The sequence below is a fragment of the Enterocloster citroniae genome, from assembly GCF_040545455.1.
Classification (GTDB): Bacteria; Bacillota; Clostridia; order Lachnospirales; family Lachnospiraceae; genus Enterocloster; species Enterocloster citroniae.
The window spans coordinates 115343-172680 of record NZ_JBEPLZ010000010.1 but is presented as its reverse complement, the minus strand read 5'-3'; the positions used below and the strand labels follow the sequence as shown (position 1 = coordinate 172680).

Here is a 57338-nt window from a genome sequence, read left to right as displayed (position 1 = left end):
GACAGCGTATCCTTTTGGGAACTGTACCGGAAAGTAAGCGAACGGGTAAAATATCCTAAATACTATGTAATGGATGCAGGCTATAAGATACCAGCAATCGCAAGAACGCTAATCGAGGAAGGAAAGGTTCCGGTTATGCCCTATAAACGTCCAATGACAAAGAAAGGGTATTTTCGAAAAAGCGATTATGTATATGATGAATACTTTGACTGTTATTTATGCCCGAATAATCAGATCCTAAAATACAGCACAACAAACCGTGATGGATACCGAGAATACAAAAGCGATGGAAAAAAGTGTAAGGATTGTCCGTATCAAAACCAATGTACAGGAAGCAAAGACCATGTAAAGGTGGTAAGCCGCCATGTATGGGAGGGGTACATGGAAAAGGTGGAGGAAATCCGTCATCAGACAGGGATGAAAGAAATCTATCAGAAACGGAAAGAAACCATCGAACGAGTCTTTGCAGACGGAAAAGAAAAACATGGAATGAGATATACACAGTACAGAGGATTGGCAAAAGTGACAATGGAGCTGACCCTTTTATTTGCATGTATGAATCTAAAGAAACTGGCAATCTGGAAATGGAGAAAGGGCGGGCTAAGGAACCCCTGTTCTTTTGTCTGGATATTCGAACCAATATATCTCTATATAAAATTCAAAATGGTTCCGGGTGCATCGCACCAGGAACCATTTTGTCTACAGTCTGAACCGGTATCCTGATGGGGATACCGGTTATATTTGCAGACAGGGATAAATCAATGTTTATTTTTTGGGAATATACGCTCCCTTCAGGTATCCCTCCTCAGGCATTTTCCGTATGGTATACAGATAGTCCTCCAGCTTGTCAAAACGGTGGGTGATGAGTTCTCCAAAGGGGATCTCCCTGTGTTTCTTTAAAAGGCGGAATGCACTGTCAAAGGTAGAGGGAGAGTTTGCGATCAGGCCGCATATCCGTGCATTGCTTTCAAAGATCAGCTGGGGAAGGGATACTGTGACTTCATGGGTATTCAGCATACTCATGGGGAGTCCCACCTCTATGTAGGTGCCCAGTTTTTTTACCATCTTAAGTCCCTGCAGGGTCGCGCTCCAGTGGTTGGCGCATTGGAGGACCAGGTCCGCGCCGCCGTCTGTGGCCTGGATGACGGCCTGAATGCATTCCTGGTCCGTCATTCCCGACAGGTTGACAGCCCTGTCAACGCGTGCCAGTTCCCGGGCTTTTTCAAGCTTGGAGTCAATCATGTCCGTGATGACAAGCTGTTCAACACCCATGTGGCGCAGGATCATGGCTGCGATGATCCCAATCGGGCCGGCTCCGATCACAAGGGCGTGGGTTTTGGTTGAGATACCTTCCTGTAAGGTTCCGCTTTCAGTCATGGCCATCTCAATGGCCCGCATGGCCACGGCAACAGGGTCCATGAGGGCTGCAATCTCGCCCGGCATATCATCCGGTATCTTCCACACAAAGGTTTCAGGATAAATATACACATAATCTCCGAATCCTCCTTTAAAATGAGGATACAGATCCGGATTGGTGTTGGGTACACCGGGGTCATTCTGGTGGGGAGAAGGACCGCCGTAGATGAAGTCGTCATCACACACACCGCATATGCCGGCGCCATGGGACATGCAGCTTGGGCATTTCCCGCAGGTGATATGGGGATATACGGCAATCCTGTCCCCCAGCTTAAGATCCCCGCCATAGCAGTGGATAAAACGGTTGGCGTCTTTTCCCATGCTGACGATCTTTCCTGCAAATTCATGCCCGTCACAGAACGGGGCATCAGGCTTTACTTTGATAAAATGCCCGTCCGAGCCGCAGATCAGGGCAGCCTCCACCTGTATGACCAGCCCATCGTCAGCGGCTTTTGGCACTGGATATTCTTTGATATCCACCTCGTAAGGTCCTGTTATGACAAGTGTTTTCCCGGTATTCATTCTTGTTACCTCCTTTGAATTTTTATAATAAAAAAGCCCTTATACGCACTGATAGCGTATAAAGGCAAATCGTAACCTCTTTATCCGGGAAGGGCCATCCATAAGCTGCTTCCCAATTCCATATTATGACCTTAATATATAGTAAATAAATCAGAATGTCAATTCTTTTTTTGAGAAATACTTCTCCTTTTATTCTTCCTCCAACAGCCACTGCACGGGCACATTCAGGATTTTTGCAATCACCTTTACTTCGTAGTCCGCCACAAAACGGGTTCCTATCTCAATGCGGCTGATGCTGTCCTGCTCCATGAGTATACCCTCTGTCTGCAGCTTTGCGGCAAGGGCGTATTGTGACAGACGCTGTCTTAAGCGGGCTTCCCGGACCCGTTTGCCGCATAGGTTTTTCTTGCCCTTGTAATCGTATATCTTCATCGCAAACTCTCCTTTTACCGGGTAATTTCCGGTAATTTACTTGACTTTACCATATATAAAACGTAAAATTATGTTAAAGATAAGTGGAGTAAATGCAATTTGTTATAATTTCGTTATTGTGCATATAACAGGTGGGATAATCAGTCTTTTTATTGGCGAAGGGAGCAGGTATTGTGAAGGAAGATAGTTGTTTAAATGTCTATATTGCGGAGGATGAATCCATCATACTGATGAATTTTAAGATGATTCTGCAGCGGTTGGGGTATCATGTGGCTGGCAGCGCGGTCAAGGGGGACAGGGCGCTGGATGAGATATTGGAATTAAGGCCGGATCTGCTTTTGCTGGACATCAACATGCCGGGAATGGATGGGATCACGCTGTTTAATCAGGTGTCTAAGGTGTATGAGACGGCCTGTATATTCATAACAGGGCATTTTACGGAAGCATTTGTGGAAAGCGCAAAGGAAGCAGGCGCGTTAGGTTACCTGATCAAGCCTGTGGATGAGAAACAACTGAAGGCATCCATTGAAGTGGCTATGGCCCGTTTTGAGGAACGGCGGATACTCAGAAGGGAAACGGAAAAGTTAAAATCAGATCTGTCCGACAGAAAATATATTGAGAGGGCCAAGGGCATCCTTATGGACTCGTTTGGACTGAAGGAGGGGGAGGCCATGGCCAGGCTGCAGAAGCTCAGCAGAGATAAGAATAAAAAGTTGGTGGTGATCGCAAAAGAGCTGATTGAGAAAGACAGGATCATACTGCGATAGGGGGCGGGAAAGGAAGGATATTTGTGGCATTGATAGAGATCAGGCAATTATATGGAGGACAGAGGGGAACGAGGGTACGGGGCTTTGACCTGACAATCGAAAAGCCTGAGATCCACGTGGTTTTATGCACCAGCATTTCTGCTCTGGATGAACTGGTCCATATCATGTACGGAACTGCCCTTTACAGATCCGGGCATTTTCAGGTGGATGGGAAGAATGCCATTGGCCTGAGAAATAAGGAGGTCCAGTATATCACCATGGATACCTATCTGTTCCCTGGCTTTACGGTGATGGATAATATATTCATGGCATCGCATGAATACGGGTTCATGACCAGAAAGAAGATACAGAGACGATTCGGATATCTCATGAAGGAGACGGATTGCGCCATACCTGATATGAGGGTGGATCATCTGACAGCGGAGCAAAAGAAAATGGTGGAGGTCCTGCGCTGCTATGCGGAGCGTCCAAAGCTTCTGGTGGTGCATGAACTGGCGGGTAACCTGTCTTACCGCAATCTGATGTGGGCCAACACTTTATTTACAAATCTTAAGAACAGCGGGACCACGGTTCTATATCTTACCAGCAAGTGGGAGGATATGCTGAAGATCGGTGATTCGGTATCGGTTCTGCGGTCAGGCAAAAACCTTGGTACATTTACAAAAGAGGAGGTGCTGGCCACACCACAGAAAACTTATTATCTTATGCTGGGCGGACAGACCATGGCTTCCCTCTTGGATTCCGGGGATGGAGGCGGGCAGCAGGACTTTGTCAATACCATCGTATCAGGGGTCAAGCTTTTGTCCCAGGACAGCGACAGTGAGAATGTACTGAAATTTTTCATGCGCCAGGTGAGCAGAAGCCTGAAGGCTGCCAACAGCATTGTGTACGTGTCGGACAGGAATTCAGCAAGGGTACGTTTCATATCCGGGCTTGACTTCCACGGAGATGAACTCCCTCTGATCAAAAGGGATGTGGTGAGGCAGATATCTTCCACAGAAGAGCTTTTTTATACCAATTATCTGGATGTACACCTGGGAGATCTGTTGGAAAACCGGATGAACATTTCCATGATACACACCATGGTATGTATACCGGTCAAGTTCGGGGACAATTATCTTGGGCTTTTGCAGGTGTATTTTGATGATGACTATGCCTATACGCAGGCGGATAAGGATTATCTGTCCGCGATTGCCAATGAACTGGCCTTTGCCATTGAGTCATTCCGTCTCAAGGGCAGATCTGTTCTGATACAGGAGAGCCATCACCGCATTAAAAATAACCTGCAGATGATCATTTCCCTGATGGAGTTACAGAAATACCGTCTGTTCCAAAACGGGGAGTATGTTAAGGCGGAACATATTTCGGACACATGGGACACTTTGGTAAAACAGGTAAAGAGCATCGCGTCCATCCACGATATGCTGTCCAGAGAGGAGGAGACGGACAGCATCATAGGAGTGGATGTGATCATTCGGGCCATACGGGATTTTTATGCAGGGGAAGCGGATATACAAACAGAGATCGAACGTTGCATCATTCCCCACAACCGGGCCACCTCCCTGGCGCTTCTGGTCAATGAACTGATCAGCAATGGGGTCAAACATGCAGCCAGGGAAGATAAACGGCTTGCGATCCGGCTGTCATTGAAGCGCTGCGGGGAGAGCTATTCTTTTATTTACCATGACAATGGACCCGGATTTCCTGAGGGGTTTGAACCCTGGAAAAGCAAGGGGATCGGGATGACCATCATGCAGTCCATTGTAGTGGAGGAATTTGAGGGCGGCTTTTGCTGTGGAAACAGGAGCGGCGCGCTGATTGAAATTACAATACCCTACTGGAATTTTGTGTAAACAATATGCTGTAAGCATAATATTTGTATTATATGATAAAGATAAGTAAATTGATTAAAAATATCTTGACGATAAGAACTTTGTATGATACCATATGTCATAAGACAGTAAAAACTTACGGATGGTTTTTGCTAACATAGAATGTTTGGTCATGATTGCCAACACGAATTTTTTCGTGTTGGCTTTTTTGCGTTTTAACCTAAGAAATGAAAAAGGAAGGAGATAAAAAGTATGTCATTGGTAGGTTTGAAGGAGGTATTAAGGGACTCAATTGAAGGGAGGTATGCGGTAGGGGCCTTTGACGCCACAGATCATCTGTTCGCGGAATCCATTCTCCTGGCGGCAGAGGAGACAAGGACGCCTGTGATCCTCATGGTGGGGGATTTTCCGGCGCCTGTGGATTATGACAATTTCTATCCGTATCTGGTTGACCGGATCAGCAGGACCCATGTTCCGGTATGCCTGCATTTTGACCATGGAGCAAGCTTTGAGGCATGTGCCCTGGCGATCAGGAGGGGGTGCACATCCATCATGATCGATGGTTCCGCCCTGTCCTTTGAGGAGAACGTGGCTCTGACTAAAAAGGTGGTGGAAATGGCCCATGCCTGCAATGTGGAGGTGGAAGGGGAGATTGGTTCCGTGGGAAGGAATGAGAGCCTGGAGGGGGAGAACGCAGTGTCCCTTTATACGGAGCCTGAGGATGCAGCGGAGTTTGTAGCGCTTACAGGGGTGGATGCCCTGGCTGTCTCCATCGGTACCGTACACGGGGTATATAAAAAGGCGCCCAAAATGGACTTTGAACGCCTGGCCAGGATACGGTCCCTCATTGATATTCCTCTGGTCATGCATGGCGGATCAGGACTTTCCGTGGAAGACTTCCACGCGGCGGTCAGCAACGGTATGAATAAAATCAATGCATTTACCAACTTGTCCATTGCAGTGGCTGACCGGATTGCGGAGACAGCCAAGGCGCTGCCGCCCAAGACCATAACCGGTCCTTTATATGAGGCGGCCATAGAGACGGGAAAGCAGCAGGTAATGGAACATATAAAACTGTTTGGGACAAAAACCATTGATCGTTAACACAAGGAGAAAGGGGAAGGAACATATGAAAAAAAATCGGTTAAGAGTATTGGCAATGGCTATGAGCGCAGTAATGCTGGCAGGGTGTACCACTACGCCGTCCGTGGGAACAGGGACCCAGGAGACAGCAAAGCCATCGGAGAGTGCGGCAGCGGCGGACACCACGGCAGAGGCCGGGGCAGCGGAAGCTGAAAGCGGGGATACAGGGGATACGTCTGCAGTTCAGCAGGAATTCCCGCCTTTAAAGGTGGCCCGGGACAGGCCGCTGAAGGTGGGGTATCTGTATTCCAATCTGGAAGCGGAATCCTGTACGCGTTCTTATAACCAGATCCGGATTGAAGCTCCCCACAGGGGATGGGAGCTGACCGAAGTCTATTTCAGCCAGCAAAAGCCTGAAGAAGCGCGCACGGGAATGCAGACCCTCATCACCCAGGACGTGGACGCGATCGTTATTTACAACATGGAGATCGTGGGCATTGCGGATCTGATCCTCCAGGCGCGGCAAAATGGGATCGGCGTCTACAATGTGGACAACCAGCTTGTACCGGGGGTGGTTGCCAACTCCTGCCAGCCCAATGGCGTGGCGGCAGCGGAGTTTGCGTACTATATGGGTGAAAAATATCTGTGGAATGCCAACTATGCCGTCATCACAGCTCCGTCCCTGCAGGTACATGTTGAAAGGACGGATCCCATTAAAGCCATCTACGACCAGTATCCCGGCATGAAGCTTTTGGGAGAGGAGTCCTTGAATCCTTCCGGCAGTGAATCCATGGGACAGCAGGCCTATAACTATACAAAACGGTTTATAGAAAAATATGGGACAGACTTGGATATCCTGATCACCAGCTATGACGGAGCGGCTGTGACTGCGGATGAAGCAGCGGCCCAGGCCATCGGCGGGACTGATGTGGCCATCATTGGCGTGGACGGCGGATCCGAGACATGGTCACACATGCGCAAGGGCGGCAACTTTAAGTATTCGTATGCGCAGCCAACAGAACTGTACTGCCATAAAATCTGCGAGCTTGTGGATGAACTCCAGATACAGGGACTGACCCCGGGGGACAACGGATGCAGCATCAGCGCTTACGGAGAGACTATTTATTCCAGCGGTAAGATCATTGACCAGGACCACGTGCCGGCGCCGAACCAGAGCATTCACTCTGTATTTGATTTTTACGGCGGGGATCCTGATGATCAGGAAGCATGGTACAACTGGAATGACGGACCGGGAATCTATATGATAGCGGATAAATAGGCGGACCGGATCGGACAGGCATATGCCGGGAGGATTTCTCCCGGCATTATAAAAAAGGAGGAAACACTTTGGGCGGCGATACGGAGATTGTATTGGAGACAAGAGAACTTTATAAAGCGTTTCCCGGCACAATTGCAACCAATAACGTGAGCTTTGACGTACACAGGCAGGAAATACATGCGATCATCGGGGAGAACGGCGCCGGAAAAAGCACATTATGCAAATTGCTGACAGGACTGTACCAGCCGGACCGCGGAGATATTATTTTCATGGGTAATAAGGTGTGCTATAAAACCACCACGGAAGCAATGGCAGCCGGTATCAACATGGTATATCAGGAACGAAACCTGATCCCTCATCTTACCGGTGCGCAGAATATCATGCTGGGAAACGAATTGACGAAGATGGGAGTGATCCTGGACGAAAAGAGGATCAGGGATACCGCCTATCAGATCAGGGATGAACTGGGGATCGAGATCCCACTGGATATTCCGGTGGGGCGCCTCAGCGCAGGCGTACAGCAGTCCATTGAAATTGTGAGGGCATTTTCCACCAAGCCAAAGCTGCTGATCCTGGACGAACCCACTGCATCCCTGGGGGAAAGGGAGATAACTCCTTTTCTGGATTTTATCACAAAGATTAAAAAATCCATGGATATTTCCATTATATTTATATCTCATAAGCTGGATGAGGTGTTCCAGGTGGCGGACAGGATCACTGTGTTTACAGAGGGAGTTAAGGTGATGACCGCAGGTAAGGAGGAGACCACCAGGGAAGACTGTATCTGCGCCATGCTGAAGAATGGAAATGTGGAGCCTATTAAGATCAGGGAAAAGCCTGAGGATGCGTCTGTGATACTGGAGGTAGGGGACTGCACGTATGATGGGGAGAAGCATCATCTGGGATTTCATGTTGACGCAGGTGAAGTGGTGGGATTTTACGGGCTGGTGGGGTCCGGGAGAACGGAGTGCGCCAATGCCATATTTGGCATCAGTCCAATGGATGAGGGGAGTGTAAGGCTGAACGGCGAACTGGTGGGGGATATCACAACCCACGGGATGATAAGGAAGGGGCTTATCATGACTCCGGAGGCCAGGGCCCACGGCATGTTCAGGACATACAGCCTGATTGAAAATATAGAGATCCTCTTCCTCAACCAGTTCTCCAACCGGTTCGGGATTGTCAGGGACAAAGAGGCATATGATTTCTCCGGCAGCGTACTGGAAGCCAACGGCGTGCGCTATTCCAGCAAGGAGCAGATCATAAGCCAGCTCAGCGGCGGCAATATACAAAAGATCATAATCGGACGCTCCATTGCCGTGGAGAACTGTTCATTGATCATTTTAGATGAGCCTACAAACGGCCTTGATCTGGGCGCAAAGCATGACGTATATCTGAAAGCCAGGAATCTGGCGGAGGAGCATCAGAAGGGCGTGATCTTCATTACATCGGAGATAGACGAGCTCTTCAGCGTGTGCAACAGGGTATATGTATTTGCCTTTGGCAATATTGTGGAGGAATTTACAAGGGAACAGTTTGACAGGCAGAAGATATTAGAGGCAGCATTCAGAACATCGGGAGGAAATAATAATGGAGCATAAAAAGAAAACATCCGCAAACTCTTTTGAAAAAGCCGTGATGCTGGAAGTGATGGGAAAATACTTTCTTCTGATCGCAACAATTCTGGTTTCCATCATGTTTGCAATCGCATCCCCAAGCTTTCTAAAGGTGACCAATATCCTGGATATTTTCAGGGCGGCTTCCATTATCGGCATCATGGGGATCGGGCTTACCATTGTCCAGTCAACCGGGGATTTTGACTTTGCCATAGGGGCGGAGGCAACCGTGGGGGCCTGTGCCATTGCTAAGGTCATGGTGGAACTCATTCCTAACTTTTACATAGCATTCCTGCTCACCATGATCGCGGTGGCCTGTATCGGCCTGTTTAACTCATACATAGTGATCAATATCGGGATGCAGGCGTTTGTGGCCACCTTTGGAGTGTCCACCCTGATGGTAGGAATCTGCAAATTTCTTACCGGAGGGGGACAGTATTATTCCACCAGCTGGCCATCGGGGTTCTCTGTGCTGGGGCAGGGGTTCATACTGGGGATCATACCGGTTTCAGTTGTCCTGCTGGCTCTTTGCACGGTCATTGCCTTTGTGTTCATGGAAAAGACAAAGACAGGGCGTTATATTTATGCGGTGGGAGCGAACCCGGTTGCCTCCCAGCATGTTGGGATCAATATAAGACGGAACCGCAGGATCGCCTTTGTGGTGTGCTCCATGTTTGCGGGCTTTGCCGGAATCATCCAGGCGTCCATGCTGAGCAATGTCACTCCATCCATGGGAGATTCCAACTTCCTGCCGGCCATGAGCACTTGTATGCTGGGGGCCACTTTCCTGCGGCCTGGGGTATTTAACATACTGGGCACGATCCTGGGTTCCATCCTGCTGGCGGTCATATCCAACGGACTGACCATGGTGGGGGCGTCTTTTTTCCTGAAGGACATTATTCAGGGCGCGGTATTGATCTTTGCAGTGGGATTTGTTGCGGTTATCAGACATAAACGGTAAAGCCATAGGTTAAAGGAGACAGACAATATGGACAAGAAAAAGGTTCTTATCATTCAGGATTTTTCCATGAATGAGGCGGCAGTGGGAAAATACGATTTTCTAAAGGAATATGATGTGGAGCTGGATGTGGTGCAGGACGCCCATGATATATCAAAAGATGAATTCATGAACCGTTTCCTGACCTTTGAGACAAAGGGGCCGGATGCTCTTCCTGTGAACGTGGAGATGGTGGAGAAAATGCGTGACGCGCATATTGTTATCAGCCATTTTTCGCCTGTCAGTACAGTGGCCATTGAGAAGGCTGAGAATTTGGAAACGATCTGTATCCTGCGCAGCGGGGTGGAAAATGTAGACCTTAAGGCAGCTTCCCGAAAGGGTGTGAAGGTAAGCAATGCTCCGGGAAGGCTGGCAGTGGTAGTGTCTGAATTTACAGTGGGCATGATATGTGCAGAGACAAAGAATATTGCCAGGGCCCATGCCAATATGATGAAAGGGGTATGGGAGAACCGGTATTATAATTCCGAGTATGCCACCACCCTGGGAAAACGGAACATAGGGCTGGTGGGCTATGGGACCATTGGTACAAGGGTTGCCGGGATGATGGCAAGCTTCGGCGCTAATATCCTTGTATACGATCCCTATACCCCGGAGGATAAGATACAGGAGGACGGATACGAGCCTGTGGGCCTGAACGAGCTGTGCAGCCGGTCGGATGTGATCTCCATTCATTACCGCCTTACGCCGGAGACAAAGAATATGATCGGCGGGGAACAGTTTGGGCTAATGAAACCCCATGCATTTTTGATCAATTCGGCCAGGGCCGGACTGGTGGACGAGGAATGCCTGATTGACGCACTTAAAAATCACAGGATCGGCGGGGCGGCCCTGGACGTATTCCATGAGGAACCTTTGGGACCGGACAGCCCTTATCTTAAGATGGATAACGTGACCCTGACGCCCCACATTGCGGGAACAGCTTCCAATTCGGATGAACTGACCTTTGATATCATGGAGCATACCCTGCGGCATTATTTTGAAACCGGTGAATGGATGCACGTGGTAAATTAGGAGAAAGACGAAAGGATAAATGAAAGGGGGATAGGATGAAGCGGGATTCAATATTAGTGGTGGATTTTGGCACTTCCAATGTTCATGTCAATGTGGTGGATGTCCGGGACGGGCAGATCCTGTATTCCCGTTCGCGAAAATACAGGATGATATCCCCGGAGGACGGCTATACGGAGATCAATCCCAGGGAACTGTGGCATGCCTCTGAACAGTGTGTAAAGGAAGTGATAAGTGATATGGAGGCGGTGGAGCTTCACGGTATTACCTTCTCCTATTTTGGGGATAACCTGATGCTGGTTGACAGCAATGGGGAACCGCTGACCAATATCATACTTGCTTTTGATGTAAGGGGAGCGCGGGAAGCCGCGGAGGACTTTCCCAGGCGCTTTACGGACGAGGAATTTATCAGAATCACAGGAAGTACCTGCGTCCCCTTCTGTACCGGGCCTAAGATCTTGTGGTTTAAGAAGTACAGGAAGGATCTGTTTGAGAAAGCGGCTCATTTTTACACAAACCAGCAGTGGGTGAATCAGTGCCTGGGATTGGAACCCCTGAATGACTATACCATGGCATGCAGGAAGATGCTGTATGACAGTAAGAACAGGGAGTGGTCCAAACCCATACTGTCTTTTCTGGGGATCCGGGCCGGGCAGCTGGGAGAGGTGGTACCGTCCACGGATATGATCGGCCACATAGACAGATACGGGGAGGTGATATTGCCTTTTACCCTGCCTGTTATCATAGGCAGCCATGACTGTGACTGCGGGATGTACGGTGTGCGGGCAGGATTGACCGATGAAGGCGTGGTTGGGGATATTACGGGAACCTACGACCACCTGGGATTCATTGCCCGGGGATATGTAAACGCAGGCGAGGAAATGCTGGAGGAGCAGATATTTTCTTATTGCGGGCCGCTTGAGGATACCAGTGTATGCCTGGGTGCATTTCCCACATCAGGCGCTGTTCTGGAATGGTTTATGAGGGAGATCATCGGGGACTGTTCGCAGCAATCCTATGACAGGATGTGGGACAGGGCCATGTTTGATGGAAGGGGGACGCTGCTGTTCGACCCCAACTTTTCAGGTAATCAGGGTGGATTACATGGGCTGGGTCTGACCAAGACCAGGGAGGAACTGTTTGAGGCCATGATCGAATCCCTTACTTTTGAAGCCAGACGGATCCTGGAGGGGTGCAGGAAGATAAAAAAGGAGGATGTATCCAAGGTATGTGTGGGCGGAGGCGCTGCCCGTTCCGGGAAATGGATGCAGCTGCGGGCGGATGTATGGGGCTGCCGGGTTGAGCGCATGGAGAATATAGAAGTATCTTCCTTGGGAGCGGCAGTTCTGGCAGCTGTGAAGACCGGGCTGTATCCGGGGATCAGGGAGGCATCCGTCCATATGCTTAGGACCAGGGATGTGTACGAACCCGTACCCGCGGTCCGGGAGCGGTATGAGGAAAAGTACAGGGAATATCTGGCCTTTGTTCAAAGCAGGACAGGGGCAGACCTGGAATGTGACGTTTTGGGAAAAGCAGTCAGCGGAAAGGCGGTTTTATGATAACCAGGAAACTGTTAAGGACCATTGATGAGATCCAGCAGATCCAGCGGCTGGCCACCGTGTGTCCGGAGCCGGTGGGGATCCATTCGGATGACGGGAGCATAATCATTGATGCTAAAAGCTACATTGGAATGTATGCGGTTGATTTCAGAAAGCCCATCTGTATCGTAACGGAGTCAAAGGAATTCCACCAGGCGATCAGGGATATTGGAGAGACACTGCAGGAATGAGACATGGGAAAGGAGAGAAAGGACTATGAGATATAAACATGTAAAAAATGCGGGGATCGATCTGTCGGCGCTGGCAGTGGGAACCTGGGCGATCGGAGGGCAAAAGTGGGGGGATGTGAATGAGAAGGATTCCATCAAAGCCATACGGGCTATGATCGATGAAGGTGTGAATCTGGTGGATACGGCCCCTGTTTACGGCAACGGACACTCCGAGGAGGTGGTGGGAAAAGCCCTGGAGGACGGCTACCGTGACAAGGTGTTTCTTGCAACAAAATTCAGTATCAGCAATGATGAGAACGGGGCGATCATCAACAACGGCTCCTATGAAAATGCCATCAGGGAGTGTGATGATTCCTTAAGGCGTCTCAAGACAGATCATATAGATATCTATATCATGCACTGGCCGGATCCGGGAACGCCTGTGGAGGAGACAATGAGGGCATTGGATGATCTGAAAAAGAGCGGTAAGATCCGTTATGTGGGTGTTTCTAATTTTAACAGGGAGCTGATAGAAGCGGCCCAAAAGGTGGTCCGGATCGATTTTCTCCAGCCCCCTTACAGCATGGTGGAGGAGAGCCAGAAGAATCTGCTCATGTGGTGTGAGGAACAGGGGATCGGCACCATGACCTATGGTTCCCTGGGAGCCGGGATTCTTACAGGAGCTGTCCGTGAGCTGCCTGACTGGGAGGAAAATGACTTTAGATATACATTTTACGACTATTTCAGGGATCCAAAGTTTTCCAGGATCATGGAACTCTTAACGGTTCTGGACCAGATTGCCCTGGCCCGGCAGAAACCGCTGGCGCAGATCGCCATTAACTGGAGCACCCAAAAGAGCTATGTGTCCACGGCAATCTGCGGAGTCAGGGACCCGCAGCAGGCATGGGAGAACTGCTCTACCTTTGATTGGGAACTCACTGCGGATGAGATGGGGATCATTGACGAGGCGGTTAAAAGACTGATATCCTGTGATCAGAAGATTGTATAAAAGCTTGAATCATGCGGTGTTCCGGGCTTTAGCGGAAGAGAAAGCCCGGAAGATCGTTTTGTGTGCTGAGCTTGGAATATGCGGCATCCGCTTTACAGTCCGGCCAACAGCCGTTATAATCAGTTTAGGCACTTATGAATGCCGGACTAAGCAGAGGGCAGGCGGGGAAAAGAGATGGACTTCACAGGGTTATTTGAGATTCAGGGAATGCTGTTCAGTATCATGATATTAGGTCTTTTACTCAAAAAGAAGGGTGTTATAAAGGAACAGAGCCAGGAACTGCTGACGGATCTGGTGGTCTATGTGACCCTGCCGTGCAGCATCGTTCGTTCCTTTGAGATCGAGTTTGATCATGAGATCCTGGTCAATTGCCTGATCATTCTTATTGTTGCCCTGGGGATCCAGGTCGGCTCCTATATCCTGAGTTTTATTCTCTATCCCCACATGGGCGAAAGGCGCAAAAAGGTTCTTCAGTACGCCACCATATGTTCCAATGCGGGAATCCTGGGCAATCCCATAGCGGAGAGCATTTTCGGCCCCCTGGGCCTTCTCTATGCATCCATATACCTGATCCCCCAACGGATATTCATGTGGTCGGCCGGACTTACCTATTTTACCGAGGCGCCGGATAAAAAGACACTTGTAAAAAAGGTGACGACACATCCCTGCATTCTGGCTGTGGGCCTGGGGCTGGTCCTGATGATCTCAGGCATCAGGCTCCCGTCCGTGGCAGAGCAGACCGTAAAAACACTGGCCTCGGCCAACACTGCCCTGTCCATGCTGTTTATCGGAAGCATTCTGGCAGGGGTGAGCTTTAAGTCCCTGTGGAACCGCGTCACCCTATATTATTCCCTGATCCGCCTGGCATTCATCCCCTGCCTGATCTATCTGTTCTGTCTGGCATTCCATGTGGAGCCGGTGGTGACAGGGGTATCCGTGGTATTGGCCGGAATGCCGGCTGCCAGTGTCACGGCTATCCTGGCAGCCAAGTATAAGTGTGATGCGGTGTTTGCGGCAAAATGTGTGGTTTCGTCCACATTGTTGTCCATGGTGACCATACCGGCTTTGTGTTTGATGGTTCGATAATTGATATAAATCTCTTTACTCAAGCAGCTTCCTCACCATCTCAGCGCTAAAGGTAACCTGAGAGACATGGTTCACCTCGATCTGGTAAAGGGCGTTGGCGGCTATATGCTCCGCGGCCTGCTCCAGATCACGGATCCCGGTGGTGTTGCTGTATTTTTCAATGACAGCGCAAAGGGCCTCCTCTGTCACAATGCATTCGTTTGCGTTCATGCTCATCCGCTTTAGGACTTTTGGAAGGGCGTACTGTGAGAATATGATCTTCTTTTCCTCCCGGGTATAGTCCGGAATATCAATGACCGCAAAACGTGACATCAGGGGCGCGCTGATCTGCGCCTTGTCGTTGGCCGTGGCAATGGGATATACGCCCACTGTGGGGATCATACACTCTATGTAATTATCCGTAAAGCCCAGGTTATCAAGAAGGGTTAAAAGCACATCCGCGGGGTTGCCGTTGCCCTTTCCTGCGGCTGCCTTATCCAGTTCATTGATGATAAAGACCAGGCTGGATTCCCCGGCCATGGAGAAGGCTTCCATGATGATCCCGGGCTTTGCATTTGCGTAGATCCGGGAACTGCCGGTCAGCTGCTCAGGATCGTTGATGGAACTCATGTCCAGGGTGGTCCACGGAAGCTTCAGGATACGGGCCACCGCATAGGCGATCTGGGATTTCCCGGTTCCGGCCGGTCCCACCAGCAAAAGGCCGTATGCGGGAAGGGTATGGGTGCGGTTGATCTGTATGATGGTTTCAATGATCCTTTGTTTTACACGCTCCATTCCATAAAGCTCTTCGTCCAGGATCCGGCGCGCTTCCTGCGGGTCGATGGCCTCAAAGTAATTGTTCTTCCACTGTATATTCATCATAATGGAAAGGGCGCGCTGGGCATGACGCCGTTCCTCGGGGGAGACTTCATGGGAGCGGGCGACCGCAAGATTCCTTCTGGCCCACAGCCGGATATTGTCAGGCATGGTCCTGCCCGCGCAGGTCATAAAGTCCGTGATGCTCTGCAGGCTGGTAAGCCTCATATCATCCCCTGTCTCATCCAGGTCATCCTCCTCGTGCTCATCTGCAGGCGCGCTGCTTGCCAGCAGCCGGTCGATCATAAACTGGAGAAAACCATCTTCAGCCGATAGCTTGGTTCCGCCTCCGGAGGCAGTTTCACGTATTTTGTAAACCGCATACCCCTCATCCCGGTTCTCGCCGGACAGGCGCACATTGATGTGGTTTTCCCCCAGCCATTGAAGGAGGCTGACAAAGCGGGCGTCAATCTGAAGGATATCGGCGCTGTGGGTCCCGTCCTCTTCCTTAAATTCAAAGGTGGTCTGTTTATTGGGATTGGCAAAAACCCCACAGGAATGGTGGCGCCACTTTCTTCTGTGGTTGTCCAGTATCACAATGGGCCGGTCAGGCGAGACCAGGGACTCGTTGGACTGGAATATGGTATAGGTGCATCCGGAACGTTCTGTCTGGTCCGGAGCGCTGGTGAAATCAAATACAGGCATGGTTTGCTCTCCTTTAAATGCAATTAAAATCATTTGTCCACTGAGGATAGACATAATAGTAATATATCATGGGTTTCCACAGGTTTCAACATTCAGAAGCATCAAATGCTGAACACCTTCCGTATCACCTCCGGCACATCCCGTTTCCCCTTATCCGGTTTTGTATAGTTGGGATAGGCCAGGATAAAATTAAACGTTTTCGGCGGTTTAAGGGGAAGGATGAAAAAGTGCCGCTCTGCGTGATCAGGAATCATGGAGGATGGCAGGAAGGTGGCGCCCCTGCCTTCCTCCAGGAAATTCCTGGCCATGATATGATCGTCCACCTCATAGATCCGGTTCAGGGAAATGTGGTGCTTGGCAAGGATCTCATTCTCAATCCCGCGGGTATAGGTCCCGCTTTTTAAAAGGATAAAGGGCAGCGGGTTGCAGTCCTCAATGGTGGGTTCCCTGGTCAGCTGGCCGCGCAGATATGCCCTGGGCACCACTAAAAGCAGCTGGTCCTCGCCCAGCACATCCTCTGTAAGCAGGGTGTGGTTCAGGGGCGGGGAACAGATCAGCGCAAAATCAGCCAGATCGTTGAGCAGATAAGCTACACTGACCCTGGAATCCGCCCGGAGCAGCTGAAAATCAGTACCAGGCAGCCGGGTGTTTAGTTCCGGGATGATCACAGAAGCCGCTTTCTCATAGAGCATTGGAGCAGCGGCGATCCGGACGGAGTGGTGCTTTTGAGGAATGACATTCAGCTTATCCATGGTGTCTTTCTGGATCTTGAGGATCCTGCGGGCCCCTTTCAGATAGATCCGTCCGGCCTCGGTTGGGACCATCCTGTGGTTTTCGCTTTTAAACAAGGTATGGCCCAGCTGGGCTTCTTCATTTTTCAGGCACTGGCTGACCGCGGAGGGTGAGATAAAATAAGCTTTTGCCACTCCGGTCATGGTCCCTATTCGTTCCAATGCCAGCATATATTCAAATCTTGTTATATTCATAAGCATCTATCCTCAATTTCCTTTGTTCAAGATAATAATCAGCATACTGATGCATGTAATAGGGCGATCCCCAGTTATTCATCACAAGATGGATCAGATATTCTTCCGCGTCCGAAAGGGGATGTCCGCTTCGCAGGCCGATTCCCTGGTACACAATGATGCGGGGGGAGAGGGAGTACACGGAAATGCCGTCCTCCGGATTGTAGTAAGAGTCCGGGATCATGGCGGCGCCCACTCCGTTCAGCACCATTTCATAGAGAAGGGGGATCACGTTGGAACGGAAAATGATATTGGATTCCAGTCCGGCGTTCCGGTACAGGGTAAGGACCATGTCGCCGTAGGAAGTCTCGGAAGCAGTGGTCAGGATCGGGGTGCCGGCCAGGTTTGCCAGATCCATTGCCGGATAGGGCTGGTTTGGAGGCAGGGTTTTGTAATCGTAGGAGAGAGAGTGGCCTTTGGGCAGCATGACCAGCAGCTCCTCATCCATGAATTTCAGGTATTCCAGATTGGGCAGGCTGGTCTCCATGGCGCCTAAAAGGGACATGGTGATCTCGCCTTCGGAAAGCATTTTCTTAAGGACGGGGTTTTTGTCGCTTACAAACTGGAGATCGATATCAGGGTATTTACGGCGGAACTCGGAATAGATCTTTGCAAACGCCTGGGCGCCCCTGATCGGGCTTCCTCCCAGAATGATACTCTGTTTTGATTTCTGGGATAATGCGTCCAGCTCCCTACGGATCTCAAGTGCGGCCTCCAGGCATTCCCTGCATCCCTCCAGATAGATCTGCCCTGCTTCCGTGAAGACAAGGCCGTTCCTGGAACGGATCACCAGGGGCATGCCGATCTCCTGTTCCAGGTCCAGGAGCCATTTGGAAAGGGCGGGCTGGGACAGGTTAAGGCGCCGGGCCGCTCTTGTGAGGGAGCCCTCGCCGGCCAGTGCGGCCATATATTTCTGATCTTTCAGATACATGGAAAACCTCCATAACTTTTACTTAAAATTAACATAATTTTTATATTGTTGTCAATAAGAAAAATTTAAACTATACTAAAAACACAGAATCAACAAGGATATTGAGTGATTCCTAATTGCCGGCAAATTAGGGGATATGTCCATTCAAAATCCGTAGAAGAGACAATTGAATAAATTTTACTTAAAATATAAAAAGTATGAGGGGGTTCATTTATGCAGATGTATATTGTGTTAGGATTGCTGGTCTTTATGATCGCCATGTTCTTTACCCATAAGGTCCCTTATGGCGTGACCACCATGACCTGCTGCGTAATGCTTGCTTTAACAGGTGTGTTTGATATTTCAACTGCATTTTCAGGTCTGGCCAACAAGACCACGATTCTCATTGCCTGTATGTTTACGGTTGCCTATGCCTTTGGAAAGACCAGTCTCATTAACAAGGTGCGCAACAGCATGGAGCGGATCAAGGGAAAGAGCGGACTGGCATTTATTATCTTTTTATTCCTGGTGACCATTGTCCTTGCACAGCTGATGGGCAGGACAGCCATTATTTCCATTGTGGCACTGTTCCTGGTTTCACTGGATGATAAGGATGAGATCTGCGCTTCACGTATGATCTTTGCGGCATTTGCCGTTATGGCTGCGTGGAGCCTTAAATTCCCGGTAGGGCTGGGTGCAACCATGTCGCCCACGGCAAACGCTTATTATGAAGGGATCATCAATAATCCCGACCTGATGCTTCTGCCCGGGGATTTTATCAAGGTATCCTTTATCCCCGCCACTGCGCTTACGGTTTATGCGCTGTTTGCATGGAAATTCATTCCCAGGCATGGGGTCAATACTTCGGATGTAAAAGAGGTAAAGGAAGCTGCCGCCATCTCAAAGCGGGATGAGACCATTATCAATATTGTGTTTATTGGTGTTCTCCTTGGATTCATTTTTGGTGCAAGGATCGGTAACCTGATGTATGTGATCCCGGCCGCCGGTGTTCTTGTGCTGCTTTACACAAAAACCCTGACAACCAAAGAGACGGTCAACTCCCTCACCGGTGACATGGTGTGGATGATCGCCGGTGTTCTGGTCATGTCGGACGCCATTGGTAAGTCCGGTGTGGGCGATATGATTGGCAACTGGCTTCTTATCCTTCTTGGGGAAAAGCCTTCCGGCATGTTCGTACTGTTTGTTTTTGCAGTGACTACCATTGTGATGACCACATTCATGTCCAACACGGGGACAGCCGCTGTTCTGACACCCATTGCCGCATCCCTTTCCATGGTCGCGGGCATGGATCCCAGGGGGATTGTACTGATCATTAATATTGCTTCCATCATGGCCATTGCGTTTCCAAGCGGGTCCGCTGAGTGTGCCCTTGCCTTTGCCATCGGCCAGCACGAGCCGGGTAAACTTCTTAAGTTTACAATGCCTTACCTGTTGATCGCGGTTGTGACCCTCGTTGTATCAGCCAGCATTTTCTTTCCGGTATATCCGGCTTGATCAGATTAAAAAGAGAGGTGTTTTGTATGAGATCATATTTACAGGAACCGGTGGCCCAGGCACTGCCTGACGCGTCCCTGGTTACCATTGACAAGCAGCATTATTACAGACAGTTCCTGCACGGATATTACCAGTTTGACTGTGGGGTGGGAGAGGGCGTGACCCGTTCCTCAAAATTTTACATACCGGAAGGATCTGTGTACAATCAACCCACTGTGTTTATCGGTGTGCCGGGCGGATCTAACCCATGGGAGTTTATGGTGGACAGCGGCTGGAAGGAATTATCGGATCAATACGGGCTTTATCTTGTGCTCATGGAAGCAAAAGATGAGAAGGGATGGAATAATGACAAAGAGGATCTGGATTATCTGAACGCCCTGAATAATGACCTTGCGGTCCGGCCCATGTTCTGCTCCTTCCAGGCCAATTTCTATGCCGTGGCTTATGGGGATTGCGCTGATGCGGTGGGCGCCCAGAGCAGAATGATGCCAAGGGCGTATGCGGCCTTAGCCCTGCTGGGGACAAAGGGAATGACGGAAGAAGAGGTAAGGACCCTGCAGGCATCGCCATCCCGGGTGGAAGGCATTTCGCTCAGTGAAGTGCAGTGGCCGGTATGGCTTGGCTTTGCCGGAAAGGATGAAGCTGCCCGGAGGATGATCGGCTATTACAGGCATTCAAACCACAGTATGGAATCTCCTGTGGAGGATGGGAGCAGGATGATCTGGCATCCGCAAAAGGGCGGCACTGTGGATGAGCATTGGTGCGCAAAGGTGGTGGCTGATTTCGGGCCATGGAAGGCGTGGGTGGGCCGGGAGTACAGCGAAGCGATCCTGACAGAGCTTTTTGACGGGATCTACCGCTACCCGGGTACTAACAACGGCGCCCTGAGACAGGCGGGCAATATCTACCAACGGGGATTTAAAAAGTTTTCGGCCGATGTGTGGGGCGGATACTATGCGGACCGCCGCGATACGTACCGCAGGGAGTGGTATGTATATGTCCCCGAGTCCGCGCCAACAGACAGGGAACTGCCCGCCCTGTTTGTGTTCCATGGGGCAGGAGGCAGCGGGGATGAGATCGCTGACCGCATTGGGTGGAGTTATGTGGCGGATCAGTATGGGTTTATGATCATCATGCCCACCGCGTCTGAGCCGAATGAGGTGCGCTCCATCAGCGGACTTAAGACCAATAACATTTTCCGGGCCATGTGGAATACCGGATATCCCCAGCCGGAGCGGCCGGAGGATATGAGGTTCCTGGACTTTTTGTACCAGTGGCTGACCGGCCATTATCCGGTTGACAAAAGCCGTGTCTACGGAAGCGGCCAGTCCTCAGGCGGGATGATGAGCTGGGCCTGCGCTGCCTACCGCCCTGATTATTTTGCGGCAGTGGCTCCATTTTCCGCAAGGCACACCGACATAGAGGCAGTGGAGCGGGGAGAAAAGGAGCGGCCGGCCGTGCAGGGCTCCCTGATACCCATCATAGCCAATCTGGGCTGCTGCGATTCCGCGTTTAAGGGCGGATTTACACAGGCGGAGAAACTGGTGGACCACTGGTGTAACCGATACGGGCTCACAAAGAAATGGGCGGATTACAGCTACATGGACGGCGGGAAAAACTGCAGCTTTAAGGAAGGGCTGGTGACCCATTATATATTTGAGACAGAGGACCATGTGCCCATGCTGCATTTGACGGAGACCGATACAAAGGCCCATGCCACCTGGCCCAGCGAGTGTGAGTATGTATGGAATGAATTTATGGCAAAATTTACAAAGGACCCGGAAACAAAAGAACTGTATTATGAAGGGAAAAAGATTGGAATAATCTGATGATGACTGTTATAATAAAGGTAGAAGCCGGCTGACGAAAGGAAAATGGAAACATTGGAAAATGGAGGGGCTATGTGGCATTATACCAAATGTACATCAGAGGACAGGAAAGAAAAATTAAGACAACTGGCAGATGCTTTTAAAAAGGAAAACGATTGTCTGAGATACTTATCCGGCGTACAAAGCTATATCAGCAGCGCGCAGACCACAATGGTGCTGCTCCAGGATCTGGACGCCAACCTGATGATTGAAATGGATTATGTTCCCATTAACAACTATATGTTCCATGTGGTCTGCATTAAAGATAACGGGATCAAGGAACAGGGACGGCCCTGCAGGACCGTTATGCAGGCAGTGGATGAGTTTTGGGGTTGGATGGAAGGCGGATCCAGGAGGTAGGCGGGCAGAGCCCGGTGAAGTTTTGGGGTATCGAAAAATGCATAAGTAACAAAAGGTATATTTTTATTCCCTGGGGGCCCTTCACGGCCCCCTTTTTTTGTGTTAGGATTTCAACGGAGCAGAGGATGTATAATGCTTGCGGTACTGCAGGGGCGTTGTCTGCTCACGTTTTTTGAATATACGCAGGAAATTATTCACATTCCCATAGCCCACGGCCTCGGCTATCTGAGAAACGGACAGATCCGTGGTGATCAAAAGCTTTTTTGCTTCCGTGATCCGAAAAAGGATGAGATATTCCTTGAAGTTGATTCCCACAATATCTTTGAACGCCAGGGTTAGGGAATGGCGGGTGACAAAATTGGCATTGGCGATTTCCTGGAGTGTCAGCTTTTCCATAAAATGGTCATTGATCCGGCGCTGTGCGTTTAGAACAGCATCTGACAGTTCAGTGTGGGCGCGCATGGGAAAATATTCCGGATTGGTGCGGTAGAGTTCAATGAGGACCGAGAGAAACAGTGCAGCGCTTTTGGCACTGTAAAAGGCCTCCTGGGCGGCATATTCTTCGGCCATCTGGTGAAAAAGGGGAAGCATAACATGATAAGCATTTTCAGACAGATGCACTACATGCGTGAATCCCTTTGGCCTCTGGATAAAAATGGAAGCCAGTTCGGTATCCTTGATGTAAGAGAGGATCAGGCTGCCGGAGAGAGAGACTACATACCGGCAGTAGGGTTCATCTTCCACAAGATAATTATGCCGTTCCAGGCGGCTGATGAATATCAGGTCACCTGCTTCCAGGCAGTAGGATATGTGGTTGATGGCAGCACTCGCTTTTCCGCCGGTGATGAGGAGCATTTCGTATTCAAAATGGGCAGTTGGTTCAGCCAGGGCATCTCCTGCCGAATCCGAATAAAAGCAGCTGATATCGGGAATATGGGTGTAGAGCATGGTTTCTCCCCTTTCAGGTAGGATAAAACTATTATAAGAGATTTAGGAGGAAATGACAATGAAACACGAGAAATTTACTTATAGGGATCTGGATCAATTAAAAGAAAAGGCGGAGCAGCTGGGGGTTCATCTGCCCTTTGCCGCGGATACATCAATACTGAGAAAAAGCTTGTCCTTTGGGATGGTGACGGTTCCCAATCGAATGGGCGTTGCTCCTATGGAGGGAGCGGATGCCCTGCCGGACGGATCTCCATCAAAGCTCACAACCCGCCGCTATGTGCGGGAGTCAGTGGGAGGAAGCGGTCTTATTTGGTTTGAGGCCATCTCCATTGTGCCTGAGGGACGTTCCAGTGCCCATCAACTGATGCTGACCCGGGATAATCTGGATCATTATAAGCGGTTTACGGAGGAGATCAAGGAAGCGGGGCAAAAGGAAAATGGCTTTGCGCCTTACCTGGTGATGCAGGCAAACCACAGCGGCCGCTATTCCAACCCTCAGGGCCGCCCGGCTCCGCTGATCGCTTACCGGCATCCGGAATATGAGAAGCTGCGTCCCGCAGATGACAGCTGCATTGTATCGGATGATTACCTTAAATCCCTGGAAGAGAAGTTCGGTGAGGCAGCCATGCTTGCCAGGGAAGCGGGCTTTGATGCAGTGGATATCAAATCCTGTCATGGATACCTGTTGGCGGAATTGACTTCCGCTTACAACCGCACAGGTCGGTATGGAGGAAGCTTTGAAAACCGGACCAGACTTTTGCGCAACGGTATTGCGGCGGCAAAGAACTATGAGAATGACAGGTTCCTGGTAACGGCGCGTATTGGGATCTTTGATGGTTTTGCTTATCCCTATGGTTTTGGTGTAAAAGAGGGAAATGGGGAGGTGCCGGACATGGAGGAACCGATCCGGCTGGTCCGCAGTCTTTACGAGAATTACGGACTGCCTATGATCAATCTGACCATGGGGAATCCCTATGTCAGTACCCATGTGACCCGTCCCTATGACTTCGGAAAATATGTGCCGGATGAACATCCTCTTTTTGGAACAGCCCGGCTTATCAACGGTATAGGGGCGGTGAAAAAGGCTGTTCCGAACATGGTGATCTCAGCTTCGGGCCCATCCTATCTGCGCCAATACTCTGATCTGTTTGCCGCAGGTGCCATAGAGGAAGGGCTCTGCGATCAGATGCTGTTTGGACGTATGTCCTTTGCCAATCCGGAGTTTCCAAAGCAGATCATGGAGACAGGAAGGATGGACCCAAAGAAGACTTGTGTTGCCTGTGGGAAATGCGGGGACCTGATACGCGCCGGAAAGCCAACCGGATGTGTGGTTCGGGATACGGCGCTCTATTTAAAATACTACAGAGAATATTTGGAAGAAACCAAGGAAAAATAAGGGCCGGCAGAAATTGACACTGGAAAAAAATACTGTCAATTTACAAAAGCGCTGCAAAATGTTAGGTTAAGTACATGCCTGGTGATAAAAAACTGGTAAAAACAGATAACATATATGGGATGGCGATCATGGAAAATGTAAAAGTCTTATTGGTAGCGATTGGCGGTTATGGGGCCAACTATATGAAAGAACTGACGGAAAAAAATGTCACCGGGGTTCAGATTGAGGGAGTTTGTGAGGTTATGCCTGGAATCCAGGAGAGGTTTCCTGTCATCAAGGAACAGCCGATTCCTCTGTATCACAGCCTGAAGGATTTCTATGAGGAACATGAGGCGGATCTGGCGGTCATCGCCACGCCTATGCATCTTCACTATGAGCAGACAAAGTATTGTCTGGAACACGGTTCCAATGTGCTGCTGGAAAAACCGGTATGCACTGATCTGGAGGACGCCAGGAAATTAAGCGCACTGCAGGAGCGGACAGGCCATTTTGTGGCTGTCGGCTATCAGCTGGATTACAGACGGGATGTACTGGCGCTGAAACAGGATATTTTAGACGGTAAATTTGGAAGGCCGGTGGTGATGAAGGCTATGCACGCATTGAGGCGGGGAGAATCCTATTACCATAGGAATGATTGGGCGGGATGCATTTTGGCCAATGGCAGGGAAGTGAACGACAGCCCTTTTAATAACGCCTGCGCCCATCAGTTTCAGGTGATGACCTTTTTGCTGGGAGAAAGGATGGGGACAGCAGCGGAGATAGACCATGTAAAGGCAGAACTTTACCGCGCCAATGCCTGTGTTGAGAATTATGATACCGCTGCGGTCTGTATAAAGACAAAGGGCGGAGTTCCCATTTACTATTATACCACCCATGACATGGCTGAGAACCGGCTGGGACCGGTGAGCGAATATCGATTTGAGCAGGGAACGGTTTATTATGGAACGGATTTTGGGGAAGGAACTGTTGAGGAATATGTAGCCGTGATGAAAGATGGCAGCCGCCGTTCTTACGGGAATGTGCCAAAAGGAGAACGGCTTCAGAAGCTGTATGATTCCCTGGAGTGCGCAAAAAGGGGAGGACAGCCCATCTGCACGGTACAGTGTGCGATCCCGCACCTGGAAACCGTATTAAAGCTTGCTAAGCTTCCGGTTCGGCAGATCCGGGAAGAAGAATTAGAACATGTTGAGGAGAACGGTGACAAATTCTGTCAGATCCGTAATCTAAAGAATATATTTACTGCATGTTATGAAAATCAGCAGATGCCGACAGAGGTTGGAACGCGCTGGTATTAAAGAAGAAGGAAGAGGTAAGATTATGAGGAAAACAGCAAAAAAGGCGGCGGCACTGGCCATGTCTGCCATTTTGGCAGCCGGTACACTGGCGGGCTGCGGCTCCAAATCCGCCGATGGGACCGCACCAGATCCGGAAAGTTCTAAAACATCGGAGACCACGGGCGGGGAGGCCGCAGATCCGGATAAGCCGTACGAGGGGGTCAAGCTGACCTGGTGGACGAAGTTGAACGCCAATGTGTCCGCAACATATCCAAATCTGGGCGATACGCCCTGGGCAAAATATGTACAGGAAAAAACCGGAATTGAACTGGAGTTTATCCATCCCACTGTTGGCTCCGAGATTGAGGAATTTTCCATCCTGGTAGCCAGCGGCGAGTACCCTGATATCATTGAATATACCTGGACCATTTATTCGGGCGGCCCTCAGGCGGCAATCAACGATGGTGTGATCCTCAACCTGACGGATGTGATGGCAGAAAATGCGCCTAATTTTACAAAGCTGATGCAGGAGCATCCGGATGTGGATAAGATGGTAAGGTCTGCCAATGGAGACTATTACTGTTTCCCATTTCTGAGAGGTCTGGAATCTCCCAACCCCACGCAGTTTAGCGCCGGCATGGTGCTGCGCAAGGATGTTCTGGATGAACTTGGGTTGGAAATGCCGGAGACCATTGATGAATGGGATACCGTTCTGCGGGCGTACAAGGGCTACGGATTTGAGGTTCCATTTGCTACCCGCAAAGAGTGGATGAAGGATGTATGGTCACCTGGATTCGATAACTGGGGTGACTTCTATATAGAAGACGGCGTTGTGAAGAATGGATTGATAGAGGACAGCCGTAAAGCATTTGTTGCAAAGATGCGTGATTGGTATGGAGAAGGGTTAATTGACCGCGATTGGCTGGTCGCGGATAAGTCCTCCAACCAGACTTATTTTACCACAGGAAAGACAGCGTCTGTTTATGCGCCTTTTGGACAGGGACTTGGACAGTACACTCAGATCATGCATGATGCGGACCCGGAGATCACAGAGGAGGATATCCGTTTAGCGGTTCCTGTTACCTCCACCAAGGGGCAGAATGCCAAGTTCTCCAAGATGAATAATATTTATGACAAGTCCGGTGTATCGGCAGCGATCTCCACTCAGTGCGAGAACGCGGCAGCAGCGGCGTGGCTGTTAGACTGGATGTACAGTGAAGAAGGGAATCTGTGCTGTAACTTTGGCATTGAGGGCGAAACCTATGAGATGAAGGACGGCAAGCCGGTCTATACGGATCTGATCATGAATAACCCGGAGGGCTTATCTGTTACAAATGCACTGGCGGCGTATACCAGGGCATCCTCCTCCGGCGTATGTGTACAGGATGAGGCTTACATTGAACAGTATTACGAGTTGGATAACCAGAAAGAGGCACTAGAATTGTCCATGAAGACCGACATGGGTGAACATTTCTTTCCGCCCATCAGTGTGGCGGAGGAGGACAGTGAACAGTATGCGGACATTATGAATAATGTAAAGACGCTGGCAGAGGAAATGGAGGCACAGTTTATCGCAGGCACCGTGTCCATGGATGAATGGGATAAATATCAACAGCAGCTGAAAGACTTTGGCATTGAGGACGCGATCGCCATGATGCAGACCGCATATGACGCTTACATGGCTAACTAACTGATGGGATAAGCACCGCATCCGGAAAAAGCATAAATCTGCTTTTCCGGGTGCGGTTTTTTGTTTCATAGGAGCCCCAAATTCGTGTATTTTGCGGTTTTATAGCGGAGGCAGAAATTGACACTTGGAAAAAATACTGTCAATTTACAAAGCTTTTTTGAACTGTTAAGATAAGGAGGATTTGAGGGACCATTCATTGCGGAAAGATAGATGGAAGAAAATGACACCTTTGCAGTGGAGCGAAAGTAAGCAAAAAAGAACCAGAAATTTCCCGGACAGGATAGGGAAAAGGGAATGGGCAGGAAGGAGATTTGCATGGAACGAATGAAAGAATTGTTAGATCGTCTGGATTACACGGTTCCGGGTATGGAAGAGGCGGGAAGACTGTATGGAGAGGGAAACTTAGAGGGGGCTATGAAGGCCGTGGCGGAGCATTTCAGAACCCGCACTTCGCCTGCATACCTGTTTGATGCAGAAGAGATGAAAACCTTTCAGGATGATGAGATCCTGGCGGAAGCCCAGGAGGTTATGGACCACAAGATTTACGGCCATCAGTTTCCTGGAGAAATAGAGTGGAATTTTAACCCAACCACGGACACATCCAGAGACAATGAATGGAGTTGGTCCCTTTTCCGCCATATTTATTGGCAGCCTCTGGCCAGGGCATATGCGCTGACCGGCGATGAGAAGTATACCAGGGAATTTCTCCATCAGATGAAGGATTTTGGCATTCATTGGCCGGCCAAACCCTTTATGGAGGATGAAACATTTGAGACAAGGTTTCAATACCCCGGACACGCCTGGCGAACCATTGAGACTGCGATGCGGGTATACACATCCTGGCTTCCCTGCATGGAGGCATTCCGGCGTTCTGAAATATGGGGAAGCGAGGAGTGGGCATGGTTTCTGATCCAGTTATGTGATCACGGGGATTTTCTCATGGATCACTACAGCAACCATAATCGTTCCAGCAACTGGCTGACCATGGAATCGGGCGCTTTGCTGCAGTGCGGCATTATGTTCCCGGAGATCAGATCTCAGTGGAAGTCCACCGGATACCGCAGGGTGATGCATGAGGTGAAGTATTCCTTTGACAATGACGGTATCCATATGGAACGCACCCCCATCTATCATATGGTGGCGGCAGGTGTATATCTGCAGTGTATGCAGTTGTGCGGGCGAAACAACATTCCTATTGCTCCTTATGCTATCCCTACATTGGAAAAATCTGCCAGATTTCTTCTGAGTCTGGTAAAACCGGATTTTTCCACTCCTATGATTGGCGATGCGGACCGTAATGACCTGCTGGACAGACGGTGTGACACCTCTCTTTATGAGGGCATGAACCTGACCTTTGACCCTAAAGACATGAATGAGATGCGGGCATATTTTAACACCATGTATGAGATCACAGGTGAGGAGGACTTCCTGTGGCTGGCAACAGGGCGGAAAGAGGGGAAAGCACCGGCGCAGAGAAACTTTAAATATGCGGATGCGGGCATCTATGTAATGCGGACCGGATGGAAGGCGGAAGATAGCTACTTCCATGTACATGGCATACAGCTGGAGAGAGGTGAGAAGAGTACCCATTCCCATAATGACACAGGACATGTGGAGTTACATATCAAGGGGGAGGATATTCTCACCGACAGCGGGCGCTATATCTATAACAGCTCCTGTTGGAAGGAACTGCGGCATTACTTCCTGTCTGCGAAGGCCCACAATACCTTGTATGTGGACGGCCATGAGATGGGCACCGTACCTGGTGTAAGCCGGGTGCGGGGCGTCCGTACATATTGTCATGCATTTGAGGAAAACGACAACTATCAGATGATTGACATTTCTCACAATGGTTATGTGTACACCGATGATCCGATCTACCACCGCAGAAGAGTACTTCGCCTGGAACAGGATGTATTTGTAATAGATGACCAGGTAACCGGACTGGGACTTGGGGAGCATGACATACGGCTGTATTTTAACTTTGCGTTCGGTCATCTTACAAACCGGGGACATGGAGAATTTCTTTATGAATCCCAGAAGGAACGCCTTTACAGACTGGAAAGCAAGTCCACGGCTCCGGCGGAATATGAGATTTTAGAAGGCAGTGAGGAGCCTTTAGGCGGCTGGATCTCCTATGGGTATGCCTGGAGAAAACCCATTCCGCAGCTGGCAGTGAAAATCAAGGGTCCTGCTCCTGTGCGTTTCCTCACAGTGATCAGGCCCCAGGGGATCAGCGTGGAAACACAGGTGGGACTTGACACCATATCACTAAAGCTGGAAAGCGGAAATGCAGTTATATTAGGAAAAGATAAGGTGAGTGTGGAGGAAGGCGGGATAGAGAGATGAGATTTGGGATTTGCACCATGCCGGAAAATTTGGAGCTGATGGAGCGCCTGGGATATGATTATATTGAAATGTCAGCAACCAAGACAATGGATTTAAGCCCGAACCAGCAGGAGGAAGCGCGCCGGATACTGGAGGCATCTAAGGTAAAGTGCGAAGTATTTAACATCCTGTTTCCCAAGACCATGGAGCTGATTGAGGGAAATACGGATGAGAAGGCGCTGCGGGAGTATCTTCACAGGGCAATGGCCCTTATCCGCGGTTTTGGCGCCGGAATCGCAGTATTTGGAAGCGGGAAGTGCCGCCGCTGTCCGAAGCAGCTATCCCTCAGGGAGGCCTACCAAAAGCTGGTCGGAATATACCGGATCACCGGAGAGGTGGCGGGGGAATATGGTGTCACTGTGGCAATAGAGCCTTTGAGCCGGAGGGAAACCAATATGATCAACCTGATGAGCGAGGGCGCTATGCTGGAGGCCGATGTGGGGATGGACAACATTCAGCTTTTATCAGATTACTTTCATGTAATGGCCAACCATGACAGTATTGAGAGTATGGAATATATCAGGCATTTTTGTCATGTCCACATTGCCTCGGGAAATGGAAGACGGTATCCTGTTTCCGAGGAGGGAGAGGCATATGCAGCGTACTTTAAGACGCTGAAAAAAATTGGTTACAACGGACGAATCAGCATTGAGGGGAAGACGGACAATATGGAGAAGGACGCTGAGAAGGCTATCAAGCTGCTGAGAGAACTGGAGGGAAAAACTTATGAGTAGGGTAAGGTTGGGAATAATAGGATATGGCAATATCGGAAGCCAGCATGGACGCAGTATGATGGCAGGAAAAACACCGGCAGCAGAGCTCACAGCGGTGGCAGATGTGAACCCGGACCGCCTGAAGACTGCCAGAGACAACTTCGGAGAAGGATTAAAGACCTTTGACAATGCAGGAAGTTTGATCCATTCCGGCTGCTGCGATGGGGTATTGATCGCGGCACCCCACTATTACCATCCCTCCATAGCCATTGAGGCCATGGAGGCAGGGCTTCATGTTCTGGTGGAAAAGCCTGCGGGCGTGTACACCAAGCAGGTGGAACGGATGGATGCCGTGGCGGCAAAACATCCGGAGCTGGTGTACTGTATGGATTTTAACCAGAGAACCAATCCCCTGTACCAGAAAGTGAAAGAACTGCTGGATAGCGGTGAGCTGGGACAGATGAAGCGGGTGATCTGGATCATTACTGACTGGTACCGTTCACAGAGTTACTATGACCAGGGCGGCTGGCGGGCTACCTGGGACGGGGAAGGCGGCGGTGTGCTGCTGAATCAGAATCCCCATAATCTGGATCTGTGGCAGTGGATGTGCGGAATGCCAAAGCGGGTCAAGGCCAATGTTTACTACGGAAAGCACAGGAATATAGACGTTGAGGATGATGTAACAGCGCTGGCGGAGTATGAAAACGGTGCTACCGGGTGTTACATTACCACGGTAGGTGATGCGCCGGGTACAAACAGACTGGAGATTGACGGGGAACGTGGTAAACTTGTGGTGGAGGATGGTAAATTGAAATTCTACCGCCTGCGGATGCCGGAGCCGGAGTTTAACGCTTCTTATAAAAAAGGACTGGGAAAGCCTGAGGTCTGGGAATGTGAGATTCCTGTTAAGGGCACTTACACCTCCCATCCCGGTATCATCAATAATTTTTGCGATGCTGTCATAAAGGGAACCAAACCCATTGCTCCGGGAGAAGAGGGCGTGAAGGGACTGCAGATTTCCAATGCGATCCATCTGTCTTCCTGGCTGGAAGGACAATGGGTGGATCTGCCGGTGGATGCAGACCTGTTCCTTAAAAAGCTGCAGGAACGCTGCAAGGAACCGGTGATCCTTTAAATAAATACCGGGCAGATTCCCAGCGGGATAAAGATCAGAAAAGACTGGAGACTGGAATGGAAAAAAAGAGAAAAGTACTTTATACGATGTTTACCAAATGGAGTCTGTCCTATGTGGTGATCGCTACCATGGCGATCCTGATCATTTCCTTTTGTTCCATCCAGTATTCCCAGGCCCTTCGGGCGGAACTGGAATATACCAACGCGGTGCAGCTGGAGATGACACGGCTGCAGATGGACCGGAATGTCCGGTCCCTGCGGTCATTTAGCAGCAAGGCTGCATTGAATAAAACTGTCTCCAGCCTGCGGAAGCAAACTTCCTGGGATTATGTCTCACGCTATGAACTGTACAGGCTGGTAAAGGAGCTGGCCGGTGAGACGCTGTTAGACGGAGTGACAAGTGATTGTTATTTGTATTTTCCGGATATCGATCTTCTGGTATCCGGGCAGTACTATAATCATAACCGCGATTTTTATGATATTGCTCTTGGCTCTTACGGATTTTCCTTTGAGGATTGGCAGGCGGTGATCGGACAGAACTATAGGACATCCCAGGTCTTTTCGCTGCAGACAAAGGACGGGGGAGAACTGGCGGTGCTTGTTAAACCTCTGGACAGCAGTAACCGCCAGACGCCTCCGGCTAATGCTATTATGGTTATGGATCTCAGTAAGATCCCAAAGGCTTCCAACCGGCTTTCCCAGGAGCGTGAACTCATCTGCCTGATCGATCGGACTAATAAGCGTCTTGTGTCGAGCTCCCCCGTGTCTGAGGAGATGAAGGATGAGTTATTAAGCCGGGAGCCGGAGAAATTAATCGGGGGGGGGGGGTGGATTCAGGGGCAGTCGTATGATTCATCGGTCATTTCCTGCATTTCTTCCCAATATGAGAACTGGGATTATGCGGTGGTCACCCAGGAGCAGGAGCTGGTGGGAAAGATCAACGAACTTTCTATGCTGGTGCTGGTGCTTAGCCTTCTGTATCTGCTTATCAGTGGAGGAGCCATAGGTTATGCTGCGCTGAGGCAGTACCGGCCGATCCGGAATATAGTGGATACGCTGAAACGGTCGGAAGGGGAAAGCGAACAGCAGATGAGCGTGGATGCTTACGATTATATCAACAGGTCCATACACAAGCTGGTAGATCAGAACCGGGAGATCAGCAGTGTTGCCAAACAGCAGCAGAACGCCATCAGCAGAGAGCTGTTTCACAGACTCTTGACGGAAAGGGATGCGTATGCGTCCATGGATGAAGGTATTTTGAAGCGGATGGGAATATGTAAGGACGGAGACGGTGTTTTTTTTGGAATGATCTTAACCTACCGGTTGGAGGAAAATGTGGAACTTGCGTTGGATACGACCACAGCGGATCCGGTGGATACCAGGGAAATGTCCTGGTTTATACTCCAGAATGTGACAGCGGAAAACCTGGAAAAGTATGGCTGTTCCCATGTGTGTTTCAGAGAGGGGCGCCGGGAACAGATATTTTTCTGTTGGACAGAGGAGGACGGGCAGGACCTGAAAGCCGCGGTCCGGCAGGCGCTGGAGATGTCCACCGCATTTATCAGCCAGTATTTTAAGCTTCCTTACCGGGCAGCTGTCAGTGATCCCCATCAGGGCATTGGAAGTATCTATCAGTCCTACCGGGAGGTACGAAGAGTCTTTGAGTATCAGAAATCGGAAGGCGGGCGGGAAGTGATCAGCTTTGGAGAGATCAATCTTCTGCCAATGGATACCCTGTTAAAATATCCCATGGATGCGCAGAACCGTCTGGCCCAGAGTGTATCCGATGGAGATATAGAGAACGCATGGCAGGAGATTCTGAAACTGCTGGAGGATAACCAGGTGAACTGTCTGGCTCCGGAGGCCATGCAGTTTTTAGTGAGCAATATAGCGGTCAGCATTCTCAGAGTGGTGGGAAAGGTATCGTGGGATACAGCTCTCCCGGTATCTCAAAGGGCGGTGATGGAAGCCTGCCAGCAGGGCGACCTGGAGAAAATGAAGAGGGAACTGGAACGGCTGGTGGAAACAGCCTGTCAGGAGGTATCGGAATTCAATAAACGGGAAAAAGAAAACCAAAAGGGAAAGCTGTATTGGAACGCAAAGGCCTATGTGGAAGAGTACTACACCGATCCGGGCTTAAGCGTCAATTCCATGGCGGAGTATTTTGGTGTCCAGGCTACTTATCTGTCGAAACTGTTTAAAGAGATGGAAGGAGATAAGCTGTCTTTATATATCCACCGCGTGCGCCTGTCCCATGTGAAGGAACTGCTTTCCAAGGACGTGAAACTGGAGGATATCGCCCAGCAGTGCGGCTTTGGCAGCCAGCGGACCTTCCTGAGGATCTTTAAGCAATACGAAGGTATAACGCCCACTCAGTATAAGGAACTGCAAGAGAATAAAGGAAAAGAGGAATCTGTTTGATGAAAACGCTTCATGCGGCCGTTATCGGCTGCGGTTTAATATCTAAAAATCATTTTAAGGCCCTGAAAAATGTGGAACATGTCTGTTGCACGGCGGTCTGCGATATTGACCCGGATAAGGCACGGGCAGCGGCAGAGATCCATGGAATCCATCAGGTGTACTCGGATTATAAGGAACTGCTGAAAGATCCGGATATTGATGTTGTTCACATATGTACTCCTCACTATCTGCACGCCAGGATGGCCATTGACGCTTTAAAAGCAGGGAAACATGTGCTCTGTGAAAAGCCCATGGCACTGACAAAAGAGGATGCAAAGCAGATGCTGGAGGCAAGAGAACGGTGGGGAAAGCATCTGGGTATCTGCTTCCAGAACCGCTACAACCAGGCGTCTGTCTATATGAAGCAATTGATGGATCAGGGGACTCTGGGCAGGGTGCTGGGCGCCAGGGGACAGGTGACCTGGGACCGGAAGCCGGAGTATTACAGTGAATCTCCCTGGAGAGGGCGGTGGGCCACGGAAGGCGGCGGCGTACTGATCAATCAGGCGATCCACACCTTCGATCTGCTCCAGTGGCTGACCGGGTGCCGGGTAACAACAGTGGATGCTTCAATCTCCGCCAAACGGCTAAAGGGTGTGATCGAGGTGGAGGACACGGTGGATATCCTTATGACCGGGGAGGCAGGAGAGCGTTTGATATTTTACGCCACAAACTGTTATGTAAAAAATGTACCGGTAGAATTGGAGATCATCTGTGAACACGGCAGTGTCAAGATGACAGGAAACGTGGTGGTGACAGACCAGGACGGAACCGTTGCAACAAAGGACTATTCTTCCGGAACGGTTCTGGGTAAGGACCATTGGGGCAGCGGCCACGGGTTCCTGATCAGTGACTTTTACCGCTGTATTCAGGAAGGACAGAGCTTTCCCGTTGGGGGAGAAGAAGCCATTGTAAGTGTAGGGCTTTTGGAAGCAGTGTACCGGTCAGCAAAAACAGGAGTCCCGGTAAGGCTGGGCAGGGAACCGGGCGCGGGGGAGCATACGATTAAAACAGGAAAAGGTGGTTGTATATGAAAAAAAGAAAAGAGCGGTCCCATGGGGTTATGATCAATGGCAGAAGGCTGACATTCAGAGACAGGGTTGTACGGGACTTCCAACATAACTGGATGTTGTATCTGATGATGCTGCCGATCATTGTGTATTATCTCATCTTCAAATTTGGTCCTATGCTGGGCTTGAGTATTGCATTTATGGATTATAAGCCGGCTAAAGGCTTTTTTGAAAGCAGCTGGGTAGGGTTAAAACACTTTAAGAACTTCTTTACCAACTATTATTTTATCCGTCTTTTAACCAACACTATCCGGATCAGCATATGCTCCCTGCTTACATTTCCGGCGCCCATTATTCTGGCCCTGCTTTTAAATGAGTTGAGAAATAAGCGGTTTTCCAAATGGGCCCAGACCATTACATACATTCCCCACTTTATCTCCACAGTGGTTATCTGTGGCATCATTGTGAAACTAACCAGCAGTACGGGCGGCATTACATCGATCCTTCACACTCTGTTCGGACTGCCAAAGGAAACATTGTTGAACCAGAGTAAATATTTTCTTCCGATTTACATCCTCTCAGACCTGTGGCAGACACTTGGATGGAATTCCATTATCTATCTGTCAGCGCTGACAGGAATTGACCAGGAACTCTATGACGCGGCCAAGGTGGACGGGGCCGGCCGGTTTAAGCAGGTGCTTTACATTACGATCCCATGCCTGATGCCAACCATCATCATTATGCTCATATTAAAGATGGGTAAGATCTTTAATGTGGGGTATGAGAAGATTATGCTGCTCTATAACCCCGGAATCTATGATGTGGCGGATGTTATCAACACATATGTTTACCGGAAGGGCCTGATCGATGCCCAGTACAGCTACAGCGCTGCGGTAGGTCTGTTTAACTGTGTGGTCAGTTTTGCGCTGGTGACGATTACCAATAAGCTCAGCAAAAAGGCCAGCGGAAGCGGTCTGTGGTAAAGGAGGGGGTTTTCATGAAAACAAACAAAGTAGTGGCTATAGAGCATAAAATGAAAAGCAGCCTGGGAAGCAGGGTGTTTGATATATTTAATGTTTTGCTGATGTGTACGATGATGCTGCTTATTTTAATTCCTCTGCTTCATGTACTCAGCGCTTCCTTCAGCGATCCCTCGGCCTATGTGCGCCACGAGGGTCTGCTGTGGCATCCGCTGGATTTCTGCCTGGACGCTTATAAGGCAGTGGCAAAGAATAAGAATATCCTTACCGGATATATGAATACCATCTTTATCGTAGTGGTGGGAACCACCATCAATCTTATCAGCACACTGGTTGCGGCCTACTGCCTTTCACGCAAGAACGTGATGTGGAACGGCGTTCTGATGCTGGCGATCGTGTTCAGTATGTATTTCAGCGGCGGTATGATACCCTTTTACCTGGTTGTAAAAGGAGTGGGCTTAAACGGTTCCATCTGGTCCCTGATCATCCCCACTGCGGTGAATACATATAATCTGATCATTATGAGGACGGCCATGGCATCCGTGCCGGAGAGCCTGGAGGAGTCGGCAAAGCTGGACGGCGCTAACCACTGGACGATCCTTTGGAAGATCATGGTGCCTTTGGTGAAACCTACCATCGCAGTGATCTGTTTGTATTATGCCGTAGAGCACTGGAACTCCTGGTTCAACGCCATGCTGTTCATCCGCGACAAGGCGGGTTATCCGCTGCAGCTGGTGCTGCGGGAGATCCTGCTGCAGAATGATACATCGGCCATGACCGCTGGGGCGGATGATTATCTGATCAGTGAGACGATCCAGTTCGCCACCATTGTGGTAGCCACCGTGCCCATCCTTGCAATTTATCCGTTTGTGCAGAGGTATTTTGTTAAGGGCGTTATGATCGGAGCGGTAAAGGGATAAGGAGGAAAACGAGAATGAGAGTCAGCTACGAAACCATGTACCGGGAATTTGTCCGTGTTCTCTTAAAACGCGGATTCACAAAAAAGAAGGCGGAGTTGTCCGCCAGGCTGTATGCGGATGCCAGCCGTGATGGAGTCTATACCCATGGTCTGAACCGTTTCCCCAAATTTATGGCAAGCATTGACAATGGATGTGTGGACATTCAGGCAGAGCCGGTTCAGAAGGAGTCCTTTGGATTTTTTGAGCGTTATGACGGGCGGCGGGGGCCTGGAAACTTAAATGCCTATACCTGTATGGAGAGGGCCATCCGGCTGGCAAAGGAAAATGCCATAGGTTGTGTGGCCTTGTCAAACACCAACCACTGGATGCGTCCCGGCAACTATGGACTGATGGCGGCGGAGGAAAACTGCATCGGTATTCTCTGGACCAACACGGTTCCCAATATGCCGCCCTGGGGCGGGCGGGATGCCCGTCTGGGAAACAACCCTGTGGTGCTTGCCATCCCCCATGGCGACACGCCGGTCCTGGTGGATGTGGCCATGTCCATGTTCTCCTACGGAAAGCTGGAGAGTTACGCCCGTATGGGAAAGGAGCTTCCTGTGGATGGAGGATATAACCGGGAACAGCAGATAACCAAGAATGCGGCGGAGATTTTGGAAACACACCAGTGTATTCCCATTGGATACTGGAAGGGCTCCGGCTTATCCCTGGCCCTGGACCTGATTGCGGCAACCCTGGCAGGAGGATGCACCTCACGGATGGTGGGAGAGCTTCCAGGGGAGACAGCGCTGTCCCAGGTGTTTATAGCCATAAGTCTGGATTCGTTTGGAGATAAAGAGACACTTTTAGCAAATATCCATGCAACACTTCAGGATATGAAAACATCCGCTCCGGTGGCAGAGGGACATCCGGTTCACTATCCGGGAGAAAATATGATGCGCACTCGAAAGGAAAATATGGGAAAAGGCATCCCAGTTGATGAGGGTGTATGGCAGAAAATACTGGAAATGTAGGAAAATCGGAAAAAGCTAGAGTATAGGAAGGTTCTGAGCATAGATCGGGAACAACAGGAGGTTGGATAAATGATCATACCGGGAATGGTATCGGCCACATTTAGAAATAAACCTGCAGAAGATATTCTGGGAATCTGCAGGGAGGCAAAGCTAAAGGCAGTGGAGTGGTCAGAGAATGCTCATGTGCAGCCCGGGGACAAAGAGGGAGCCGCCGATCTCTATGAGAGAACGGTAAATGCGGGATTGCGCGTGGCTGCCTACGGCTCTTACTACCGTTTGGGGCGGAATGAGGAGCCGGATAAGGCTTTGCGGGCATCCCTGGATTCCGCTAAAGCTCTTCACTCGCCCCTAATCCGTATTTGGGCCGGAGAAGAAGCATCTGACCGGATGACGGAAGAAAAGCGAAGGACTTTGACCAGGGAAGCATCCAGGGCAGGAAAGATCGCCGCGGAATATGGGATCAAGGCCGCCTTTGAATGGCATAAAAACACGCTGACAGATACTAATGAGTCAGCTATGAAACTGCTTTGCGAGGCATCACAGGATAACCTGTACTGCCTGTGGCAGCCTACAGTGGCTTTAAGCATGGAACAGAGGACAGAGGGCCTGGATCTTCTGCGGCAGAACAAACGTCTTTTAAACCTGCACATCTACTACTGGCTGGATGGCGTCCGCCGTCCTCTGGCAGAGGGGGAACGGGAATGGATGCAATATCTGGAACATGTGGATCCTGTGGAAGAAAGATTCGGCCTTTTGGAGTTTGTCATGGGCAATACGGAGCAGCAGTTTTTAGAGGATGCAGCTGTACTGTGCAGGTGGCTTGGAAGGTAGGCAGGAACCGGAAACGATTCGGGAAAACATCGGAGAATAGATGGGAGAGTAAATAATTATGGCAGATTTGTATATAAAAGCATTTGATATGATAAACCCCTTTGTGGTGGCGTCCAGTCCTGCCACCCAGGGAGCAAAAAATGTGTTAAAGAGCGCGGCTATGCGCCCGGGAGCCATTGTAATGCGCAATTTTGGACACGGTGCAGGCGGCGGCAGCTATATTGGGCCGGACAGCAAGGCCATGTACAGCGGGCAGATGAGCATCCACAGCCATGCCGTTGGCCGTCAGATCCAGGATACGGTAAGTACCCTGGAGCAGTACTGTGCGGAGGTACAAAAGGCAAAGAAAAGTCTGGACAGCGATATTAAGCTGTGGGTGTCCGTGGGCCATTACAGCGATATTGTGAAGGGAGGAGACTGGGAGAGGGAATGGGCCCGTCAGGCAAGGGAGCTGAAGCTGGCAGGAGCTGACGCCATCGAGCTGCATTTTAACACGCCGGGCGTGGCTGTGGCAAAGGACCGTACCCTTGCATACCACCAACTGCTGCGCCACAGCATTGAGCTGATGAAGAAAACGGTGCCGGATATGCCCATCATGGCAAAGCTGGCAATGGAATCCTGTGATGTGCTGACTTCTATGCGGATCGCGGAAGCGGCAGGGGCTGCAGCAGCAGGTCCAACCGCCAGATGGAAAGGATTCTGTATGGATCTGGATTGGAGGACTACCCAGGCCAGACCAGGGGCAGGCTACGGCGGTACCCAGGCCACTCCTCTGGTGTGCTATGCGATTGCAGAAGCAAGAACAAACGGTGTGAAGCTTCCGTTGTACGGAGGCGGAGGCGTGTTTAGTTTCGACCAGGCGGCCAGGATGATCATGGCGGGCAGCCAGGCTGTGCAGTTTGGTGCGCTGGCCTGTTCCGGCGGCACACAGGCATGTAAGAAGGTGATTTCCGAGTTGGATCGCTGGATGGACAAAAATGGTTACAAGGATATGGACAGCCTGTGCGGTGACGCATTGAAATTATTCCAGATGGATCAGAAATTCACTTTGGAGCGGCAGAATAAACTGGCGGACGCTTATCAGTATGCCCAGGTAACGGATCAATGCATTGGCTGCGGGCGCTGCGTGGATGTTTGCTGGCAGGAAGGCATTGAAATGAGAGGAAAAGTGGCTGCCAAGACAGACCAATGCATTGGCTGCGGCTATTGTTTCCAGGTGTGTCCCACCGGAGCTTTGCATGTGGAGAAGGAAAAGCTTCTGGCATCTGTGTTTGAAAAACACAATATAACCCGTGGCATGACAGAATAGAAAGCAGAACTTTCAAGGAAGATGGTAAAGCGTATGAGACAAACAGCAATCGTGACAGGGGCCAGCAGAGGGATCGGTCTGGCTATCGCCCGCCAGCTGGGCCTGGATGGGTATCATGTGGTAGTCTTTGCCACAAAACCAAAGGAAGACTGCATGGAGCATTTGAGGATGCTTCAGGAGGCTGGTATTGACTATTGGTATGTCCAGGGCTCTCTGGAAAAGACCGGGGACAGGAGAAATCTGGTCGATGAGACCGTGGCTCATTACGGCCGCATTGACGTGCTGGTAAACAATGCAGGGGTGGCGCCTCCTGTGCGGGCAGATCTTCTGGAAATGACAGAGGAGAGTTATGACCAGGTCATGAACATCAACACAAAGGGGACAATGTTCTTAACACAGCTTGTTGTAAAACAGATGTTAAAGCAGGAAGTGATTGGAAAAAAGAGGGGAACGATTGTTAATGTAGGATCGTGTTCTGCAGAGGTTTCCTCCACAAATCGAGGGGAATACTGCATTTCCAAAAGCGCGGTGTCCATGATCACAACTCTGTTTGCCGACCGGTTGGCGGGAGAAGGGATTTTGGTTCACGAGGTCCGTCCAGGTGTTATTAAGACAGATATGACCAGCAGGGTACAGGAAAAATACGACAGTCTCATTGAAAACGGAAGCTTTCCGATCAGGCGGTGGGGCATGCCCCAGGATGTGGCGGATGCGGTCAGCGTATTCTGTTCCGACAAGTTTTTGTATACAACCGGAAACCATATTGACATTGACGGCGGATTTCATATAAAGCGGCTGTAAGGTCTGTGGGAGGGCAGAGATGAAAAAAGATGATCTTCAGGTGATGGATCTACATACCGTAGTGGTGGGGTCTGGTGCGGCCGGGCTTAACACAGCGGACCGGTTATGGCAGTACGGGGTACATGATCTGGCACTGGTAACGGAAAATATGGATTTCGGTACATCCAGGAATACAGGATCGGACAAACAGACTTACTATAAGCTGTCATTGGCAGGGGATCCCCCTGACAGTATCAGCCGACTGGCCCAGGTGCTGTATGAGGGCGGATGTGTGGATGGAGAGCATGCGCTGTGCGAGGCATCCCTGTCCTGTCAGGGCTTTTTTAAGCTGGTGGAATTGGGAGTCCCTTTTCCCCATGACAGTCACGGCCAGTTTGTGGGGTACAAGACGGACCATGACCCCAATGACCGGGGGACCAGTGTTGGTCCCTATACCTCCCGTTATATGACCGAGGCATTGGAACGGGCGGTGCGGAATAAAGAAATTCCTGTCTATGATAAACATCAGGTGATCCGGATACTTACAAAGGATCATAAGGTTTACGGACTTCTGTGTCTGAAAACAGGAGAAGGCAGTCCTGTTCCCGGGCAGGATGACGCGGCATTATCCAAATATGTGCTGATCCGCTGCACCAATGTGGTTTACGCCACAGGAGGCCCGGCGGGAATCTATGCTGACAGCGTATACCCGGCCAGCCAGACGGGGGCCAGCGGTATCGCCTTTGAGTCAGGAGTGCGGGGCAAGAACCTGACGGAGTGGCAGTATGGTCTGGCGTCTTTAAGTCCCCGTTGGAATGTGAGCGGAAGCTATATGCAGGCTTTGCCGCGAATGGTGTCTACAGATAAAAGGGGTGGAGATGATCGGGAATTTCTTATGGAGTTTTATAATACCCGGGAAGCCGCTTTGGACAAGGTGTTTTTAAAAGGGTATCAGTGGCCCTTTGACGCCAGAAAGGTGACGGACGGTTCCTCCATGATCGACCTGCTGGTTTACCGGGAGACCTGCGTGCGGGGACGCAGGGTGTGGCTGGACTACAGGACCAACCCCGGCGGGAGTGAGATTGCCTTTGAGGCATTGTCTCAGGAAACGAGAGATTATCTGGGCAGATCTGGAGCTTGCGGGCAGACTCCCTATGAACGTCTGCAATGTTTGAATTCTCCTGCGGCCGCATTTTATAAGGAACATGGCGTGGACCTGGAAAGGGAGATGCTGGAGATAGCAGTCTGTGCCCAGCACAATAACGGAGGCTTGGCGGTGGATGCCTGGTGGCAGACGAATGTGGAAGGCTTTTTTTGTGCCGGGGAGGCGGCGGCTACGCACGGCATTTACCGGCCGGGCGGAAGCGCTTTAAATTCCGGCCAGGTGGGTTCCACCAGAGCAGCCCAGTATATTGCAGCCCACAAAGACAGCAAAAGGGAATGGACTGAGGAGGAGCACCGGGAAATGCTGTCCCAGGCAGCGGGGCGCATTGCCATGGGAGAACGCCTGGCAGGAGAATTAGAGTTTGGGAAAAAATGGAAAAAAGCTGCGATGGATATGAGCCGCTATGGGGCAATGATCCGGGATCCGGAGGGAATGCAGGAGATGGAGAAGGAAATCCATGAGGAACTGGCGGCCCTGCGCCTGGAAAGGAGAACGGACAGCGGAACAGAAGCCGGAAACGAGGCCGAAACAGCCGCAAATGCAGTTTCCCCTTCGATTTCCTCCTTATCCGCATACTACCGCTATTATGACATGCGGCTATGCCAAAGCGCTTATCTGGCGGCAATGCTGGATTACACGGCTCACGGCTGCAAAAGCCGGGGATCGGCTGTTTATCTGGAGAAACCTGAGAAGATGCGCCGGGGGACTGGCGGAAGGAGCGACCAGGTCAATATTCCGGAACTGGCCGCTTTTTCACTGGATGGTTCTGAGGGGATGGACCATAAAAATGTGGTACAGGAACTGTCTTATGACCACAACAGCGGTACTTGCAGCTGTTTCTGGCGTCCGGTGCGGCGACTGGAGGAAATCCAGGACAGGGAGGCATTTGAAGTGGTGTGGAAAAATTACAGGGAAGGAAAGATCTTTTAGAGCAGAATGCTCTTGGTAACGGCATATGGAAAAGAAAAAAATGACACAGGAGGAACTGCAGACCCGGGAGGTATATGAGGCAGCCCGGGCGGGAGATAAGGACCGGCTTGTGCAGCTTATTGAGTACAGTTCGCCGGATATGGGCCGCTTTGATGAAAACCACTGCAGCGCTCTCCATTATGGCGTACAATCCGGTGATGTGGAAACGGTGCGGTACCTGGTGGAGCGCATAGGGCTGGATCCGCTCAAGGCTGATCAGGAAGGCGTAACTGCCTGGGATATTGCCCATGATCAGGATAAAAGGGAAGTGCTCGCTTACTTTACGGAACGGTATGGATATTTCTGGGAGGATACGTATCACAACCCGGTTCGCCGAGGCCTTTTTCCGGATCCGTCTATTGTCCGGGTGGGGGAGGACTATTATATGGTCAATTCATCCTTTATGTTTTTCCCGTGTATTCCTGTTTCCCATTCCAGGGATCTGATCCGCTGGGAGATCATAGGATATGCCGTCACCAATCCGGCCTATGCCCGTCTGGAGGAGCTAAAGGGCGGTATGGGATACTGGGCGGCGGACATTTCCTGGTGTGAGGAAAGGTTCTACATTACAGCCACCCTTCGGTGCAATGATGACATGCCAAAAAAAAGGATACAAATGGTCACATCCTCCAGTCATCCACAGGGACCTTATGATGAACCTGTATTTTTAGATGATGATGGCATTGACCCATCCATTTTTCATGATGAGGACGGGCGGAAATATATGCTTTTAAACCGTGGGGCCAGGATCCTGGAGCTGAGCCGGGACTGCGGGAGGATCGTAAAGGCAGGAAGGCTGCTGTGGTATGGGGATTATAAGCGCAAGCCCGAGGGGCCGCACCTGATTAAGAGGGACGGTTATTACTACCTGTTTCTGGCAGAGGGGGGAACCGGCATGGGTCACTGTATCACGGTGGCCCGTTCAAAAGATATGTATGGACCTTATGAGCCAAGCCCCCATAACCCTATTCTGCACCAATGGGATGAGGGGGCTCTGATCCAGTGCTGCGGTCATGGAAAACCATTTCAACTGCCGGACGGAAGGTGGTACATTGTCTATCTGTGCTTGAGAAAAATGGGCGGCGAATACGGAATACTGGGACGGGAGACAGCTATGGATGCCCTGAACTGGACGCAGGATGGATGGCCTGTGATCAACGGAGGCCGGGGGCCGTCTGATCAGCAGAGACGGCCTTTAAACAGGAAAGCCGGTTCTGTGGGTGGGGACGGCATTTTTCGGAAGCTGTCTTTGTCTTGTCCTCTGGGAGGATATCCATTTTGGAGATCCCAGAACTGGATGACACCGCGGCCGCTGTCTTATGATAAGATCAGTCAGGAAGGCTGCAGCCTTCTGCTCACCGGAACGAAAGCAGATTTAAACAGCCTTCTCTGCCGCAGTGTTTTGGTGCGTAGACAGGATGCTTTCCGGTTTTGCGCTGTATGCAGTTTTCAGATCCCCCTAATTAAGGATGGGGAAAGCCTGGGGCTGACATGTTATTATGATGAGAACAGCTACATTAAATACGGTCTCTCGTGCCGGGACGGCCGATTGGGAATCCTGTGCCAGGAATATGTGGGGAGTGAGTACCGGTCCGTCCGGTTTGAACCTGTTTTTCCGGGAGATACAGAGCAGAATGGAGAAATCACTGTAAAAGTGGAGGGGGAGAACCTGAAACGCAGTTTTTTCTATCAGAACAACGGAATATGGATCCGGACTGCCAAGATGGAGGATACCGGTTACTTAAGCAGTGAAGGACTGAAAAATGGAAAGCGTTTTACCGGCGCCATGCTGGGGATCTATGTCCATGGCAGCTTTCAGGGCCGGTTTACTGACTGGAGTTATATGGCGGAATGATACTCTCAGTGGACAAGACATTTGTTTATTTAAACTTTACCTTTATCCTGTATAATTGAAAAAGCTCAGAGGTGCTGCCTGAGAGGGAAAAGATACTTATATCCAAAAGGAAGCAGGAAAGCTTAAGCGGGCTTATACCAAGCTGCAAAGCAGATGAAGGAAAGGAGCAATTATGAAAAAAGTAATTATGAAAAAAGGTGTGTGCGGTTCTATTTTAATGGTTCTTATATTGTCATCTCTATCTTCCGCATGCAGCAAACATGCAGATAACGGCAGTGGTAAAAATGCTGCGACACTGCTGATTGATGCCAGAACAACGCAGTATTTTACACAGGAGCGTGTTCCTGAGGCGGATATGGAGAATATCCTTCAGGCAGGAATAAATGCCCCCAGTGCAATGAACCAACAGCCATGGCATTTTACGGCTGTAACAAACAGGGAGATTCTGCAGCAGATATCGGATGAAATGTCTGCAAACCGCCCGGCACAGGCAGATAGGGGTGAATCAACGGTTAAAAAAGCAGGAATTGCGGATGCACCTTTAGCCATCATCATATCCTGTCAGGAGGGTTCTGAATTTGATGCTGGCCTTGCCTGCCAGAATATGCTTGCGGAGGCAAAACTGCTGGGGTATGGGGGAAAGATCCTCTCATCCCCAACCATTGTCTTAAACGGCGATAAAAAGGCGGAATACAGATCCCTGCTGGGAATACCGGAGGATCAAAGCGCAGCCGCAGTATTACTGGTGGGGAGTGAGGACCGCTCGGCAGATGAAACAATGGATGGAGTGACAGGGCCATCGGTCCGCAGCAATGCGGCTGATATGGTGACGTATGTGACTTCGGAGTAGGAAAAAAATCAGTTTATTTGGTACGCAGATTCTTCACAGCGTTTTCAGCTTAATTTAATGTTCTCATGCTATATTAAAAAAGAGGTAAAAAAAGTGCGGAGGAGAGCAGCTTTGAAGAATACTATAATTCGGGCAACGGCCATTTGCGTAACGGCGGCCATGTTATGTTATGCGGCCGGGTGCAGCCGGATAGCTGGTGAAACGGCAGGAAGTACGGAACAAATAAGTGATAATGCAGCAAAAACAGGCAGTGTGATATTTTCACGGGAAAGTGGCTTTTATGAGCAGGAGTTTGTGTTGGAACTTTCCACAGACACGGAGAATGGGATCATCCGATATACGCTGGACGGCAGCGACCCAACGGATGGATCACCGGAGTACGCAGCGGGAATCACAATTACGGACAGAACCGGCGAGGAGAACCTGCTCTCGAATCAGGCTGCCGGCACGCTTGGACAGGGCGGAGGCTTTGGCAGCGGAGGGGGAATGCCTGGAAACCGGCCAGGCGGTTTTCAGGTTCCCCGGCCGGAGGGCTCCAACCTTTCCATGGAGCAAGGCAATGATCCAAAAGGAGCAGATACGGACAGCAATGAACCGAAACCTGCAAATACAGACAGAGAACAGCGCGGGCCTGGCAATGGCGGCGGCAGAGGTCCCCGTGGAGGTTCTTTATCGGCGGAACCGGCGGAAAATGTGTTTAAGGGAACCGTGGTGAAGGCAGCGGTATTTTCGGCAGACGGGGCTATATTATCCCGTATCTCGGTCAAGTTATATTTTGTCAGCCAGAATATTATGTCGCGGTATGGCAGCCTGCCGGTGGTATCCGTTGTCACCGACTCGTCCAATCTCTTTGACGAGGCGACCGGTATTTACGCCAATTACAGCCAGTCCGGTTCCGACTGGGAAAGGCCGGTGTATTTTGAACTGTTTGAACCGGCCGGTACGTTGGTGGTTTCCCAGAACATGGGGGTGCGGATCAACGGAGGCACGACCCGGTCCCTGGCACAAAAGGCTTTGCGTTTTTACGCCAAGGATAGCTATGACAAGGAGAACCCCACCATAGAGTATGAGATTTTTGATGGTCTGACAAAGTCCTGTAATGACGATATCCTTGCCACATTCAAGCGGATTATTTTGCGCTCCAGCGGCAATGACAATTCCGGCACTCTGTTCAGGGATGCATTGATGCAGGAACTTGTCAGTGATCTGAATGTGGACACCCAGGCAGCACGGCCCTGCGTTGCTTTTGTAAACGGGGAATTTTGGGGTATATACAATATCCGTGAGCGATACGATGACCATTATTTTGCAAACCATTATGATATTGATGGGGACCGTGTGACGGTCCTGGAGATTGCAAGCGGAAACAGCGCGCCCGAGGTCAGTGAGGGGGAAGAAAGCGATCTGGAATATTATGAGGAGATGTGGAATTTTTTCAATGACCATTCCATGGCAGATGAAAGCAGCTACCAGAAAGCGTTGGAGTATGTGGACATAGATAATCTCATGGATTACCATATTGCCAATATTTATTCCGCCAATACGGACTGGCCGGCCAATAATAACGTTTTCTGGCGGTACAGGACAGAGAACGGCGGATATGACGGCGGAGCGGAGTGGTACAAGGACGGGCGCTACCGTTGGATCATCAAGGATATGGATTGGGGTTTTGGGCTGATGAGCGATCAGACCAACGATACCTTGTCCCATGCCCTGAATGAAAGTTCATCCGGAAGACGGGGCAATGGTTTCACTTCCTCCCAGTCAACACTGATATTCAGACGTTTGCTGGAAAACCAAGGGTTCCAGGCCGGATTTATCAACCGGTTCTGCGATGTGATGAATACAAATTATAACGCCGGCACGGTGGCGGAAGCGATCAGCAACTGGAAATCAGAGATTGAGCCTGCCATTGATGAACAGGCGAACCGTTATCCCGGCTCCGTACCAGGCAGAGAAAGCTGGGAAGCTGCCGTGGACAAGATGGTCCGGTTCGCGCAGGAACGCGCCGGATACATGGAGGGCTATTTGCAGGAACGTTTCTCCTTGTCAAATGTTGTGGACGTGACGCTTTTTACGGACAGTGAGGCCGGTTTTATCCGTATCAATGATACTGATATTACAGAAGAAACAAAGGGCGTGTCCGATGCCTCATCCTGGAGCGGACGGTATTTTGCGGGGACCGCGCAGCGCCTTAGGGCAGAGGCAAAGGATGGCCATGGGTTTGTCAAATTCGTGGTAACGGATCTGGCGGAAGGTACCACAGTGGAATATAGAGATCCTGCCATTGAGGTGACGCTGGGGAGTGCCGGTACTAAAGCTGAGGCCGTGTTTGAGTAGGGCGTGTGGAAATGTCCGATGGAAGGTTTAAAACCAGGGACTGTTTGTGATCAGCAGGTTAGTATGGTAAAACACTATATTTTCGGAGGAATCCCCGGAACGCATTTGATTTATTTGCGGATAGAATCAAATGATAGGTGACAGTAGCCTCCGGATCCGTTATTGGTATCACAATTCGGCCCTGGAGCATACCGCTGTTATCGGCTGCAAGGTTTGTTGTAAAGCAGGGCAGGGTGGATTCATAGACCAGCTCCTGAAAGGCGAAGTCATCGGTCTGCACCAGAAATTTTGAGGCAGGCATCGTTTTGCGGCACATGGCATCCCAAAAACCAATTTCAGAGCGAAGTAAAAAATTAAACCCATTCAGATCAGAGAACGTAAGACGTTCCATTGAAGCCAGGTCATGTCCCGGACGGACACATATTGACAGGGCTTCTTTTAATATGGGGGTGCATAGGATCCCTTTGCTTTCCACCGGATAGGGCAGGATTCCAATATCGCAGGTATGAGCGATCACATGGTTTAAGATATCGTCAGGATTCTGGATACAGGATGAAATGGACATGTCAGGATAATGGGAGGATAGCTCCGGGAGTACGGTCCACAAGGGTGCGGGGGCACAGGATTCAACAGTAACGGAATGGAGGCTTTTGTGATAGCGCTGTACCTGATCGACCGTATCCCTGGATGTGGCCAGGAGAACCCGGACGCATGAGACCGCCTTTTTTCCGGTGGGACTAAGTGTGATCCGGTTTTTTTCGCGGATAAAAAGCGGTACGCCAAATGCATCCTCCACATGCTGCATGGAGCGTGTGATGGTCGGCTGTGATATATTCAAGTGTTCGGCGGCTTTTGACAGTGTGCCGTAATCAGCAAATGCTACAAACTGTTCTAATTCTATCAGATTCAGCATGGAAACTCCTTGTTTTAGTATTCATCTTATGAAATGTAGTTTTCGTTATTTATATTGTACATTTATTATTATAAGCTGTAAACTGTAAAGTGAAAAATAAATACATTCTAGGATATGAATAGCAAAAAGGAGGACTATCATGGAATATGTAACATTAAATAATGGGGTAAAGATGCCTAAGCTGGGTTATGGCGTCTATCAGACGCCTGTGCAGGATACGGAAAAATGTGTGCTGGAGGCCATTGAAGCTGGTTACCGCAGCATTGATACAGCCCAGGCATATGGGAATGAGGACGGCGTGGGGAATGCACTTGCAGCATGCTCTCTCCCAAGGGAAGAGTTCTTTATCACCACAAAGGTGTGGATTACAAACGCAGGCTATGAAAAAGCCAGGCGGTCCATTGACGAATCATTGAAAAAGCTGAAGACGGATTACATAGACCTTTTGCTGATTCATCAGCCGTTCAATGATTATTATGGGACCTACCGGGCCATGGAGGAGGCATATGGGGCCGGGAAGATCCGGGCCATTGGCGTCAGCAATTTCTATCCGGACCGCCTGATCGACCTGTGCCGTTTTGTGGAGATTAAACCTGCAATAAACCAGGTGGAGACCCATGTGTTCCAGCAGCAGAAAAAGGCCCATGAGATCATGAAAAGATACGGCGTACAGATTGAATCCTGGGGGCCTTTTGCCGAGGGACGGAAGGACTTTTTTAACAATTCCGTACTCAATGAGATTGGCAGCAGATATGGAAAGTCTGCAGCCCAGGCAGCTCTGCGCTTCTTGATCCAGAGAGATGTTGTGGTGATTCCCAAAACAACTCACAGAGAACGAATGGAGGAAAATATCAATGTATTTGATTTTGTCCTGGCCGATGAGGAGATGGAGGTACTTGCCGGGCTGGACCAGGGCGAAAGCGCATTTTTTTCCCACTACGACCCGGAAACAGTGGAATTTTTGACTGGTCTGGGGATTTAATACAAAGTTTCCATCAATACGGCTGTCCTAGGGAAGAGGTGGAAAATATAAAGAATGTGTACTCTGGGAGTACACAGAATTTGATAAGGAGAAACCGATAATGAAACAGAGGATAATTGGAAGTATTGCAGTATCAGAAGTTGGAATGGGCTGTATGGGATTTTCTCATGGATATGGAAAGGTTCCGGAGGAAGCATACAGTATAAGAGCGATCCAAAAGGCATATGATTTTGGCTGTACGTTTTTTGATACGGCCGAAAGCTATGGTGTGGAACAGTTTTTTGCAGGACATAACGAACAGCTGGTAGGAAGGGCGGTGGAAGGCTTCAGAGGGAATGTTGTTCTTGCAACTAAGTTCCACCTCCATCCTGGGGACTATGGGCCAGGCGTATCTTTATACGACACCATCCGCGGACATATGGAGGCATCCCTTAAAAATCTGCGGACCGATCATATCGACCTTTATTATCTGCACAGGATCAACGAAATGGTACCGGTAGAAGAAGTGGCGGAAGTAATGGGAAGGTTAAAGCAGGAGGGATGCATCAGAGGCTGGGGGCTTTCCCAGATATCGGTTCCCGTATTAAAGGCGGCACATTCCGTAACGCCTGTTTCAGCAGTACAGAATCTGTACTCCATGTTGGAGCGTGACAGTGAACAGGAGATCATTCCATACTGCCTGGATCATCATATTGGTGTGGTTCCATTTTCTCCAATAGCAAGTGGTTTTTTATCTGGAAATGTGACAGCTGATATGAAATTTGAAGGAGATGATGTGAGGAAATTCGTTCCCCAGTTGTCTAAGGAAAACATCATTGCCAACCAGCCGATTCTGGATATACTTACAAAATTTTCCCAGAGAAAAAAAGCAACAAGAGCCCAGATTTCTCTTGCATGGATGCTTTACAAATATCCTAATGTTGTGCCGATCCCAGGTTCTAAAAATCAGGAAAGAATTTTGGAGAATCTTGGAGCGAGTAAGGTCTTGCTGACAGAGACAGAATTTCAGGAGCTGGAAGCTGCTTTGGGGGAGTGCACGGTACATGGACATAGAGGCGTGACTGAGTCTGAACAGGTCTTGTTTGGAAATAATTGGAGGAGATAGGGGATGTAATATCAAAGTGGAAATATAGTCCCTGATGAGCCAGCCGTCTAAAACCGGCTGGCTTCTTCTGAGACCCGGGAACAGCGGTTCTCTTTTGTATCATGGATTCAAAAACCATTGCCCCGGTAAAAGACGGAAGGTTTACGCTTGTTAACATACAGCAATAAAAAAGGAACTGTCCCGGCTGGCGATACACGGCCCGGGCAGTTCCTTTTATCCCTACAGGGGAAGGTTATTCTTCAGGATCAGGGAGGTGTTGATCTCGTGCTTTGACGGCACCTCATTCCCCAGAACAATGCTGTCAAAGGCAATGGAAACGCCCTTGTATCCCTGTTCATATCCGTTCTGGTCAATGATGGCATTGAGAATCCCATGCTTTAGGGCATCCTTGGACTCCTCAAAAAGTTCGCTTCCGATGATGGTCACTTTGTTCTGGTATCCGATCTCGTTTACCATGGTGCACACCCGTGCCGTGGTTCTTGCGTTATTGGCGTAAATTCCCATGATATTGTCAATGGTGTGGAGAAACTCGCTGAGTGTTTCAAAAAGCTTTTCAGGGTAATAAACATTTTCATATAATTCAATGATCTCGATCAGCGGGTTGCTCTCCGTCATCTGGTCAAAGAATCCGCGTACGACCTGGGCATGGTTGTTGGTGTCGCGTTTGGTCCCGATGATGACCACGCGGCATGGCTGCCTGAGGACAGAGCCCAGATACTCGGCTGCCAGACGGCCGGAGCGGTAAGGGTTGGCCATGATGCAGGCGGTGCGCTGGCTGAAGGGGGCGTCTGCGGAAATGGTAAAAACCTGGATGCCCTCGTCTGTAAACCGGTTCAGGACCTCCAGGGAATCAGTCTCATTCCAGACCACGGTGAGGAGGCCGGACAGCTCCTGGTGCCGCGTCTCCCAAATATGGTTCAGGACCTGGAGCTGCTGTTCCTGGCCTCCGTCAAAGGTGATGTCCAGGATCTCCACATGGCAGGGAGACAATTCCTTTGCCCTGTCATGGATCCCCTTCCATATATACTGGTAAAAATACCGGTTGTCATTGGTAGGTCCGGGGAATACGGCGGCGATCTTATAGGTCTTATGGACCGAAGGTTCGCTGTAGTAATTCATGGAACGGGCCAGAGCCAGTATCTCTTCCCGCTTTTCAGGGCTGACGCCCTTTTTGTTATGAAGAGCCTTGTGGACCGTAGCGACCGTCACATTTGCAGTTTTGGCAATATCCTGTAAGGTAATTTTTTTCTCCATCACTGTTTCTCCCATTGATTTTCCTGTATTATACCACTTTTTTACAGGAAATACAAGTAAAAAGAGAAAAAAAGAAAAAAATAAGAGAAAAATTTTCTCGATTATACGAAAAAAATTATAATAAAAGAGAAAAAATTTCTTGATTTTAAGAAAAGAGTGTGCTATTATGACAATATCAAACATAGTAAGGGAGAAAAAAGGAGGCGGGGTTTTGATAAAAGAGAAAAAATTTCTTAAAACCAATTTCTTATCCGGTGTCCTGGCCTGTTGTTTTGGCCTTTGTATGGCCGGGGTGACCGGACTGTCCAGAGGAATCTATCCCATGACGGTATTTGTGCTTTTGATCCTTATCGGGATGGTTCTGCTGGGAAGCGCGGCCAGGGGAGCGCCGGATCAGTCGTTGTCCAGGATATGGTGGAAGGAGATCGTGATGATCCTGTTCCTGTTTATCAATCCGCTTATGGCAGGGACCTTGGGATTTTACTTTGCGGCATTTTTTGTAATTGCCGGCATTTCATGGCTGATCACACCGGTGAAAACAGGGAAGGCGCTGGCAGGGGTTCTGGCGTATTCGCTGTTGGTAACAGTGGCGGCGTTTGCGGTATTTACAGTGGGGTTAAAAATTGTTACACCATCGGGAATTCTGCGTTAGGCAGAGGAAAGGAAGGAAAGTTATGAGGAGAAGTACGGGAAAGAGATTATGGGCAGGAGTCTGCGGGGCATTGCTGGCGGCAGCGGTTTTATCCGGATGTGCAAAGAGTGATTCCGCGCCAAAGGATACAACGGCCCAGGCAGTGACAGGGGAAGCCACACAGGCCGCGGCCAAGACGGAAGATAAGGCCGGGGAACAAGCTGCTGCATCGGCAGCCTATCCTGAAAAAGAGATCCAATGTATTGTAACGGCGGCGGCCGGAGGCGGTACGGATGCCATGGCAAGGGCTGTGTGCACACCCCTTGAGAAGACCCTGGGAAAAGCCATTGTGATCATTAACAATGGAAGCGCCAGCGGTCTGGTGGGCATGGGAGATATCTCACAGGCAGCGGCAGACGGATATACGCTGGGAGTATTTTCCAATACGGATGTGGCCAATTTTGTATATGGGGCCAGTGAATGTGATTTTACCACGGATGATTTTACTTATATTGCAGGACTGAACACAACGGGGGACATCCTTGTTTTGAAAAAGGGTTCCGACATGAAGAACCTGGACGACTTCGTCAGCAAGGCCAAAGAAAAACCCGGAGAGCTGACCATTGCCCTTCCATCCGCGATCCAGAACCTTTCACTGGATCTGATGAATGAGAAAATGGGGATCGTTACCACCGGCGTTGTCTATGAGGGCGGAAACAAGGTCCTGGCAGACCTGTTGGGCGGGCATATTGAAGCGGGGATCCTCAGCGCAAAGTTCATTTCACAGGCACAGGAGCAGGATCTCACCGTACTGGGAATCATGCTGGGTGACCGCCTGGGAACATTTCCTGACATCTCCACCTTCTCAGAGCAGGGATATGACATTGTGAATCCGGCCGTCAGGATGCTGGTGGGGCCAAAGGGCCTTCCGGAGTCTGTTGTAAATGTTCTGGTGGAAAATTTAAAGCAGGGATATGAAGGCGAGATCAAGGAAAGCGTTTCCAATATTGATGAGGAGCCGGCGCTGCTGACCGGAGCGGACCTGGACGCGTTCTTAAAAGAAGATTTTGCCATGAGAGAAGCCATGTTAAAGAAATAAAACAGGAGAGGAGTGTATCATATGGAGCTGATAACACAGGTCCTGGTCAATTTGTTCAGTGTGCAGACACTGGTGGTGTGCTTTCTGGGCACTGCGGCAGGAGTGATCCTGGGTGCGATTCCCGGCATGAATGGGGGGATAGGGATAGCGGTCATGCTGCCGTTCACCTATGCCATGAGGCCGGAACAGGGACTGCTGTTCCTGGGAGGAATCTATCTGGGATCCTCCTACGGCGGCTCCATATCCGGAATCCTGATCAACTGTCCGGGAACGGCGGAGGCATCCTGCACGGCGCTGGAGGGATACCAGATGACCAGGAAGGGTGAAGGAAAGAGGGCGCTGTATTTTTCCGTTATTGCCAGCGGCATCGGCAGCTTTATCGGATTGATCGTACTGTTATTTTTTGCACCTGTATTGTCCAGCATCTCTGTCAGGTTCGGCCCGCCGGAAATGATGCTGCTGGCCATCTGCGGCCTGACCATTGTGGGCAGCCTGACAGGGAAAAATGTTCCAAAGGGGCTGCTGGCAGCGCTTGCCGGGCTGTTCCTGGCCATGATCGGGATCGATGGAAGCACAGGCGCCATGCGGTTCACCTTTGGCTCCAAGGCGCTCAGAGGAGGCATCAACCTGATCCCGGCCATCATCGGCCTGTTTGCCATTGCGGAGATGATCAAACAGGGGATCGGGCTGAACGGAAACGGGGATGATAAGGAGATCCTGCAGCTCCAGAAAGCCAGGTTCATCGATATCTGGAAGGAGACCTGGAGAAACTATACCGGCGTGCTGCTAAAGTCATCGGCTATCGGAACCTTTATCGGGATCCTGCCGGGAACAGGCGGAGCGATCGCTTCCTTCCTGGCCTACGGGGAAGCCAAGGGAAGGGATAAGGAAGGAACCTTCGGGCAGGGGAACCCGGCGGGGATCGTGGCGCCGGAGAGCGCCAACAATGCGGCAGTGGGCGGATCCCTGGTTCCCATGCTCTCCCTGGGAATACCCGGCTCCTCCACCTCGGCCATCATGTTCGGCGCCCTGACCATCCACGGTCTGGTGCCTGGGCAGAGATTGTTTGTGGAGCATGGGGATATTGTATACACGTTTATCCTGGGAATGTTTTTGGCAGCCGTTATCATGATGGTGATCGGGATATTCGGAATCCCTGTGTTTGCATCCATCCTGAAACTGAATATACGGCATATCATCCCCGTGGTTCTGATGTGTTCCCTGATCGGCGCATATAGCGTGAATAATTCCGTGTATGACGTATATGTGGCCATTGGCATGGGAATTTTCGGGGTGGTGCTGGCCAAGCTGGGAATCCCCAATACACCCGTGGTTCTGGGGCTGATCCTGGGAAGTATCATTGAGAGCAACTTTGTGAGGACTTACACCATAGTTTCAGCCCAGGGCAGGAACATTTTCTTGTATGTGCTGGCCAGGCCGCTGTGCATCGGTATCCTGCTGCTGACAGCTTATCTGATCTATGCCAATATAAAAGCCCTTAGAAAAGGAAAAGAAGTGCAGCAGGACTCTAATATTGAACAGGACCTGCAGGAGGAATAGAGCATGAAACCCAATATAATTTATCTGTTGTCAGACCAGCATAACCAGAGCGTTATGGGAGCCGCCGGGGACCCCTGGGCACGCACCCCTAACCTGGACCGTCTTTACGCCAGAGGAACGGCGCTGGATTCCTGCTATTGCGCGGCCCCGCTGTGCGTGCCCAGCAGATCCTCCATCCTCACCGGCCTTTTGCCCACCGGGAACGGGGTCTATAATAATATGCAGTGCCTGTCGTCCGACAAGGCCACCTTTGTAAACTCCATGACCGTGGGGGGATATGAGACGGTTTTGTGCGGAAGAATGCATTTTGTGGGAAATGATCAGCGCCACGGATATGAAAAACGTCTGGTGGGCGATATCACCCCCTGCTTTATCGGAGGGGACAATGAAGCTGAGATTTATGGGGAGTTTAAACGCTCCTCCGGACAGAACCTGACCTCCATTAAAAAGTCAGGGGCAGGCCGCTCGGCAGTACTGGACTATGATGAGGATGTTGCGTCAGAGGCCTGCCGCTTTCTGAAGGAGAGGACCGATGAGCGTCCATTGTTTATGACCGTGGGCTTTTATGGCCCCCACTGTCCCTACATAGCGCCGGAAGAATTATACCAACACTATTATGAATGTCTCCCTGAGATCCATTTTCCTGATCAGGAGGAAAAGGACGCCATGCATCCGGCCATCCGGAAATGGTATGCCAACAGGAATATGGAAAAAGTGACCCCTGAGGATGTGCGCAGGATACGGGCGGCTTACTACGGTATGGTGGAGTATGTGGACGGCCTTATAGGCAGGATCCTGGAAACCGTTGAAAAAACAGCGGGATGGGAGAACACCATTGTAGTATACGGCTCCGACCATGGAGATAATATCGGGGAACACGGTTTGTTCTGGAAAACCAATTTTTATGAAGGCTCATCCCATGTACCCATGGTGTATGTCTGGCCGGGCGTATTTCCGGAAGGAGGCCATGTGGGCGGTTTCACCAGCCTGCTGGATATTGCGCCCACGTTTTTGGAACTGTCGGGATGCCAGCGTCTGCCGGACCAGGACGGCATAAGCCTGGTGTCCAACCTGAAAAAAGGGACGCCTGTGCCTTCTGACAGGGAGGTGGTATCAATGTGCAGCGACATCAAGGGGGATGATCCCAGCGCCATGCTGCTCCTTGGGTCCTATAAGCTGGTAAAGCATGCCGGATACCAGGTAAGCCAGCTGTTTGACCTGGAGAGGGATCCCGGGGAACTGGAGGATCTGGGCGCCAGGCCGGAGTATGGAGAGACCGTAAGGGACCTGGAAAACCGTCTTGGGCATTACTGGAACGGGGAACAGGCATTGGAACGCCTGAAAAAGGACCTGTTTCATTTCCGCATGATGAAACAGTGGTATGACATTGTGAAACCGGATGTGATCGAAGAGTGGAGAGGGGATCCTGAACAGAACTATCTGGTATAGAGCTTGTCTGTGTTTGATTGAACAGTTACGATCTGGTATAAAATGCCCGGGGGAATGATACAGGAAAACATTGGATAAACCTTAAGTAAATCTTACTTATACCTTAAATCGTTAAATTTTACTCAATATCAAAAAATTCTACCATGGAAAAAAGTGGCTGAAACTTTTATACTTATTGCAATATAAATGGTTGACATAGATTTCCATACCCTTGTCCAATGAGGGGAAAAACCATTATATACAAAGGAGTGTAATAGAATGACAAGTATGTTGGTAAAATTTGAAAAACCCAATCAGGTGGTGGAT

48 protein-coding genes (1 of these 48 cut by a window edge) are annotated in these 57338 nt (G+C 50.1%); 40 read left to right on the top strand and 8 right to left on the bottom strand.

Annotation, left to right across the window (positions count from 1 at the left end; translation table 11 throughout):
- Positions 1-723, top strand: a 723-nt coding sequence (locus tag ABID13_RS15505) for a transposase (protein WP_354021045.1), incomplete at its 5' end; no start/stop codon positions are given.
- Between the two features lie 42 nt (positions 724-765).
- On the opposite strand, the gene ABID13_RS15500 is transcribed toward ABID13_RS15505, so the two are convergent.
- Positions 766-1938 (bottom strand): zinc-dependent alcohol dehydrogenase, encoded by a 1173-nt coding sequence (locus tag ABID13_RS15500; protein WP_048930825.1) that lies wholly within the window; start codon positions 1936-1938, stop codon positions 766-768.
- A 189-nt stretch (positions 1939-2127) separates the two neighbouring features.
- Positions 2128-2370, bottom strand: a complete 243-nt coding sequence (locus tag ABID13_RS15495) for a helix-turn-helix domain-containing protein (RefSeq protein ID WP_045091923.1) — start codon at positions 2368-2370, stop codon at positions 2128-2130.
- A gap of 173 nt (positions 2371-2543) precedes the next feature.
- Here ABID13_RS15495 and ABID13_RS15490 point away from each other — a divergent pair, with 173 nt between their 5' ends.
- The 11 genes from ABID13_RS15490 to ABID13_RS15440 all read left to right on the top strand — a co-directional run bounded on the left by ABID13_RS15490 (position 2544) and on the right by ABID13_RS15440 (position 14836).
- Positions 2544-3137: an ANTAR domain-containing response regulator gene (locus ABID13_RS15490; RefSeq protein WP_045091922.1), complete on the top strand. Its 594-nt coding sequence runs from the start codon at positions 2544-2546 to the stop codon at positions 3135-3137.
- Positions 3138-3160: 23 nt separating this feature from the next.
- Positions 3161-4990, top strand: a complete 1830-nt coding sequence (locus ABID13_RS15485) for a histidine kinase dimerization/phosphoacceptor domain -containing protein (protein ID WP_048930826.1) — start codon at positions 3161-3163, stop codon at positions 4988-4990.
- A 231-nt stretch (positions 4991-5221) separates the two neighbouring features.
- Positions 5222-6073 (top strand): class II fructose-bisphosphate aldolase, encoded by an 852-nt coding sequence (locus ABID13_RS15480; RefSeq protein WP_045091920.1) that lies wholly within the window; start codon positions 5222-5224, stop codon positions 6071-6073.
- A gap of 25 nt (positions 6074-6098) precedes the next feature.
- Entirely contained in the window at positions 6099-7331 is a 1233-nt protein-coding gene (locus tag ABID13_RS15475) for a sugar ABC transporter substrate-binding protein (RefSeq protein ID WP_048930827.1), read from the top strand.
- A 68-nt stretch (positions 7332-7399) separates the two neighbouring features.
- Complete coding sequence (locus ABID13_RS15470) at positions 7400-8932, top strand: sugar ABC transporter ATP-binding protein (protein ID WP_045091918.1); 1533 nt, start codon at positions 7400-7402, stop codon at positions 8930-8932.
- Positions 8922-9908 carry an ABC transporter permease gene (locus ABID13_RS15465; RefSeq protein WP_045091917.1) on the top strand — a complete coding sequence of 329 codons (987 nt, stop codon included), beginning with the start codon at positions 8922-8924 and terminating at the stop codon, positions 9906-9908. Before ABID13_RS15470 ends, ABID13_RS15465 begins: the two co-directional genes overlap by 11 nt.
- Positions 9909-9935: 27 nt before the next feature.
- The gene (locus ABID13_RS15460) at positions 9936-10976 is read left to right on the top strand and encodes a 2-hydroxyacid dehydrogenase (protein ID WP_045091916.1); all 1041 of its coding nucleotides are present in this window, start codon (positions 9936-9938) and stop codon (positions 10974-10976) included.
- Positions 10977-11011: 35 nt separating this feature from the next.
- Positions 11012-12532, top strand: coding sequence for an FGGY-family carbohydrate kinase (locus ABID13_RS15455; RefSeq protein ID WP_048930828.1), 1521 nt, complete (start codon positions 11012-11014; stop codon positions 12530-12532).
- Positions 12529-12762 (top strand): hypothetical protein, encoded by a 234-nt coding sequence (locus ABID13_RS15450; RefSeq protein ID WP_045091914.1) that lies wholly within the window; start codon positions 12529-12531, stop codon positions 12760-12762. Before ABID13_RS15455 ends, ABID13_RS15450 begins: the two co-directional genes overlap by 4 nt.
- A gap of 25 nt (positions 12763-12787) precedes the next feature.
- On the top strand, positions 12788-13750 hold the full coding sequence (locus ABID13_RS15445; RefSeq protein WP_045091913.1) for an aldo/keto reductase: 963 nt from the start codon (positions 12788-12790) through the stop codon (positions 13748-13750).
- A gap of 174 nt (positions 13751-13924) precedes the next feature.
- Entirely contained in the window at positions 13925-14836 is a 912-nt protein-coding gene (locus ABID13_RS15440; RefSeq protein WP_045091912.1) for an AEC family transporter, read from the top strand.
- 15 nt (positions 14837-14851) lie between these two features.
- On the opposite strand, the gene ABID13_RS15435 is transcribed toward ABID13_RS15440, so the two are convergent.
- The 3 genes from ABID13_RS15435 to ABID13_RS15425 all read right to left on the bottom strand — a co-directional run bounded on the left by ABID13_RS15435 (position 14852) and on the right by ABID13_RS15425 (position 18292).
- The gene (locus ABID13_RS15435; RefSeq protein ID WP_048930829.1) at positions 14852-16336 is read right to left on the bottom strand and encodes an AAA family ATPase; all 1485 of its coding nucleotides are present in this window, start codon (positions 16334-16336) and stop codon (positions 14852-14854) included.
- Positions 16337-16437: 101 nt separating this feature from the next.
- A complete protein-coding gene (locus tag ABID13_RS15430; RefSeq protein WP_048930911.1) occupies positions 16438-17322 on the bottom strand; it encodes a LysR family transcriptional regulator in 885 nt (294 codons plus the stop codon).
- Positions 17303-18292 carry a LysR family transcriptional regulator gene (locus tag ABID13_RS15425; protein WP_048930830.1) on the bottom strand — a complete coding sequence of 330 codons (990 nt, stop codon included), beginning with the start codon at positions 18290-18292 and terminating at the stop codon, positions 17303-17305. Before ABID13_RS15425 ends, ABID13_RS15430 begins: the two co-directional genes overlap by 20 nt.
- A gap of 213 nt (positions 18293-18505) precedes the next feature.
- On the opposite strand from ABID13_RS15425, the gene ABID13_RS15420 reads away from it, so the two are divergent.
- The 3 genes from ABID13_RS15420 to ABID13_RS15410 all read left to right on the top strand — a co-directional run bounded on the left by ABID13_RS15420 (position 18506) and on the right by ABID13_RS15410 (position 22014).
- The gene (locus tag ABID13_RS15420) at positions 18506-19786 is read left to right on the top strand and encodes an SLC13 family permease (protein WP_007859950.1); all 1281 of its coding nucleotides are present in this window, start codon (positions 18506-18508) and stop codon (positions 19784-19786) included.
- 26 nt (positions 19787-19812) lie between these two features.
- Positions 19813-21615 (top strand): CE1 family esterase, encoded by a 1803-nt coding sequence (locus tag ABID13_RS15415; protein ID WP_048930831.1) that lies wholly within the window; start codon positions 19813-19815, stop codon positions 21613-21615.
- Between the two features lie 72 nt (positions 21616-21687).
- Complete coding sequence (locus ABID13_RS15410) at positions 21688-22014, top strand: hypothetical protein (protein ID WP_007859947.1); 327 nt, start codon at positions 21688-21690, stop codon at positions 22012-22014.
- A gap of 102 nt (positions 22015-22116) precedes the next feature.
- On the opposite strand, the gene ABID13_RS15405 is transcribed toward ABID13_RS15410, so the two are convergent.
- Positions 22117-22962: an AraC family transcriptional regulator gene (locus ABID13_RS15405; RefSeq protein ID WP_048930832.1), complete on the bottom strand. Its 846-nt coding sequence runs from the start codon at positions 22960-22962 to the stop codon at positions 22117-22119.
- Between the two features lie 58 nt (positions 22963-23020).
- On the opposite strand from ABID13_RS15405, the gene ABID13_RS15400 reads away from it, so the two are divergent.
- From ABID13_RS15400 to ABID13_RS15315, 18 genes are all read left to right on the top strand, one after another.
- A complete protein-coding gene (locus tag ABID13_RS15400; protein ID WP_048930833.1) occupies positions 23021-24358 on the top strand; it encodes an oxidoreductase in 1338 nt (445 codons plus the stop codon).
- Between the two features lie 128 nt (positions 24359-24486).
- Positions 24487-25653 (top strand): Gfo/Idh/MocA family protein, encoded by a 1167-nt coding sequence (locus ABID13_RS15395; protein ID WP_197092209.1) that lies wholly within the window; start codon positions 24487-24489, stop codon positions 25651-25653.
- 22 nt (positions 25654-25675) lie between these two features.
- The gene (locus ABID13_RS15390) at positions 25676-27322 is read left to right on the top strand and encodes an extracellular solute-binding protein (protein WP_048930835.1); all 1647 of its coding nucleotides are present in this window, start codon (positions 25676-25678) and stop codon (positions 27320-27322) included.
- Between the two features lie 315 nt (positions 27323-27637).
- The gene (locus ABID13_RS15385; RefSeq protein WP_048930836.1) at positions 27638-29671 is read left to right on the top strand and encodes an alginate lyase family protein; all 2034 of its coding nucleotides are present in this window, start codon (positions 27638-27640) and stop codon (positions 29669-29671) included.
- Complete coding sequence (locus tag ABID13_RS15380; RefSeq protein ID WP_048930837.1) at positions 29668-30444, top strand: sugar phosphate isomerase/epimerase family protein; 777 nt, start codon at positions 29668-29670, stop codon at positions 30442-30444. The genes ABID13_RS15385 and ABID13_RS15380 overlap by 4 nt, the downstream gene beginning before the upstream one ends.
- On the top strand, positions 30437-31558 hold the full coding sequence (locus tag ABID13_RS15375; protein ID WP_048930838.1) for a Gfo/Idh/MocA family protein: 1122 nt from the start codon (positions 30437-30439) through the stop codon (positions 31556-31558). The genes ABID13_RS15380 and ABID13_RS15375 overlap by 8 nt, the downstream gene beginning before the upstream one ends.
- A 56-nt stretch (positions 31559-31614) precedes the next feature.
- Entirely contained in the window at positions 31615-33978 is a 2364-nt protein-coding gene (locus tag ABID13_RS15370; protein WP_354021044.1) for a helix-turn-helix transcriptional regulator, read from the top strand.
- Positions 33978-35051, top strand: a complete 1074-nt coding sequence (locus tag ABID13_RS15365; protein WP_048930840.1) for a Gfo/Idh/MocA family protein — start codon at positions 33978-33980, stop codon at positions 35049-35051. Before ABID13_RS15370 ends, ABID13_RS15365 begins: the two co-directional genes overlap by 1 nt.
- Entirely contained in the window at positions 35048-36010 is a 963-nt protein-coding gene (locus ABID13_RS15360) for an ABC transporter permease (RefSeq protein ID WP_048930841.1), read from the top strand. Before ABID13_RS15365 ends, ABID13_RS15360 begins: the two co-directional genes overlap by 4 nt.
- 14 nt (positions 36011-36024) lie before the next feature.
- Entirely contained in the window at positions 36025-36927 is a 903-nt protein-coding gene (locus ABID13_RS15355) for a carbohydrate ABC transporter permease (RefSeq protein WP_048930842.1), read from the top strand.
- Positions 36928-36941: 14 nt separating this feature from the next.
- Positions 36942-37940, top strand: a complete 999-nt coding sequence (yiaK, locus tag ABID13_RS15350; RefSeq protein WP_048930843.1) for a 3-dehydro-L-gulonate 2-dehydrogenase — start codon at positions 36942-36944, stop codon at positions 37938-37940.
- A 69-nt stretch (positions 37941-38009) separates the two neighbouring features.
- Positions 38010-38771 carry a sugar phosphate isomerase/epimerase family protein gene (locus ABID13_RS15345; protein ID WP_048930844.1) on the top strand — a complete coding sequence of 254 codons (762 nt, stop codon included), beginning with the start codon at positions 38010-38012 and terminating at the stop codon, positions 38769-38771.
- A gap of 58 nt (positions 38772-38829) precedes the next feature.
- Positions 38830-40080 (top strand): 4Fe-4S binding protein, encoded by a 1251-nt coding sequence (locus ABID13_RS15340; protein WP_048930845.1) that lies wholly within the window; start codon positions 38830-38832, stop codon positions 40078-40080.
- Positions 40081-40113: 33 nt separating this feature from the next.
- Positions 40114-40881 (top strand): 3-ketoacyl-ACP reductase, encoded by a 768-nt coding sequence (locus tag ABID13_RS15335; RefSeq protein WP_048930846.1) that lies wholly within the window; start codon positions 40114-40116, stop codon positions 40879-40881.
- Positions 40882-40900: 19 nt separating this feature from the next.
- Positions 40901-42955: an FAD-binding protein gene (locus tag ABID13_RS15330; protein ID WP_048930847.1), complete on the top strand. Its 2055-nt coding sequence runs from the start codon at positions 40901-40903 to the stop codon at positions 42953-42955.
- Between the two features lie 25 nt (positions 42956-42980).
- Entirely contained in the window at positions 42981-44849 is a 1869-nt protein-coding gene (locus ABID13_RS15325; protein ID WP_053095366.1) for a family 43 glycosylhydrolase, read from the top strand.
- A gap of 172 nt (positions 44850-45021) precedes the next feature.
- Positions 45022-45699, top strand: a complete 678-nt coding sequence (locus ABID13_RS15320) for a nitroreductase family protein (protein WP_053095368.1) — start codon at positions 45022-45024, stop codon at positions 45697-45699.
- A gap of 111 nt (positions 45700-45810) precedes the next feature.
- Positions 45811-48039 carry a CotH kinase family protein gene (locus ABID13_RS15315; protein WP_048930848.1) on the top strand — a complete coding sequence of 743 codons (2229 nt, stop codon included), beginning with the start codon at positions 45811-45813 and terminating at the stop codon, positions 48037-48039.
- Positions 48040-48097: 58 nt separating this feature from the next.
- On the opposite strand, the gene ABID13_RS15310 is transcribed toward ABID13_RS15315, so the two are convergent.
- Positions 48098-48952 (bottom strand): LysR family transcriptional regulator, encoded by an 855-nt coding sequence (locus ABID13_RS15310; protein ID WP_048930849.1) that lies wholly within the window; start codon positions 48950-48952, stop codon positions 48098-48100.
- Between the two features lie 139 nt (positions 48953-49091).
- On the opposite strand from ABID13_RS15310, the gene ABID13_RS15305 reads away from it, so the two are divergent.
- Together ABID13_RS15305 and ABID13_RS15300 are read left to right on the top strand one after the other, a co-directional pair.
- Positions 49092-49934: an aldo/keto reductase gene (locus tag ABID13_RS15305; RefSeq protein WP_048930850.1), complete on the top strand. Its 843-nt coding sequence runs from the start codon at positions 49092-49094 to the stop codon at positions 49932-49934.
- A 100-nt stretch (positions 49935-50034) separates the two neighbouring features.
- Complete coding sequence (locus ABID13_RS15300) at positions 50035-51039, top strand: aldo/keto reductase (RefSeq protein ID WP_048930851.1); 1005 nt, start codon at positions 50035-50037, stop codon at positions 51037-51039.
- Positions 51040-51258: 219 nt separating this feature from the next.
- Here the strand turns inward: ABID13_RS15300 and ABID13_RS15295 are convergent, their stop codons facing one another.
- Positions 51259-52293, bottom strand: a complete 1035-nt coding sequence (locus ABID13_RS15295; RefSeq protein WP_007859933.1) for a substrate-binding domain-containing protein — start codon at positions 52291-52293, stop codon at positions 51259-51261.
- A gap of 211 nt (positions 52294-52504) precedes the next feature.
- Between ABID13_RS15295 and ABID13_RS15290 the strand changes: the two genes are divergently transcribed.
- From ABID13_RS15290 to ABID13_RS15270, 5 genes are all read left to right on the top strand, one after another.
- Complete coding sequence (locus ABID13_RS15290; protein ID WP_048930852.1) at positions 52505-52945, top strand: tripartite tricarboxylate transporter TctB family protein; 441 nt, start codon at positions 52505-52507, stop codon at positions 52943-52945.
- Between the two features lie 22 nt (positions 52946-52967).
- A complete protein-coding gene (locus tag ABID13_RS15285; RefSeq protein ID WP_045091892.1) occupies positions 52968-54023 on the top strand; it encodes a tripartite tricarboxylate transporter substrate binding protein in 1056 nt (351 codons plus the stop codon).
- Positions 54024-54044: 21 nt separating this feature from the next.
- The gene (locus ABID13_RS15280; RefSeq protein ID WP_048930853.1) at positions 54045-55583 is read left to right on the top strand and encodes a tripartite tricarboxylate transporter permease; all 1539 of its coding nucleotides are present in this window, start codon (positions 54045-54047) and stop codon (positions 55581-55583) included.
- A 3-nt stretch (positions 55584-55586) separates the two neighbouring features.
- Positions 55587-57032, top strand: a complete 1446-nt coding sequence (locus ABID13_RS15275) for a sulfatase family protein (RefSeq protein ID WP_048930854.1) — start codon at positions 55587-55589, stop codon at positions 57030-57032.
- A 258-nt stretch (positions 57033-57290) separates the two neighbouring features.
- Positions 57291-57338 carry the 5' portion of an HPr family phosphocarrier protein gene (locus ABID13_RS15270; RefSeq protein ID WP_007859928.1) on the top strand. 186 nt of this gene lie beyond the right edge of the window, so only the first 48 of its 234 coding nucleotides appear in the window; its start codon is at positions 57291-57293; the stop codon falls past the right edge of the window.

What these genes read in the sequence shown, in the direction of transcription:
- ABID13_RS15410 (WP_007859947.1), top strand. Translation starts at nt 21,688, where the DNA reads ATGTGGCATTATACCAAATGTACATCAGAGGACAGGAAAGAAAAATTA.
- ABID13_RS15420 (WP_007859950.1), top strand. Translation starts at nt 18,506, where the DNA reads ATGCAGATGTATATTGTGTTAGGATTGCTGGTCTTTATGATCGCCATG.
- ABID13_RS15430 (WP_048930911.1), bottom strand. Translation starts at nt 17,322, where the DNA reads ATGAATATAACAAGATTTGAATATATGCTGGCATTGGAACGAATAGGG.
- ABID13_RS15465 (WP_045091917.1), top strand. Translation starts at nt 8,922, where the DNA reads ATGGAGCATAAAAAGAAAACATCCGCAAACTCTTTTGAAAAAGCCGTG.
- ABID13_RS15330 (WP_048930847.1), top strand. Translation starts at nt 40,901, where the DNA reads ATGAAAAAAGATGATCTTCAGGTGATGGATCTACATACCGTAGTGGTG.
- ABID13_RS15360 (WP_048930841.1), top strand. Translation starts at nt 35,048, where the DNA reads ATGAAAAAAAGAAAAGAGCGGTCCCATGGGGTTATGATCAATGGCAGA.
- ABID13_RS15445 (WP_045091913.1), top strand. Translation starts at nt 12,788, where the DNA reads ATGAGATATAAACATGTAAAAAATGCGGGGATCGATCTGTCGGCGCTG.
- ABID13_RS15450 (WP_045091914.1), top strand. Translation starts at nt 12,529, where the DNA reads ATGATAACCAGGAAACTGTTAAGGACCATTGATGAGATCCAGCAGATC.
- ABID13_RS15345 (WP_048930844.1), top strand. Translation starts at nt 38,010, where the DNA reads ATGATCATACCGGGAATGGTATCGGCCACATTTAGAAATAAACCTGCA.
- ABID13_RS15280 (WP_048930853.1), top strand. Translation starts at nt 54,045, where the DNA reads ATGGAGCTGATAACACAGGTCCTGGTCAATTTGTTCAGTGTGCAGACA.
- ABID13_RS15460 (WP_045091916.1), top strand. Translation starts at nt 9,936, where the DNA reads ATGGACAAGAAAAAGGTTCTTATCATTCAGGATTTTTCCATGAATGAG.
- ABID13_RS15275 (WP_048930854.1), top strand. Translation starts at nt 55,587, where the DNA reads ATGAAACCCAATATAATTTATCTGTTGTCAGACCAGCATAACCAGAGC.
- ABID13_RS15370 (WP_354021044.1), top strand. Translation starts at nt 31,615, where the DNA reads ATGGAAAAAAAGAGAAAAGTACTTTATACGATGTTTACCAAATGGAGT.
- ABID13_RS15390 (WP_048930835.1), top strand. Translation starts at nt 25,676, where the DNA reads ATGAGGAAAACAGCAAAAAAGGCGGCGGCACTGGCCATGTCTGCCATT.
- yiaK (WP_048930843.1), top strand. Translation starts at nt 36,942, where the DNA reads ATGAGAGTCAGCTACGAAACCATGTACCGGGAATTTGTCCGTGTTCTC.
- ABID13_RS15300 (WP_048930851.1), top strand. Translation starts at nt 50,035, where the DNA reads ATGAAACAGAGGATAATTGGAAGTATTGCAGTATCAGAAGTTGGAATG.
- ABID13_RS15305 (WP_048930850.1), top strand. Translation starts at nt 49,092, where the DNA reads ATGGAATATGTAACATTAAATAATGGGGTAAAGATGCCTAAGCTGGGT.
- ABID13_RS15325 (WP_053095366.1), top strand. Translation starts at nt 42,981, where the DNA reads ATGGAAAAGAAAAAAATGACACAGGAGGAACTGCAGACCCGGGAGGTA.
- ABID13_RS15395 (WP_197092209.1), top strand. Translation starts at nt 24,487, where the DNA reads ATGGAAAATGTAAAAGTCTTATTGGTAGCGATTGGCGGTTATGGGGCC.
- ABID13_RS15295 (WP_007859933.1), bottom strand. Translation starts at nt 52,293, where the DNA reads ATGGAGAAAAAAATTACCTTACAGGATATTGCCAAAACTGCAAATGTG.
- ABID13_RS15380 (WP_048930837.1), top strand. Translation starts at nt 29,668, where the DNA reads ATGAGATTTGGGATTTGCACCATGCCGGAAAATTTGGAGCTGATGGAG.
- ABID13_RS15365 (WP_048930840.1), top strand. Translation starts at nt 33,978, where the DNA reads ATGAAAACGCTTCATGCGGCCGTTATCGGCTGCGGTTTAATATCTAAA.
- ABID13_RS15385 (WP_048930836.1), top strand. Translation starts at nt 27,638, where the DNA reads ATGGAACGAATGAAAGAATTGTTAGATCGTCTGGATTACACGGTTCCG.
- ABID13_RS15285 (WP_045091892.1), top strand. Translation starts at nt 52,968, where the DNA reads ATGAGGAGAAGTACGGGAAAGAGATTATGGGCAGGAGTCTGCGGGGCA.
- ABID13_RS15480 (WP_045091920.1), top strand. Translation starts at nt 5,222, where the DNA reads ATGTCATTGGTAGGTTTGAAGGAGGTATTAAGGGACTCAATTGAAGGG.
- ABID13_RS15500 (WP_048930825.1), bottom strand. Translation starts at nt 1,938, where the DNA reads ATGAATACCGGGAAAACACTTGTCATAACAGGACCTTACGAGGTGGAT.
- ABID13_RS15355 (WP_048930842.1), top strand. Translation starts at nt 36,025, where the DNA reads ATGAAAACAAACAAAGTAGTGGCTATAGAGCATAAAATGAAAAGCAGC.
- ABID13_RS15400 (WP_048930833.1), top strand. Translation starts at nt 23,021, where the DNA reads ATGAAACACGAGAAATTTACTTATAGGGATCTGGATCAATTAAAAGAA.
- ABID13_RS15405 (WP_048930832.1), bottom strand. Translation starts at nt 22,962, where the DNA reads ATGCTCTACACCCATATTCCCGATATCAGCTGCTTTTATTCGGATTCG.
- ABID13_RS15475 (WP_048930827.1), top strand. Translation starts at nt 6,099, where the DNA reads ATGAAAAAAAATCGGTTAAGAGTATTGGCAATGGCTATGAGCGCAGTA.
- ABID13_RS15310 (WP_048930849.1), bottom strand. Translation starts at nt 48,952, where the DNA reads ATGCTGAATCTGATAGAATTAGAACAGTTTGTAGCATTTGCTGATTAC.
- ABID13_RS15435 (WP_048930829.1), bottom strand. Translation starts at nt 16,336, where the DNA reads ATGCCTGTATTTGATTTCACCAGCGCTCCGGACCAGACAGAACGTTCC.
- ABID13_RS15440 (WP_045091912.1), top strand. Translation starts at nt 13,925, where the DNA reads ATGGACTTCACAGGGTTATTTGAGATTCAGGGAATGCTGTTCAGTATC.
- ABID13_RS15415 (WP_048930831.1), top strand. Translation starts at nt 19,813, where the DNA reads ATGAGATCATATTTACAGGAACCGGTGGCCCAGGCACTGCCTGACGCG.
- ABID13_RS15375 (WP_048930838.1), top strand. Translation starts at nt 30,437, where the DNA reads ATGAGTAGGGTAAGGTTGGGAATAATAGGATATGGCAATATCGGAAGC.
- ABID13_RS15320 (WP_053095368.1), top strand. Translation starts at nt 45,022, where the DNA reads ATGAAAAAAGTAATTATGAAAAAAGGTGTGTGCGGTTCTATTTTAATG.
- ABID13_RS15495 (WP_045091923.1), bottom strand. Translation starts at nt 2,370, where the DNA reads ATGAAGATATACGATTACAAGGGCAAGAAAAACCTATGCGGCAAACGG.
- ABID13_RS15425 (WP_048930830.1), bottom strand. Translation starts at nt 18,292, where the DNA reads ATGTATCTGAAAGATCAGAAATATATGGCCGCACTGGCCGGCGAGGGC.
- ABID13_RS15335 (WP_048930846.1), top strand. Translation starts at nt 40,114, where the DNA reads ATGAGACAAACAGCAATCGTGACAGGGGCCAGCAGAGGGATCGGTCTG.
- ABID13_RS15340 (WP_048930845.1), top strand. Translation starts at nt 38,830, where the DNA reads ATGGCAGATTTGTATATAAAAGCATTTGATATGATAAACCCCTTTGTG.
- ABID13_RS15455 (WP_048930828.1), top strand. Translation starts at nt 11,012, where the DNA reads ATGAAGCGGGATTCAATATTAGTGGTGGATTTTGGCACTTCCAATGTT.